This window comes from Kitasatospora phosalacinea (genome assembly GCF_000716545.1).
In the GTDB taxonomy this organism is placed as follows: Bacteria; Actinomycetota; Actinomycetes; order Streptomycetales; family Streptomycetaceae; genus Kitasatospora; species Kitasatospora phosalacinea.
Map to the genome: position 1 here is coordinate 1 of NZ_JNWZ01000037.1, position 56926 is coordinate 56926.

Here is a 56926-nt window from a genome sequence, read left to right on the forward strand (position 1 = left end):
GATCATGATGCGCTGGCGCATGCCGCCGGAGAACTGGTGCGGGAAGTCGCCCACCCGCTGGGCGGCGGCGGGGATCCGGACCCGGTCCATCAGCTCGATGGCCTTGGCCTTGGCCTCCTTCTTGGAGGCACCCTCGTGCACCCGGAACATCTCGCCGAGCTGGTAGCCGACGGTGAGCACCGGGTTGAGCGAGGAGAGCGCGTCCTGGAAGATCATCGCGATCTTGCGGCCGCGGATCTTCCGGCGCTCCTCGCCCGACATCTTCAGCATGTCCTGGCCGCGGAACAGGATCTCCCCGGAGGTGATCCGGCCGGGCGGCATGTCCAGGATGCCCATGATGGTCTGCGCGGTGACGGACTTGCCGGAGCCCGACTCGCCGAGCACGGCCAGCGTCTCGCCGGCGGCGACCGAGTAGTTGACGCCGTTGACGGCCTTGGCGACGCCGTCCCGGGTCTTGAACTCGACGTGCAGGTCGCGGACTTCGAGCAGCGGGGTGCCCGGGGCCGGGCGGTCCTTCGCGGCAGTGGTCTTCTCAAGTGCGGTGGTCATGATGCGGGCCGCCTCTCTCAACGCAGCTTCGGGTCGAGGGCGTCGCGCACCGCGTCGCCGAGCATGATGAACGCCAGGACGGTGACGGAGAGCATGCCGGCCGGGAAGAACAGCACGAACGGCGCCTGGCGGATCACCTTCTGGGCCGAGTTGATGTCGATGCCCCAGGAGATGGTCGGGTCCTGCAGGCCGATGCCGAGGAAGCTCAGCGTGGCCTCGGCCGCGATGTAGCCGCCCAGCGCGATGGTGGCGACCACGATCACCGGGGCGATCGCGTTCGGCAGGATGTGCTTGAACATGATCCGGCCGGTGCCGGCGCCGAGCGCCTTGGCCGCGGTCACGTAGTCGGACTGCTTGACGGTGATCACCGAGCCGCGCATCACGCGGGTCATCTGCGTCCAGCCGAGGACGACCAGCGCGAAGACCACCGACCAGATGGTGCGGACCGAGAAGGCGTTCAGGATGACCAGCGCGCCGAGCAGCAGCGGGATGCCGAACACCATGTCGGTGAAGCGGGAGACGATCGTGTCGACCCAGCCGCCGTAGTAACCGGCCACCATGCCCAGCAGGCCGCCGACGATCGTGACACCGGCGGTGACGCAGATGCCGACGACCACCGAGGCGCGGGCGCCGTAGATCATCCGGGCGTAGATGGAGCGGCCCTGGCCGTCGTAGCCGAACCAGTCGCCCTGGAAGAAGTGCAGGTAGTTCGGCTTGGACAGGTAGTGCTTGCTCAGGTCGCCGGCCCGCGGGTCCACCGAGGTGAACAGGCCGGGGGCGATCGCGAACAGCACCAGCAGGACGATCAGCACGGCCGAGATGATGAAGACCGGGCGCTTGCGCAGGTCGTGCCAGGCGTCCAGGCCGAGGCTGCGGGGCTTCTCCGCCTGGGGCTCGGGAACGACGACCCGCTCGGCGGGGGTCTCGCCGTCCCCGGCGGGGGCGTTCTTCGTGATCAGGTCAGGCATACCGGATCCTCGGGTCCAGGACCGCGTAGAGCAGGTCGACGAGCAGGCTGGCGAAGAGGTAGACCAGCACCAGCACCACGACGAAGCCGGAGACGGTCGCACCCTCGCTGCGGCCGATGGCGTGGTACAGCGCGTTGCCGACGCCCTGGACGTTGAAGATGCCCTCGGTGACGATCGCGCCGCCCATCAGGGCGCCCAGGTCGGTTCCCAGGAAGGTGACCACCGGGATCATCGAGTTGCGCAGCAGGTGGGTGCCGATCACCTTGCGCTTGGGGAGGCCCTTGGCGACGGCGGTGCGCATGTAGTCGGCCTTCAGGTTCTCCGCGATGGAGGTCCGGGTCAGGCGGGCGACGTACGCGAGCGAGATCGAGCCGAGCACGATGGCGGGCAGGATCAGCTGGCCCAGGTTGGTGGAGCTCTGCACCGTCGGAGTGATCCAGCCGAGCTGGATCGCGAAGACGTTCTGGAAGATGAAGCCGAGCACCGGAACGGGGATGGAGATCAGCAGCAGGGTCAGGACCAGCGTCGACTTGTCGAACGCCTTGCCCCGGCGCAGACCGGCGAACAGGCCGATCGCGACGCCGACGATCAGCTCGAAGGCGAAGGCCAGCAGGGCGAGCCGGATGGTGACCGGGAAGGACTCGCCGATCAGGTCGGTGACCTTGCGGCCGGTCATGGTCGTGCCGAAGTCGCCGGTGAACAGGTCCCCCATGTAGTTGAGGTACTGCTGCCACTTGGAGACGTCGAGTCCCATCTGGTGCTTGAACGCGGCGAGCTGGGCCGGGTCGGCGGCCTTGTCGCCCCACATCGCGGCCGCGGGGTCACCGGGCAGCATGCGGGTCATGAAGAAGATGATCGTGACCGTGCCCAGGAACACCGGGATCATCTGGAGCAGTCGCCTCGCGACGTAGCGCCCCATCGTGCCTCCAATTGACTGCTCTGACGTGCCGTCAGTCTCGGTGTCAGAGTTCTGGACGTGACAACGGCCGGTGCCGGGCCGCCCGGTGGGGCGGTGCACGGCACCGGCCGTGTCTGTTCGAGCCGCGCGGTGCCGACCCGGTTACTTCTGCTTGACCTCGACCTGGGTGAAGACCGGGTCACCGAAGGAGTCGTACTTCACGTTCTGCACGTTCTTCGAGTAACCGGCGGTGGTCTTGTAGTACCAGAGCGGGATGGCCGGCATGTCCTTGGCCAGCTGCTCCTCGGCCTTCTGGTACAGGTCGGCGGTCTCCTTCACCGAGGTGGCCTTGTCCGCCTCGGCGGCCAGCTTGTCGAACTCCGGGCTGGAGTAGCCGGCGTCGTTGGCCGCGGCGCCGGTGCCGAAGACGTCGCGCAGGTAGTTGGCGTTCAGCGGGTAGTCCTGCACCCAGCCGGTGCGCATCAGGCCGTCGACCTTCTTGTTCTTGATCAGGTCGCGGGAGGACTTGAAGTCCGGCTTCGGGTCGCCGACGCACTCCACGCCGGTGGCCTGGCGGATGGAGTTGCAGACCGCGTCCACCCACTCCTTGTGGCCGCCGTCGGCGTTGTACAGCACGGTGATCTTGTTGCCGGGGACGCCGCCGCCCTCGGTGACCAGCTGCTTGGCCTTCGCCGGGTCGTACTTGCAGGCATCGCCGCAGGTGTTGTCCTTGTAGCCCATGGCGCCCGGGGCGACCCAGGAGTTGGCGGGCTGGCGGGAGCCGTTGAGCACCGTCTTGGTGATGGTGTCGCGGTCGATCGCCATGGACAGGCCCTGGCGGACCTTGGCCAGGTTCTCCGGCTTCCAGTCGTCCGCGTACAGCGAGAAGGAGATCGACTGGATGGCGCCCTGGGCCTGGTCGACGGCGCGGTCGCCCAGGTCGGTCTTGTAGGAGGCGAGGTCGCTCGGGTCGACCTGGTCCAGCACGTCCAGGTTGTCGGAGACCAGGTCCTTGTAGGCGCCCTCGGCCTGCGAGTAGTTCTTGAAGACGATGCCGCCGTTCTTCGGCTTGTCGACACCCGCGTACTTGTCGTAGGCGGCGACGGTGACGGCCTTGTTGTGCTCCCACGAGACGAACTTGTAGGGGCCGTTGCCGATCGGGGACTGGCCGTACTTCGCCGGGTCGGTGAAGAAGACCTCGGGCAGCGGCGAGAAGGCGGTGTAGCCGAGCTTGTACTCGAAGTACGAGACCGGGCCGTTCAGCGCGATGGTGAAGTGCGTGTCGTCGACGACCTTCAGGCCGGACATCGTGGCGGCGGTCGGGTCGCCCTCCTCCGGGTGGACGTCCTTGTAGCCCTGGATGTCCGAGAACCAGTCGGAGTTGATCTGGTTGTTCTTGGTGTTGGCGGACCAGTTCCAGGCGTCCACGAAGGACTTGGCGGTCACCGGGGTGCCGTCGTGGAAGGTCCAGCCCGACTTCAGGGTGACGGTGTAGTTCTGCGCGTCGGTGGTCTCGATCTTGTCGGCCACCTGGTTGCGGAGCTCGCCGTTGCTGGGGTCGTAGTCCACCAGGCCCTTGAACAGGGTCTTGATGATGCGACCGCCACCGACCTCCATGGCGTTGGCCGGCTGGAGCGGGTTCTGCGGCTCGGTGCTCTGGTAGCTGAACGTGCCCTGAGCGTTGGCGGCACCGTTGGAGCTGCCGGAAGAGCCTCCACTGCCGCAAGCGGTGGCGGCGAGGGCGACCGCGACGGCTGCGACAACCCACTTGGCCTGGCTGGCACCACGCATGGGTGTCCTCCTGAAATCGTGTTGCAGATCGCTCGCGGCCTGGCGCGCACCCCTGCGCAGGAGCCTCGACCCGAGCTCGACTGCACCCACTATCGGTCACTCACGGATACGGAAATGACCAATCCGGATTTCAATTTGGTCACATGAACGACGGGTGAATCTCGAAAAACGGACATTCCAGACATAGCCAGACAGGGGCGAAACGGACAGTTGTCTCGGATGACGATCTGTGACGTCCGATTAACGAACGATCCGCGCCCACCGAAAGATGACGTTCCGTCACCAAAAACGCGACCGGCCGGCGTCCGCGAGGACGCCGGCCGGTCGGCCGGTCAACGGGGTGCCACCCCGGGCGTCAGCCCTTCTTGGCGCGCGAGGCGGTGCGGCCGCGCTCCTTGGCGTCCAGGACGACCTTGCGGATGCGCACGGTCTCCGGGGTCACCTCGATGCACTCGTCCTCGCGGCAGAACTCCAGCGACTGCTCCAGCGAGAGCTTGCGCGGCGGCACGATGGACTCCGCCACGTCCGCGTTCGAGGAACGCATGTTGGTGAGCTTCTTCTCCTTGGTGATGTTCACGTCCATGTCGTCGGCGCGGGAGTTCTCGCCGACGATCATGCCCTCGTACACCTCGGTGCCGGGGTCGGTGAACAGCACGCCGCGCTCCTGCAGGTTGGTCATCGCGAAGGCGGTGACCACGCCGGAGCGGTCGGCGACCAGGGAGCCGTTGTTGCGGGTGGTCAGGGTGCCGAACCACGGCTCGTAGCCCTCGTGGATCGAGTGCGCGATGCCGGTGCCGCGGGTGCTGGTGAGGAACTCGGTGCGGAAGCCGATCAGGCCGCGGGAGGGCACCACGAACTCCATCCGGACCCAGCCCGAGCCGTGGTTGGACATGTTGTCCATCCGGCCCTTGCGGACGCCCATGAGCTGCGTGACGGCGCCCATGTGCTCCTCGGGGACGTCCACGGTGAGGCGCTCGACCGGCTCGTGGGTCTTGCCGTTGATCTCGCGGGTGACCACCTGCGGCTTGCCGACGGTCAGCTCGAAGCCCTCGCGGCGCATGGTCTCGATCAGGATGGCCAGCGCCAGCTCGCCGCGGCCCTGCACCTCCCAGGCGTCCGGGCGCTCGGTCTCCAGCACGCGCAGCGAGACGTTGCCGATCAGCTCGCGGTCCAGGCGGTCCTTCACCTGGCGGGCCGTCACCTTGCGGTCCACCTTGGCACCGGACTTGGCGTCCGCGCCCTTGCCGGAGCCGCCCTTGCCGACCAGCGGCGAGGTGTTGGTGCCGATGGTCATCGAGATCGCGGGCTCGTCGACCGTGATCAGCGGCAGCGCGATCGGGTTCTCCGGGTCGGCGAGGGTCTCGCCGATCATGATCTCGCCGATGCCCGCGACGGCGCAGATGTCACCCGGGCCGGCCACCTCGGCGGGCTTGCGGGTGAGCGCCTCGGTCATCAGCAGCTCGGAGATCCGGACGTTCTGGATCGAGCCGTCGCGCTTGATCCAGGCCACCGTCTGGCCCTTGCGCAGCTCGCCCTGCTCGACCCGGAGCAGCGCGATGCGGCCGAGGAAGTTGTCGGCGTCCAGGTTGGTGACGTGCGCCTGCAGCGGGGCGTCCTCGTCGTAGACCGGGGCCGGGACGTGCTCCAGGATGGTGGAGAAGAACGGCTCCAGGTTGCTGGAGTCGGCCGGCACGGTGCCGTTCTCCGGCTTGGTCAGCGAGGCCACGCCGTCACGGGCGCAGGCGTAGACGATCGGGAACTCGATCTGGTCCTCGTCCGCGTCCAGGTCCAGGAACAGGTCGTAGGTCTCGTTGATGACCTCGTCGATCCGGGCGTCCGGGCGGTCGGTCTTGTTGATGCACAGGATGACGGGCAGCCGGGCCGTGAGCGCCTTGCGCAGCACGAAGCGGGTCTGCGGCAGCGGACCCTCGGAGGCGTCGACCAGCAGGACGACCGCGTCCACCATCGACAGGCCGCGCTCGACCTCGCCACCGAAGTCGGCGTGGCCGGGGGTGTCGATGATGTTGATGGTGATCGGCGCGCCACCGTCCTTGGGGTGGTACTTGACCGCGGTGTTCTTCGCGAGAATGGTGATGCCCTTCTCGCGCTCCAGGTCGTTCGAGTCCATCATCCGGTCGTCGAGGTGCTGGTGGGCGGCGAAGGCGCCGGCCTGCTTGAGCATGGCGTCGACCAGGGTGGTCTTGCCGTGGTCGACGTGGGCGACGATGGCGACGTTACGAATGTCGTTGCGCGTGGGCATGCGGCGCTGATTCTCCCGGAATCGTGGGTCACGGTGCCCGGCCCGCGTCAGCATTCACCGGTCCACCCACCGGGCACGGCACATGCCTCGGCTTCTTCCCATCGTACGGGGAAGGGCCCAATGGAGCCGAAACGGGCGGCTGCGGGGCGGTGGAGATCACGCGTGCGCCTCGGTCCTTCCCGTACGCACCACGGGATCGGGGAGCTGCGGCGGTGAAGAAGCGGGCCCGGTTCCTGATCGCCTTCGCGACCTTCGTCGTGCTCGCGGCCGGCCTGCTGCCGTCCCGGCCCGCCCCCACCCTACTCGCCTACTCGCCCGCCCCGCCGGGCCGGCCCCGGCCGGGTGCGTGCTGGTCCCGGGCCGGGTGGCCCGGATCGCCCTGGCCGAGCGCCGGGCCGCGACCGTCGTGCCGGAGGGCTAGAGCGACAGCTCGAACCAGACGATCTTGCCCTTGGGGGTGCGGCGGCTGCCCCAGCGCTCGGCCAGCAGGGAGACCAGTTGCAGGCCGCGGCCGCCCTCGTCGGTCTCCTGGGCGCGGCGCTGGCGCGGCTGGGCGTAGGCGTCGTCCCAGACCTCGCAGACCATGGTCTTGTCGCGCAGCAGCCGCAGCCGGATCTCGCCGCGGCCGTGCCGGAGCGCGTTGGTGACCAGCTCGCTGACCAGCAGCTCGGAGGTGTCGACCAGTTCGTCCAGGCCGCGTTCCAGCAGCCAGCCGCAGGCGGCCTCGCGGGCCTTGGCGACCGAGGTCGGCTCGGGGGGCAGCCGCCAGTCGCCGACCGAGCCCTTGGGCAGGGCCTTGACCTTGGCCATCAGCAGGGCGATGTCGTCCTCGCCGTGGTGCGGGTTGAGCTCCTCCAGGACCTGGTCGCAGAGTTCCTCGATCCGCTCGGAGCCGGCCGTCAGGGCGGCCCGGAAGGCGTCGATGCCCTCGTCGAGCTGGTGCTTGCGGGACTCCACCAGGCCGTCGGTGTAGAGGGCGAGCACGGCGCCCTCCGGCAGGTCGACGGTGACCTCCTCGAACGGCTCGCCGCCGACGCCGAGCGGCAGGCCGGGCGGCACCGTGATGGTGCGGGCGCCCTGGCCGGGGGTGAGCAGGACCGGCGGGAGGTGGCCGGCGTTGGCGAAGGTGCAGCGCTGCTTGACGGCGTCGTACACGGCGTAGACGCAGGTGGCGAGGTAGACCTCGGCGCTGGAGCGGTCCGGGTCCTCGTCGTTGCCCAGGCCGCGGGCGATCTCGTCGAGGGCGGAGAGCACCTCTTCGGGGTCGAGGTCGAGCATGGCCAGGGTGCGCACGGCGGTGCGCAGCTGGCCCATCGCGACGGCGGCGCGCAGGCCGCGGCCCATCACGTCGCCGATCACCAGGGCGGTGCGGCTGCCGGGCAGCGGGATGACGTCGAACCAGTCGCCGCCGACCTCGGTGTTGTTGTTGCTGGGCAGGTAGCGGCGGGCGATCTCCAGGCCGGAGGCGGCCGGGTTGCCGGGGGGCAGCAGGCTGCGCTGGAGGATCAGCGCCCGCTCGTGCTCGCGGCGGTACAGGCGGGCGTTGTCGACGCAGACGGCGGCCCGGGCGACGAGCTCCTCGGCGATCGCGACCTCGCGGGCGTCGAACGGCTCGCTGCCGATCGCCCGGGACAGCTGGACCAGGCCGAGCACCTGGTCGCGGGCGACCAGCGGCACCACCAGGGTGGAGCGCAGCAGCGGGTCGGGCCCGGGCTGCGGGACGACGCTGCGGCCGGTGCGCAGGGCGCGGGCGTGCGGGGAGCGCGGCGGGTAGCAGAGCGTGCCGCCGGCCTCGGCGACCCGGACGCCGCCGCGCTCGCTGCCGAGCACCGAGGGGGCGTTGCCGACCACGCTGGAGACGGCGACCCGGCGCAGTTCGCCGCTCTCCGGGTTGGCGCTGAGCGGGGCGGCGTCGCCGGTGAGCAGCGCGGTGTACAGGTCGACGGTGGCGACGTCGCAGAACTGCGGGACGATCACGTCGAGCAGTTCCTTGGCGGTGGTCTCCAGGTCGAGGGTGGAGCCGATGTGGGTGGAGGCCTCGTTCAGCAGGGCGAGGCTGCGGCGCACGCCGGCCGCCTCGCGCTCGGCGATGTGCCGGCTGGTGACGTCCTGCACCTGGCCCGCCACGCCGATCGGGCGGCCGCCCGCGGCGGTGAGCCGGTAGAGCGAGACGGCCCAGGTGCGCTGGTCCTCGTCGCGGCCGGCGGTGGGCCGGGCGGCCCGGACCGGGCCGGACAGCCGCAGGTCGAGGACGGGCTCCTGGCCGGTGAGGACCTTGCGCAGGGCGAGCAGCAGCCGGTCCGCGTCGGAGGGGCGGAACACGTCGCCGGGGGCGAGGCCCTGCAGGGCGGCGGGGCTGCGGCCGACGCCGGCCGCGAAGGCCGCGTTGACCCGCTGCAGCTTGAGCTCGGTGTCGAACAGGAAGAAGCCGGTGGGGGTCTGGCCGATGACCGCCTCGGAGGCGGCCAGGTCGGTCTCGATGGCGCGCAGCCGCCCGAGGTCGACGGCCAGGCAGGTGGCGGAGCCGTCGGCGCTGGCGGGCATCGCGTAGACCTCGGCGAGGCTCTCGGCGCCGGACAGGTCCCGGTAGGGGGCGGTGCCGACCCACTCCTCGCCGGACAGGATGCGCTCCAGCCGGGCCCGGCCGCGCTGCCACAGCTCGCGCGGGATGAACGCGGTGATCGGGTCGGCGCCGACGGCGTCCGAGGCGGGGACGCCGAAGAACTCGGCGGCCCGGTCGCTCCACTGCGCGATCCGCCCGTCGGGGCCGATCGCGAAGGTCGCGACCCGGATGTAGTCGTAGATGGTGCCCGAGGCACCCCGTCCCCAGCCGAGCGGCAGCGTGGCGGGGGTCGTCGGGGCACCCGGCTGCTCCGGCACCGCGGCATAGCCGCCGCTGCCGTGCGTCACGTTCCGTGCCGGGAAGCTGTTCAACGGACCGACCCCTCCAACCCGCGCCCATCCGGTGTCGAGAAGACCGAGTATTCGATGTCCGAGTATTCATCATCCGGGCGCGGGCGCACACGCCCTTCAACGTCACAACATCGAATCGGGTGGCTGAACCTCCGGATCCGCCAGTTCGAACCAGACCACTTTGCCCAGCCCTTCGGCCCTGGTGCCCCAGCGCAGGGCGAGCCTGCGGACCAGTTCGAGGCCGCGACCGCCCTCGTCGCCGGCCCCGGCGTGGCGCTCGCGGGGCGGGTCGGGCAGCGGGTCGGAGATCTCCACCAGGAGGAGGTCGCCGAGGGTCAGCCGGACGCCGATCGGAGCGCTGGCGTACCGGACGGCGTTGGTGACCAGTTCGCTGACGAGCAGTTCGGCGGTGTCGGTGAGCTCCTCGGCGCCCCAGTCGGCCAGCGTGCCGCGGACCAGCCGGCGGGCCCGGGAGACCGCGGTGGGCTCGGCGGGCAGCGTCCAGCCGGCGGTGGGCTCCTCGGCCCGGCCCTGGCCGAGCCGGGCCAGCAGCAGGGCCACGTCGTCGGGCTCGCGGCCCTGCTCCATGGTGCCGAGGACGGCCTCGCACGCCTGCTGGATCGAGGCGTACGGCTGTTCCAGCACGCTGATCAACCTCCCCAGTCCCACGTCCAGATCCTTGTCCCGGGACTCCACCAACCCGTCGGTGCACAGGGCGAGCAGGCTGCCCTCCGGGATCTCCATCTCGATGGACTCGAACGGCACCCCGCCGACGCCGAGCGGCGCGCCGGAGGGCAGGTCGAGCACCTGGCCGGCGCCGCCGGGCAGCGGGCCGCCGGAGCGGGCCGGCTCGGCGTCGGCGCCGGGCACCACCAGGACCGGCGGGATGTGGCCGGCCTTGGTGACGGTCAGGCTGCGCCGGGCGGGGTCGAAGACCGCGTAGACGCAGGTGGCGAGCAGGGCCTCGTCGGGGCCCTGGGCGAGGTCGTCGGTGAGCTCGTGGACGTGCCGCAGGACGGCCTCGGGGGCCAGGTCGAGGGCGGCCAGCACGCGGACGGCGGTGCGCAGCCGGCCCATCGTGGCGGCGGCCCGCAGGCCGTGGCCCATCACGTCGCCGACCACCAGGGCGGTGCGGTCGCCGGGCAGCGGGATGACGTCGAACCAGTCGCCGCCGACCTCGGTGCCGCTGGAGCCGGGCACGTACCGGTAGGCGACCTCGACGCCGGTGGGCTGCGGGACCTGCTGGGGCAGCAGGGTGCGCTGCAGGGTGAGCGCGGCGGTGCGCTCGCGGGCGTACAGGCGGGCGTTGTCGAGGGAGCTGCCGGCCCGGTCGGCGAGCTCGACGGTGAAGGCGAGGTCGTCGCGGTCGAAGCCCTCGCGGTAGCCGGCCCGGCTGACCACCAGCAGTCCGATCACGATGCCGCGGGCCCGCAGCGGGACCACCAGCCGGGAGTGGACGCCGAGTTCGCGGGCGGCCTCGACCTTGGGGTCGCCGGCGAAGGACAGCTCCTCGCCGTTGCCCCCGGAGAGCATCTCGGGGACGCCGCTGCGCAGCACCCGGCCGAAGACGGAGTCCTCGTCGAAGGTGATCCGGGCGCCGTGCCGCAGCATGGTCTCCACGGCGGGGCCCGGCTGGATCGCGGCGACGCCCAGTTGCAGCAGCGAGGTGCGCCGGTCGTGGCCGTGCCGGGGCAGGTCGTCGCCGTGCGCGACGGCCTGCAGCAGGATCACCCCGGCGTAGTCGGCGAGCCGGGGGACGACCGCGCCGGCCAGCTCCTGGGCGATCATCGAGGCGTCCAGCAGGTCTCCGACCCGGGAGCCGAACTCGTTGAGCAGCGACAGCCGGCGCCGGGCGCTCTCGACCTTGGCGACCGCGCGGTAGCGCTCGGTGACGTCCATCACGGTGCCGGAGATGCCCAGCACCCGGCCGGAGCGGTCGGTCATCCGGCTGTAGGAGATCGACCGGTAGCCGGAGCGGGCGGTGGACGGGGAGGCCAGCGTGACGTCGATGACCGGCTCGCCGGTGGCCAGCACCTGGCGCTGGACGGCGGTGATCTCGTCGGCGGAGCGCTCGGGCAGCGTCTCGCCGGTGGTGCGGCCGATGTGCTCCTCGGCGGGCAGGCCGTTCATGTCGGCCAGGGTGCGGTTGACCGCGGTGTAGCGCAGGTCGGTGTCGAGGACGGCGATGCCGAGCGGGGACTGCTCGAACAGGGCGTCGCGGACCGCGAGGTCCCGTTCGACGGCGCGCAGCGCGGCGGCCTCGGTGAGCGCAGCCTGCACGTACGGGGCGCCGTCGCCGTCGACCAGCAGCGAGAGCCTGGCCTCCACCTCGACCGGCAGGCCGTCCCGGTCGGCGATCTCGGTGAAGCCGTGCCAGGAGCCGCGGCGCAGCGTCTCCTGGATGGCGGCGCGGGTGCGCCGCACCTGGTCCGGGTCGGGGATCAACTCGTCGACGGCGCGGCCGACCAGCACCTCGCTGGGCCAGCCGAGCATCTCCTCGGCGGCGGGGCTCCACAGCACCACCCGGCCCGAGGTGTCCAGGATGACGATGGCCACCCGGACCACGTCCAGCAGGCTGCCGCCCTCGGTGCGGCGGCTGGGGTGCAGGGAGGTGGGGCCGGTGTCGGCCCGGGCGCCGGGGCGGACCTCGGGCGCGCCGGGGAAGGCCCGGGCGGCGCGGCCCCGGACCGGGAACGGCGCGGGGCCGGGGGTGGTGGGCGGCTGGGGGGCGGGGCCGGCGCTCGGGGCGCTGCCGGGCAGCGGGGCGGGCCGCTCGCCCTGTCCGGGGCGGCCGCGCCGCAGCCGGGCCCGGGCCGACGCCCGGCCGGCGCCGCCCGCGGGGGTGCCGGGACGCCGCGCCCCTCGCGCGGGCAGGCCGGACGCCTCGCGCTCTCCCCCGCCGTCACCCGGCTTCGCCACCTACGGGGCCTCCCGCCGACACTGGGACGCCCCCCGGCGGGTCGCCGGGGCGCGGGCCGCCGCCGCCACGCCGTGCCGCCGCGGGCTCACGGATCGTGACGAATGCTGCCGAACTCTGCCATACCCAGGGAATCGCGCCGCTACCCCGGCATACGGGTCGTCTGTCCGATTGGCGTACAGACCGGGCGTTCCGGCGTGCCGGGGGGCGGCAGCGGGCCCACGGGCGCCCGTGGGCGGGCCTACCGGAGGAGGCCGTCGCGGTGCAGGTCGTCGAAGAGGTCCTGGTCGACCGGGGGGACGCGGTCGCGGTCGGCGTAGGAGAACCAGGCGACCTCCTCGATCTCGCTGCTGGCGGTGAGGGTGCCGGTGTAGTCGGCGGTGTAGCAGGCCATCGAGACGAGGGTGCCGGGGGCTTGGGCGTGGGCCTCGGCCCGGTAGGTGTCGACGTGGGTGACCGTGTCGGGGAGGAGCGTGACGGAGAGTTCCTCGGCGACCTCGCGGATCAGGGTCTGCAGGTCGGTCTCGGTGCCCTCGCGCTTGCCGCCGGGGATGTAGAAGGCGTCCTTGCCGCGCGGGCGGGCGCACAGGATCCGGCCGCCCTCCAGCCGGACCCACGCCACCGTGTCGATCAGGCCCGGCGTCGCCGGCTCCGCGCCCGTGGCGCCGCGACCGACCGCGTACCGGGGGCGGGGCGGCTCGGTGGCGGTGGCCAGGCTCCGGTTGCCGAAGGCGGGGCGGTCGGTGACCTCGGGGCCGAACCAGGGCGGCGGGGTGAACGCGGCGGCGGACCGGCGGTCGGCGAACTCGACCTCGACGGTGCGCAGTCCGGCGAGCCGGCCGTGGAAGGTGTCGACCGCGGCCTCGTGCGGGCCGAGCGGGACGATCCGGCGGGTCTTGTGGATCCGGGTGCCGTCGGTGGCGGGCCACAGGACGGCGAACTGCTCGGCGCTCAGCGGGGTCTCCCACTCGCCGCGGACCTGCCCGGCGCCGCGCTTGGCGGTCAGCGAGTGGGCCCCGTCCTGTCGGCGCAGCCGCGCCTCGGTGCCCTCGGGACCGATCGCCAGGTACCCCTGCCGGACGTCGAACTCCCGTCCGTCGGGGACGGTCTCGTCGTCCGGTACGAGGAACTTGCGCTCGATCTCGACACCCACCGGGCCTCCTCGGCACGCGTGCTGGGGCGGCGGCCGCCGCCGGGCGCCATGCTATGCGGGGCGGGGCCCGGCAGCCGGGATCAGGCGGGGTCCGCGGAGCCGGCCGGGTCCGCCGGTGCGGCCGGGTCCTCGGGTTCGACCCAGTAGAGCTGCTTGTGGCCGCGGGCTTCGAACTCGGCGGCCAGCGCCTCGGCCCCGGCCCGGTCGAGGCCGCGGGCGAGCAGGAAGCGGTTGCCGTTGTCGTCCTGGCGCATCACCCGGTGGGTGGTGCCGGGCGGCTGTTCGCGGTCCATGCCCACACGGTAGCGGTCCGACCCGGTGGGGGGCGGGTCGGACCGCCCGTCCGACCACCAGGTTGGACGGCGCTCGCTACCGGGCGGTACGCGTCCGGTCAACATCACGTTAACCGGACGGCGCGCCCAACTAGCTTACGCGCACCAGGAGTTCGCCGTGCAGTACCGCGAACCAGGCATCCGGGTCGGCGCCCCAGCGGGCCCAGCCGGCGGCGATCCGCTCCAGGTCGGCGGGGGCGGCCAGGCCCTCGGCCAGGGCGGTGTCGGCCAGCTTGGTGCGCGTCGTGCGCTCGGCCCAGCTCTCCGACCACCAGGAGCGTTCGGCGTCGGTGGCGAAGGTCCAACTGCTGGACGAAGGGCGCAGGTTGGCGCCCGAGGCGTCGGCCAGGCCGGCCGCGCGGGCCCAGGCCAGCAGGCGGCGGCCGGCGTCGGGCTCGCCTCCGTTGGCCCGGGCGACCCGCTGGTACAGGGCCATCCACGCGTCCAGTTCCGGCAGTTCGGGGTACCAGGTCATCGCGGCGTAGTCGGAGTCGCGGACCGCGATCACCCCGCCGGGGGCGGTGACCCGGCGCATCTCGCGCAGCGCGGCGACCGGGTCGGGCAGGTGCTGCAGCACCTGGTGGGCGTGCACCACGTCGAACGAGGCGTCCGCGTACGGCAGCCGGTAGACGTCGGCGACCTCGTAGGACAGGTTCGCCAGCCCTCGGTCGGCGGCCAGTGCGGCGGCCTCGGCCAGCACCTCGGGGACCGGCTCGACGCCGACCACCCGGCCGGTGGGGCCGACCAGTTCCGCCAGGTCCGCGGTGATCGTGCCGGGGCCGCAGCCGACGTCCAGCACCCGCCGGCCGGGGCGCAGTTCGGGCAGCAGGTAGGCGGCGGAGTTGGCGGCGGTGCGGCTGCGGTGCGAGCGCAGGACGGCGGCCTGGTGGCCGTGGGTGTAGGCGGGCACGGCGGGACTCCCTCTCCCTCGAAGGCGGTTCCTCGGTAGCCCGTCCAGCATAGGAACCCGTTCCACTGTTCGGACAAACTCGTCTCGCATAGCAAGACTGATGGTCAATCACCTCGCCATCGGAACCCGCCGGGAGCAGAATCGTCCGCATGGGAAAGACCTATGAACGCATTGACGCCAGGCTGCGCGCGTTCATCGAGAAGCAGCCCGTCTACTTCGTCGGCACCGCCCCGCTGGCCGCCGACGGATTCCTCAACCTGTCGCCCAAGGGCCGGGCCGGCACCCTGGCGGTGATCGACGGACTGACCCTCGCCTACCTGGACTTCGGCGGCTCGCACGCCGAGACCATCGCGCACCTGCGGGAGAACGGCCGGATCGTCCTGATGTGGTGCGCCTTCGAGGGGCCGCCCACCGTGCTGCGGGTGCACGGGCGCGGCGAGCCGGTGTTCCGCGACGACCCGCGCTTCGCCGGACTGCTCGCCCGCTTCGACCCCTCGGCGGACGGCACCGCGCTGCGCGCGATCATCCTGGTGCGGGCCGAGCGGGTCAGCGACTCCTGCGGGTTCGCCGTCCCGTTCATGGACTACCGGGAGGACCGGACGCTGCTGGCCGAGTTCTTCGACCGCAAGGGCGAGGACCGGTTCAGCGAGTACTGCGAGGGCAAGGAGAACGTCGCCGTCAGCATCAACGGGCTGCCCGCCCTGCCGCTGCCGGTGCCGCCCCGCCCGTCCTGAACGGCCGCGCCCGCCGGGCGGCGTACGGTGGGAGCCTCCCCCCGTACGCCGAACCTGGAGCCCCGCCGTGCCCCGCCCCCACGTCCTGCTGAGCGCCGCGGTGTCGCTCGACGGCCACCTCGACGACGCCTCGCCCGAGCGGCTGCTGCTCTCCAACGCCGAGGACTTCGACCGGGTCGACGCGCTGCGCGCCGACAGCGACGCGATCCTGGTCGGCGGCGGGACGCTGCGCGCCGACGACCCCCGGCTGCTGGTCAACTCGGCCGGGCGGCGCGCCGGGCGGGTGGCCGCCGGGCGCCCCGCGCATCCGCTGAAGGTCACCCTGAGCGCGAGCGGGCGGCTCGACCCGGCGCTGAAGTTCTGGCACACCGGCGGCGCCAAGCTCGCCTACACCACCGACGCCACCGCGCCCGCGCTGCGCGCCGCGCTGGCCGGGGCGCCCGGCACCGAGGTGGTCGCGCTGGGCCCGGCGGTGCCGCTGGGCGCGGTGCTGGACGACCTAGGCGCGCGGGGGGTGCGCCGGCTGATGGTCGAGGGCGGCGGCGGCGTGCACACCCGCTTCCTCGCCGAGGGCCTGGCCGACGAGCTGCACCTGGCCGTCGCCCCGCTGCTGGTCGGCCAGGCCGACGCGCCCCGCTTCCTCGCCCCCGCCACGTACCCGGGCGGCCCGACCCGCCGGATGCGGCTGCTGGGGGCACGTACGGTGGGGGACGTCGTCCTGCTGCGGTACGCCCCGAAGGAGTCCTCCGATGACCAGTGACCGCGAGCGCGATCTGCTCCGGCTGCGCCGCGCGATCGAGCTGTCCCGGCGCTGCCCGCCGTCCGAGGCCGCCTTCTCGGTCGGCGCGGTGATCGTCGGCGCGGACGGCGAGGTGCTGGCCGAGGGCTACAGCCGCGAGGTGGACGCCGTGAACCACGCCGAGGAGGCCGCGCTCGGCAAGCTGCCGGCCGGCGACCCCCGGCTGCGCACCGCCACCGTCTACTCCACCCTGGAGCCGTGCGGGCAGCGCGCCTCCCGGCCGCACCCGTGCGCGGAACTGATCGTCGCGGCCGGGGTGCCGCGGGTGGTGGTGGCCTGGCGGGAGCCCGCGCTCTTCGTCGAGGACTGCCGGGGCACCGCGCTGCTGGAGGCGGCGGGCGTCGAGGTGGTGGAGCTGCCGGAGCTCGCCGAGGAGGCCAGGGCGGTCAACGCGCACCTGGTGGGCTGAGCGGCCCGGCCGTCGCAGGTTTTGTACGCTTGAGGAACAAACACCCGTACGAGGCCTCCGAGGAGACCCGATGCCCGTCCTCACCCCGCCGGTCCGGGCCGTCCTGCTCGACATGGACGGCACCCTGGTCAACTCCGACGCCGTGGTCGAGCGCTGCTGGCGCCGCTGGGCCGAGCGCAACGGCCTGGACGGCGACGAGGTGATGCGGGTCGCGCACGGGCGGCAGGGCCACCTGACCATGGCCCTGCTGCTGCCCGACCGCCCGATGGAGCAGAACCTCGCCGAGAACGCGGTGATGCTCGACGAGGAGTCCTCCGACATCGACGGCGTGGTCGAAATCCCGGGCGCCGCACGGCTGGTGGCCTCGCTGGCCGACCTCCCGCACGCGCTGGTGACCTCCGCCGACGACCGGCTGGCCCGCGTCCGGATGGCCGCCGCCGGCGTCCCGCTGCCGCCACTGGTGATCACCGCCGAGCACGTCGGCGCCAGCAAGCCCGACCCGGAGGGCTTCCTCAAGGCCGCCGCCCAACTGGGCGTCGCCCCCGCCGAGTGCCTGGTCCTGGAGGACTCCGAGGCGGGCATCGCCGCCGCCCGGGCCGCCGGCATGCCGGTGCTCGGCATCGGCCCGCGCGCCGCCGCCCACCGGCCCGACCACCACGTGGACGACCTCTCCGGCGTCTTCGTCAGCCGCGCCGAGGACGGCGCCCTGGTCGTCGAACTGCCCTGAGGTGCGGGCAGGGCGCGGACAGGTCCTAGTCCGCGCCCAGCAGCGCCGCCGCCACCCGCTCGCACTCCTCCGGGCGGTCGCCCAGCCAGCGGCCGAGCAGGTGGTCGGCGCCCGGCAGGACCAGCCTGGTGTACGGGGCCGCCGCCGGGCGGGCGCGCAGGGCGGCGTCCAGGGCCTCGGTCACCTCGGCCGGGATCACGCCGTCCGTCTCCGGGAGCACCAGTACCGCCCGGCCGGTGAAGGCCGCGAGGGTGCCGAAGGCCGGGCTGCTGCGCCAACTGCCCGCCGTACGCAGGGTGTTGGTGAACTCAGGCGCGGCGAAGGGGAGTTCGCGCACCTCGCGGGCGTAGGCGGCGGGCGCGCAGAGGGCGATCGCCTCGGTGCGGACCGCGAGTTCGGGCCTCCTCAGCAGGTCGGTGACGGTCTGGCCGCTCATCGAGAAGCCGACCAGCAGCAGCGGGCCGACCGGGGCGTGCCGTTCCAGCACGGCGCGGGCCTGGCGGGCCCGGCGGGCCAGTGAGAGCTCGCCGAGGGTGCCGCTGCTCGCGCCGTGCCCGGCGAAGTCGAACGTCACCGCACGGCACCCGGCGGCCGCCAACTCCCTTGCCAGCGGCAGGCACCGGTGCCGGTCGCCGCTGCCCGCGCCGTGCATCAGCAGCGCCGTGAGCGGGCCGGCCGGGGCGGACGGTTCGACCACGGTGCAGGCCAGGCGTTCGCCGTCCGCCTCGACGGTCGACTCGAAGAAGTCCATGCGTGCTCCCTGGCGGGTGGGGACGGGCGGGTGTCCGGCCGGCGCCGTCCGGCGGCCGCCTTGGCCGACGGGCCGCCGCCCTTCCGTCATCGGGTCAGGGTGTCACGCCTCGCCGACAGCGGGCCCGTGGCGCGGGGCGCGCCGCCCTGCGCGGCGGCTTCCTGCGCGGCGGCGCCCTGCGCGGCGGCGGGCAGCGGAACACCGGGCAGCGCGGCGGCGGGCAGCAGGCCGAGTGCGGCGAGCACGGTCAGGACGGGCAGGGCGCCGTGCGTCCCAGTGCCGGCGGCGGCCGCGATGCCCAGGGTCGGGCCGATGTTCATCGCGGTCTGCTTCAGGCCGCCGACCGCGCCCGCGTACCCCGCCGGGGCGTCGCCGACCACGGTGCCGGTCGCCGTCACCATCACCACCGCGAACCCCGCGCCCAGCAGCGCCGAAGCCGCTCCGGTGAGCACCGCCGAGGCGCCCCCGTCGCCCGGCCCGGCCAGCCCCGCGATGCCCGCCACCAGCAGCGCCACGCCCGCCAGCGCCGTCCGCCGGGGCCCCTGGACGCGCAGCGCCCGTTCGGCCGCCGGGGCGCCCAGCACCATCAGCGCGGTCAGCGGCAGCATCCGCAGCGCCGCGCCCAACGGGCCCACGTGCAGGGTGTCCTGGAGCCGGAAGGTGGTGCTGAACAGGGTGCCGAACAGCCCGGCCGAGGCGGTCAGCAGCAAGGCCAGCGACGCCGTCACCGGACGCGACCGGGCGACCGGGCGCGGCACCACCGGGCTCGCGGCGCGCCGCTCGTGCACCACCAGCACCGCGAACAGGCCCGCCGCGCCCGCCAGTTCGGCGCTCGTCCCGCTCCAGCCGCGCTCCGGCACCCGGGAGAGCGCGTGCACCAGGGCGGCCAGCGCCGCCGCGAGCAGGACCGCGCCCGCCGGGTCGAGGCGCTGCCGCCCGTCCGGCCGCCCCCGGTCGGGGCGCAGCGCGAGCGCCATCGCGGCGATCAGGGCGGCCGCCGGGACGTTGATCCAGAACACCGCGCGCCAGCCGAACGCGTCCACCAGCAGCCCGCCGAGCAGCGGGCCCGCGCCCGCCGCGACCGCGATGGCCCCCGTCCGGACGGCGATCGCCCGGCCGAGCCGTTCCGGCGGGCAGCACAGCCGCAGCAGCGCGAGCGTGCCCGGTTGCAGCAGCGCGCCGAACACGCCCTGGGCGGTCCGCAGTCCGATCACCCAGCCGACGGACGGCGCGAGCGCGATGCCCGCCGAGGACGCGCCGAAGCCCAGCACGCCCGCCAGCAGCGTCCGGCGGTGGCCGTACCTGTCGCCGAGCCGGCCGGCGAGCACCAGCAGGGCCGCGACGGCGACCAGGTAGCCGGTACTGGTCCACTGCAACTGCGCGGTGGTGCAGCCGAGTTCACGTCGCATGGCGGGCTGCGCCATCAGCAGCACGGTGCCGTCCAGGGCCACCAGCATGGCGGCGCCGGCGCTCACCGGCAGTGCGAGGCGGCTCACGCCTGACCCCCGAGGTGCGCGTCCAGCACGGCCCGCAGCAACTCCTCCTCGCGGCCCTCCCCCAGCATCAGGCCCGTACTCCCCCAGCCCTGCAACTGGGCCAGGCCGTGCAGGTTCGCCCACAGCGCGGCCGTCGCCACCGGGGCCCGCCCGGCGTCCCCCGTGCACTCCCCCACCAGCCGCGCCATCTCCCCGAACAGCGGCGCCGTCTCCTCCCGCAGCCGGGGCCCGCCCGGTGCCGACCCGTCGCCGGTCAGCAGGTCGTGGCGGAACATCAGCTCGAACATGCCGCGCCGCTCGGCCGCGTACGCCAGGTACACCCGGGCCATCCCCGCCACCCGCTCCCGCGCGTCCGCCCCCCGCACCGCCGCGAACCGCCCCGCCAACTCCGCGAACCCGCGCCGCGCCACCGCCGACAGCAGCTCCCGGTGCGTCGCGAAGTACCGCCGCGGCGCCCCGTGCGACACCCCGGCCCGCCGCGCGATCTCCCGCAGCCCGACCGCCCCGGATCCCTCCGCCAGCACCAACTCGACCCCGGCGTCCACCAGGCGCTCCCGCAGGGGGGACTGCTCCTCACTACTCATAGACAATGTCTACCACCATCCGGTAGACAGCGTCTACCGGATGGGTCGGGGGCACGGCCCCACCGCGCCGACCTCAGCCGACCCGCTCGCCGTACGGGCGCAGCACCATGAGCCCGTCCTCCGGGGTGGCGGACATCGCGAAGGGGAAGCGGTCGAGTTCCAGGCAGAGGCGGACGTCGTCCTCGTGGACGCCCTCCCGGATGCCCCGGGTCAGTTCGTCGGCGGCGGTCGACGCGGCGGCGCGGCGCAGGTAGGGGGCCGGGTCGGGGGTGGCGCCGGTGGCGCGGTGGGCGATGTACTCGGCGCAGGCGCGGTCCTCCTCGGCGCGGCCGTCCTCCCCGGTGACGACGAAGGTCACCTCCGGGCGGCCCCGCAGGGCGCGGGCGGTGGCCCCGGCGACCACGAAGCTCGCGCACAGCACGAGGTCGGCGCCCCGCACCGCGAGCGCGCCGACCGTGCCGGCGGTGGTCTTCTGGATCACGGTGCGGCCGGTGAGGTCGGTGTCACGGAGCCGGCCGGGCGAGTTGACGGCGTCGAACCCGGGCGCGGGCGGGCCGTCCTTGAGCGCCAGCCAGTGCGGGTGACGGGACTTCGCCTCCAGCGCCTCGTCCAGCGATCCGGCCAGCACGATCCGCTCCGCCCCCTGCGCGAACGCCCAGGCGGCCGTGGTGAAGGCCCGCATCACGTCGATGACGACGGCGACGGGCGGGGTGGCGGCGAGTTCGCCGATGGCGAGGAAGCGGGTCTCCATGACCGCCATGATCACCCGGACCTCCCCGCGCGGTCCCGGAATTTCCCGTGCCCGAACGCGGCGAAGGGGACGCCCCGGCGGGCGCGGCCCCGGCCGAGGTCGTGGAGCGGGCCGATCGGGACGACGTGCCCACGGTGACCACACGCCGGGGCAAGGAGGTCGCCGCCGCCGTCTCCGTCGAGGCACTGCGCAAGTACCGGGAACGGGAAGAGCGCGAGATCAACCGGACCATCGACGAACGAATGGCGAACCCGGCCCCCGGTACCCCGGTCGAGGACATCATGAGGGAGACCCGGGCCCGCAGCGAATGAGTACCGAACCGCGTTCCGACCCGAGGCTCAGGCGGCCCGGACGCCGACGCCTGCGAGTCGGCGACCGCCGGGTCGTCTGCACGATCGGCAGCGGGGAACCAGTGGTGCGGGTCGTGCACGTCGGGCATCGCCCCACCGTTCACGGCGGCGGACACCGGCCGATCCGGCGCCAGGACGTCCAGCGCCCGTCCGGCACCGTGATGACGAAGGGGCCGGCTCCCGTCGGAGCCGGCCCCTTCCGACCAGCGTGCTTGGCGGATCACCCAGCGCGCGGCAAGGCGCCGATCAGACGTTGAAGCGGAACTCCACGACGTCGCCGTCCTGCATGACGTAGTCCTTGCCCTCGATGCGGGCCTTGCCCTTGGCGCGGGCCTCGGTGAGGGAGCCGGCGGCGACGAGGTCGTCGAAGGAGGTGACCTCGGCCTTGATGAAGCCCTTCTGGAAGTCGGTGTGGATGACACCGGCGGCCTCGGGGGCGGTGGCGCCCTTCCTGATGGTCCAGGCGCGGGTCTCCTTGGGGCCTGCGGTGAGGTAGGTCTGCAGGCCGAGGGTGGCGAAGCCGACGCGGGCGAGGGTGGCGAGGCCGGGCTCGTCCTGGCCCATCGACTGGAGGAGTTCGAGGGCCTCGTCGTCGTCGAGCTCGATCAGCTCGGACTCGATCTTGGCGTTGAGGAAGATGGCCTCGGCGGGGGCGACCAGGGCGCGCTGGGCGTTCTTGAAGTCCTCGTCGGAGAGGGCGTCCTCGTCGACGTTGAAGACGTAGAGGAACGGCTTCGAGGTCATCAGGTGCAGGTCGCGGATGGCGGCGGTGTCGAAGCCGGCCTCGAAGAGGGTCTTGCCGGTCTCCAGGACGGCCTGGGCGGCCTCGGCGGCGGCGAGCACGGCCGCGGTGTCCTTCTTGAGCCGGGCCTCCTTCTGGAGCCGGGGCAGCGCCTTCTCGATGGTCTGCAGGTCGGCGAGGATCAGCTCGGTGTGGATGGTCTCGATGTCGTCCTTGGGCGAGACCTTGCCGTCGACGTGGACCACGTCGGGGTCGGTGAAGGCCCGGACGACCTGGCAGATCGCGTTGGCCTCGCGGATGTTGGCGAGGAACTTGTTGCCCAGGCCCTCGCCCTCGCTGGCGCCGCGGACGATGCCGGCGATGTCGACGAAGTCGACGGTGGCCGGGAGGACGCGCTGCGAGCCGAAGATCTCGGCGAGCTTCTCCAGCCGCGGGTCGGGGACGCCGACGACGCCGACGTTCGGCTCGATGGTGGCGAACGGGTAGTTGGCCGCCAGCACGTCGTTCTTGGTCAGGGCGTTGAAAAGGGTCGACTTGCCGACGTTCGGCAGGCCGACGATTCCGATCGTGAGCGACATGAAGAGTGGTGTCCCGGGGCTTGGAGGGCGTCGAGGTGGCCCGCTGCGGGCCGGTCCCCCAGTCTACGGGGCGCGCGGGGAGGCCCCGGCGGCGCGGGTGGGGCGCGCACCGGGCGGACACGGACAATTGCCGGAGGGCCATTACACACGGTGTCGATGATCGGACCGTACGTTGGTCGGGTGGAGCAGAGCATCCGTACCCAGCCGCCAGGGCCGAGCAGACGACCGCCCGGGCGCGGCGCCGGCGAGGCCGCCGTTCCGGGGCAGAGCGTCCCCCTCGAGTCCCGGCTGCGGTCGGCGTCCGGCGGCCGGACCGGCCCGCTGGCGTTGAAGCGCGCGGCGCAGCGGCTGCTGGCGGCGCGGCAGCGGCGCGGCGGGAGCGGGCGCCCGGCCCGGCTGACGGCGGTGGGCACCGGGGTCGCGGCGGTGGCGGGGACGCTGGTGTCCGCCGCGGTGGACCGGCTGCTGTTCGGCGGGCTCGGGGTGCTGTTCGGGCTCGGCTACCTGGTGGTGTGCTTCCAGCTGGCCGTGCGGGTGCGGTACTCGGACCTGGCGTCGGCGCCGATCTGCGGGCCGATCGCCTTCGCGGCGGCGCTGGTGCTGCTCCAGCCGGGCCCCTCGCAGGGCCTCACCGGCGCGGTGGTGTCGCTGGCCGGCGGGCTGGCGCTGCGGGCGGGCTGGCTGTTCGCCGGCACCGCCCTGGCCGCCGCGATCGTCACCGCGCGCCACCTGGCCCAGCGCCGCCGGCGCCGGGCCAGGTAGGTCCGCGCACCGCGCGCGTCAGCCGCCGACCGGGGGCTGGGCGGCGGGCACGGTGGGCCGCCGGGCCGCGGCCATCGCGGCGCCGACGATGCCCGCGTCGTTGCGCAGCTCGGCGGGGACGACCTCGGCGCGGCGGTCCTTGAGCAGCGGCAGGAACTTCTCGTGCTTGCGGCTGACGCCGCCGCCGATGATGACCAGCTGCGGGGAGAACAGCATCTCGACCAGGTCGAGGTACTCGTCGACCCGCCCGGCCCACTCGGCCCAGCTGAGGTCGTGGCGCTCCTTGGCGGCGGAGGAGGCCCGCCGTTCGGCGTCCTTGCCGCGCAGTTCGAGGTGGCCGAGTTCGGTGTTGGGGACGAGCACGCCGTCGGAGAACAGGGCGCTGCCGATGCCGGTGCCGAAGGTGAGCAGCAGCACGACGCCGGGCCGGCCGCGGCCGGCGCCGTGGGTGACCTCGGCGATGCCGGCCGCGTCGGCGTCGTTGACGACGGTGGCGGGCAGGCCGAGCGCGTCGCTGAACCGGGCCTCGGCGTCCAGGCCGATCCAGCCCTTGTCGACGTTGGCGGCGGTCCTGGTGTGCCCGTCGACGACCACGCCGGGGAAGGTCAGGCCGACCGGCCCGCGGTGGTCGAAGTGCCGGACGACCTCGCAGACCGCGCCGATCACCTCGTCCGGGCCCGAGGGGTGCGGGGTGAGCACCTTGTGGCGCTCCTGGGCGAGCACGCCCTTGTCCAGGTCGACCGGTGCGCCCTTGATGCCCGAGCCGCCGATGTCCACGCCGAAGACCGTCGTCACTGCCGTCGCCTCCCGTACTGCCGCGGGCGTCCGCTGCCCGCCGGCCCTCGCACCAACGTACGGGGGGACGGGGGCCCGCGCAGCCGTTCCGGCGCGGGTCGCCCGGCTCCGCGGGGGCGGGGCCGGGCGCCGGGGCGGGTCAGAGCTTGCCGGCGGCCTCGGCGCGCAGGTCGCGGCGGAGCTCCTTGGGGAGCGAGAAGGTGAGGTGCTCCTCGGCGGTCTTGACGATCCGGACGTCCTCGAAGCCGTGCGCGGCGAGCAGTTCGAGCACGCCGTCGACCAGGATCTCGGGCACCGAGGCGCCGCTGGTCAGGCCGACCGTGGTGACGCCCTCCAGCCAGGCCGGGTCGATCTCGTCGGCGAAGTCGACGAGGTGGGCGGCCTTGGCGCCGTACTCGAGGCCGACCTCGACCAGCCGGACCGAGTTGGAGGAGTTCTTGGAGCCGACCACGATCAGCAGGTCGGCCTCGGGGGCGAGCTGCTTGACGGCGACCTGGCGGTTCTGGGTGGCGTAGCAGATGTCGTCGCTGGGCGGGGAGACCAGCAGCGGGAAGCGCTGCTTGAGGGCGTCGACGGTCTCCATGGTCTCGTCCACCGAGAGGGTGGTCTGGGAGAGCCAGACCAGCTTGGACTCGTCGCGGACCGCGACGTTGGCGACGTCCTCGGCGCCGTCCACCAGGTGGATCCGCTCGGGGGCCTCGCCCATGGTGCCGACGACCTCCTCGTGGCCCTCGTGGCCGATCAGCAGGATGTCGTAGTCCTCGTCGGCGAACCGGCGGGCCTCCTTGTGCACCTTGGTGACCAGCGGGCAGGTGGCGTCGATGGTGGCGAGCCGGCCGGCCTCGGCCTCGTCGTGCACGGACGGGGCGACGCCGTGCGCGGAGAAGACCACGATCGAGCCCTCGGGCACCTCCTCCGTCTCGTCGACGAAGATCGCGCCCTGCTTCTCCAGGGTCTGCACGACGTACTTGTTGTGGACGATCTGCTTGCGGACGTAGATCGGCGCCCCGTACTGCTCCAGGGCCTTCTCCACGGCGATCACGGCGCGGTCGACGCCCGCGCAGTAGCCCCGGGGGGCGGCGAGCAGGACACGGCGCTGAGCGGTGGTCGACATGGCTCCATCGTACGGGCGAGTCCCGCGGGCCCGGACGCGCGTCGCCGCGCCGGGACCGGGCGCGGCGGGTGGAATGGCGAGGGTGAGCACACAGGCGCGGACCGCTGAGCTGCGGCGCACCCTCGGGGTGCGGGATCTGATGGTGTACGGGCTGCTGTTCATCGCCCCGATGGCGCCGGTGGGCGTGTTCGGCGTGCTGGACGCGAAGAGCCACGGCGCGGTGGCGGCGGTGTACCTGGTGGCGACGGTGGCGATGGGGTTCACCGCGCTGTCGTACGCCGAGATGGTGCGGGCGGTGCCGCGGACCGGGTCGGTGTTCGCGTACGCGCGGGCCGGGCTGGGCGAGGGGCCGGGGTTCGTCGCCGGGTGGATGGCGATGCTCGACTACCTGCTGATCCCGGCGGTGGCGTACCTGTTCTCCGGGATCGCGCTGAACTCGCTGGTGCCGGACGTGTCGCGCTGGGTGTGGACGGTGCTGGCGGTGCTGGCCACCACGGCGCTGAACCTGGCCGGGGTGCGGACGGCGGCGGTGGTGGGGTTCGCGGTGCTGACGATGGAGATCGTGGTGCTGGCGGTGTTCGTGGTCGCGGCGGTGGTGGTGCTGGCCCGGGACGGGGCGGCGCGCGCCTGGGGCTCCCCGTTCGGGGGAGTCGGCGCGTTCTCGTTGACGGCGGTGCTGTCGGCGGTGTCGGTGGCGGTGCTCTCCTACCTCGGCTTCGACGCGATCGCCTCGTTCGTCGAGGAGGCGGTCGGCGCGTCGGCGGCGGTGGCCCGGGCGGTGCTGTGGTGCCTGGCGCTGGCCGGGCTGCTGTTCGTGGTGCAGACGTACCTGGCGGCGGTGCTGGAGCCGGTGACGCCGCAGCAGCTGGCGGCCGACCCGGAGGCGCAGGGCTCGGCGTTCTACGACACCGTGGAGTCCGCCGTGGGGCACTGGCTGCACGTGCTGATCGCGGCGTCCAAGGCGATCGGGGCGGCGTTCGCGGCGCTGGCCGGGCAGGCGGCGGCCGGGCGGCTGGTGTTCGCGATGGGCCGGGAGGGACGGCTGCCGCGCGCCCTGGGCGTGGTCGACGGGCGGACGGCGGTGCCCCGGCGGGCGCTGCTGACCGCGGCGGTGATCACGCTGGTGGCGGCGGTCTGGGCGGCCCGTCGGGACGACGGCCTCGACCAGCTGACCTCGGTGGTCAACGTCGGCGCGCTCACCGCGTTCGTGCTGCTGCACGCCTCGGTGGTGGGCTGGTACGTGGTGCGCGGCGGCTCCCGGGACTGGCTGCGGCACGGGGTGGTGCCGCTGCTGGGGGTCGCGGTGCTGGTGGCGGTGCTGGTGGAGGCCTCGCACACGGCGCAGATCGTCGGCGCGGCCTGGCTGGCGGTGGGGCTGGTGGTGCTCGTCGCCCAGCGCGGGCGGGGCCGCGCGGTGTGAGACCGTCCGCGGGGTCGCGGCGGGGTGCGGGGCGTCGTCCTGCGTCGCGGTCCTGCCGGGGGTGACCGGTCGGCCGCGCGGCTCCGCGCACCCCTGGTCCGTCCCACTCTGCGGCTAGCCTCGGGGCATGGCCAACACGAGCAGTCCGGAAGCGCCCCTGCCGGTGGGGAAGGTCTCGGCGTTGATCGGCGGGTGGGTCGATCGGCTGGGCGAGGTGTGGGTGGAGGGGCAGATCGCGCAGCTGAACCGGCGGCCGGGGGCGGGGATGGTGTTCCTGACCCTGCGCGACCCGGACCGGGACGTCTCGCTGACGGTGACCTGCTTCCGGCAGGTGTTCGAGCAGGTCGCGGACGCCGTGCAGGAGGGCGCCCGGGTGATCGTCCGGGCGAAGCCGGAGTGGTACACGGCGCGCGGCACGCTCTCGCTGCGGGCCTCCGAGCTGCGGCTGGTCGGCCTGGGCGAACTGCTGGCCCGGCTGGAGCAGTTGAAGCGCCGGCTGTTCGCCGAGGGCCTGTTCGAGGACGCCCGGAAGAAGCCGCTGCCGTTCCTGCCGGGCTGCGTGGGCCTGGTGACCGGCCGGGGTTCGGCGGCCGAGCGGGACGTGCTGGAGAACGCCCGGCGGCGCTGGCCGGCGGTGCGCTTCGAGGTGCGCAACGTGCTGGTGCAGGGCCCGCAGGCGGTGGGCCAGGTGTGCGCGGCGGTGCGGGAGTTGGACGCGCTGGCGGAGGTCGAGGTGATCGTGGTGGCCCGCGGCGGCGGCAGCGTGGAGGACCTGCTGCCGTTCTCCGACGAGGAGTTGGTGCGGACGGTGGCGGCGGCCCGCACGCCGGTGGTGAGCGCGATCGGGCACGAGCCGGACCAGCCGCTGCTGGACTTCGTCGCGGACTTCCGGGCGTCCACGCCGACCGACGCGGCCAAGCGGGTGGTGCCGGACGTGGGCGAGGAGCTGGCCCGGGTGCGGCAGTTGCGGGACCAGGCGCGGCGGGCCGCGCTGCACCGGGTGGAGCGGGAGTCGGCGGGGCTGGCCTCGGTGCGCAGCCGTCCGGCGCTGGCGGCGCCGACCGAGGCGGTGGCGGCCCGCGGCGCGGAGGTGGAGGCGCTGGTGGAGCGGGCCCGGCGGGTGCTGGGGCACCGGCTCGACCTCGCGCAGAGCGACCTGGGGCACGCGCTGGCCCGGGTGGTGGCGCTGTCGCCGCTGGCCACCCTGGAGCGCGGGTACGCGGTGCTGCAGAAGGCGGACGGCACGGTGCTGACCGACCCGGCGCAGGCCGCGGACGGGGAGGCGCTGCGGGCCCGGGTGGCGGGCGGCTCGTTCGGGGTGCGGGCGCACCTCGGCGACGACTGACGGCCCCGGGCGGTCCGTCACCGGCTCGCGGAATTGGCCGCGAGCCCCCTCCGCGCGGAAATCGCCGGGAATTCCCGCCGCTTTTCCGGAACTGCTTGCACCGGGTCGGACCGGGTCATAGTGTGACGGGCCTTCCCATTTCCGGCACTTTCCGGAGGTTCGGCATGGACGTCACCCCGTCGGACAGACCGTCGGTGGCGCCCGCGCTGATCGAGGCCGCCAAGTCCGGGGACCGCGATGCCTGGGCGGACATCTACCGGTGCTACCACGGCGCGGTGCTGGCGTTCCTGCTGCGCCGCACCGGGAGCCGGCCGCTGGCCGAGGACCTGGCCCAGGACACTTTCGTCCGCGCCATGGCGGGAATTCGCGGTTTCCACTGGACGGGCACGGATCTCGGCGCGTGGATGTTCACCATCGCCCGCAATGTGCTGCTGGACCACGAGAAACGGCGCTCCACCCGACGGGAGTCGGCGGTGGCGGCGGTCGCCGACCGCGATTCCGGGGTGCGGGTGGAGGAGTCGGTGATCGCGGCGGCCGAGGCGGAGCGGGTGGACGCGGCGCTGTCGGCGCTGAACGAGCGGCAGCGCTCGGTGCTGCGGCTGCGCTACTGGGACGGGCTGAGCTCGGTGGAGATCGCCGACCGGATCGGACTGCGGGTGGGCGCGGTGAAGACGCTGACCTACCGGGCCCGGCTGAACCTGCGGCGCACGCTGGCGCAGGGCGCGCCGGCGCCGCCCCGGCGGGCGGTGGGGCCGCGCCGGGCGGCCGGGGCCGGGGCGGCGGGTCAGCCGGCGGTCGGGCGCCGGCGGGAGAGCGGCGTGGAGTGCCCCCGGAAGCCGAGGCTGCGGTAGAGCGCCTGGCCGTCCTCGGTGGCGTGCAGGTCGACCCGGGTGGCGCCGGCGGCGTCGAACCAGCCGAGCAGGGCCTCCAGGCAGGCCCGGGCGTGGCCGCGGCCGCGCTCCTCGGGGCGGGTGCAGACGTTGAAGACGAAGCCGAACAGGCCGTCGGGGTGGCCGGGGGCGGGCAGCCGCTGCTCCAGGGTGCCGATGGCGCAGCCGAGCAGTCGGCCGGGGCGCTCCGGGTCGTCGACCACGTACGCCTGCAACTTCCGCTCCGGCTCGGCGAGCCGGTGCTCCAGCAGGTCGGCGGCGGTGCGCTGCCAGGGGCCGGGGCGGGCCTCTCCGTGCATGGCCTCGAACATCAGCGAGCGGAGTTCGACCAGTTCCTCCGCGTCCGCGGGGACGGCCGGGCGTGGGGTGCTCATGGTCGGCAGGGTAGGGCGGGGAACGGGGCGGGGCGCAACGGGTTTGTCGGGGTCAGCGCCTACCCTGGGCGGCATGGCAGATCAGCAGGGGCAGCGGGGCGAGAGTTCTCGGGAGTCGCTCGGCTACGAGCAGGCGCGGGACGAACTGCTGCAGGTGGTGCGGCAGTTGGAGACCGGCGGGACGACGCTGGAGGAGTCGCTGGCGCTGTGGGAGCGCGGCGAGGAGCTGGCGAAGGTCTGCCAGCGCTGGCTGGACGGCGCCCGGGCCCGGTTGGACGCGGCGATGGCCGCCGAGGAGCCTGACGGGGAGTGAGCCCGGCCCGATCTGTGGTGCACATCACAGGCCGATCGGGAATGGTTTAACTTTCACCGAAGTTGGACCTGATCGTGCGGCACCCAGGCCGCCGATCGAACCCCGGTCCCCAGCTTTGAGGTAGGACACAGACCATGACCCTGGCACTCGACGCCGCCGCCCAGGACCTGCTCTTCCGTGAGGCCCGCACCGCCAACACCTTCTCGGACGAGCCGGTCAGCGACGAGCAGGTCCAGGCGATCTACGACCTGGTGAAGTACGGCCCGACCGCGTTCAACCAGCAGCCGCTGCGCATCGTCCTGGTCCGCTCCGAGGAGGGCCGCGCCCGCCTGGTGCAGCACATGGCCGACGGCAACAAGGCCAAGACCTCCGCCGCGCCGCTGGTCGCCATCCTGGCCGCCGACAACGAGTTCCACGAGGAGCTCCCCTCGCAGCTGCCGCACTTCCCGCAGGCGAAGGACATGTTCTTCTCCGAGCGCTCGGTCCGCGAGGCCTCCGCCACCCTGAACGGCGCCCTGCAGGCCGCCTACTTCATCGTCGGCGTCCGCGCCGCCGGCCTGGCCGCCGGCCCGATGACCGGCTACGACGCCGACGGCATCAACAAGGAGTTCTTCGCCGACGGCGAGCACTCGGTGCTGGCCGTGGTCAACATCGGCAAGCCGGGCGAGGACGCCTGGTTCCCGCGCAGCCCGCGCCTGTCCTACGAGCAGGTCGTCACCACCGTCTGATCACCGCCGACGGCCCCGCGTGACAGCGAAGGCCCCCGCCGTTCCCGGCGGGGGCCTCCGTCGTTCCCGGCGGGCCTACTCCAGGGTCTCGGCGAGCTGCGCGAGCTCCTCGTACGAGGCGGTGCCGGCGAGCACCGTGGTGCCGGTGCCGCCCGCCGGGCGGACCAGCGCCCGGTAGCGGTCGCCCTGCACCCGCTGCCACTCCTGGCCGGCCACCGTGGCGGTGCCGTCCGGCTCGGCGCCCGGGACGTTGCGCTCCACCACGTCCTCGGAGCTGCCGTCGGCCTGCTCGACCGCCGCGTACTGGCCGGAGGCGGTGTTCAGGCCCAGGTGCCAGGCGGCGCGGCTCTTCTCGCTCGGGCCGTAGGACACCGAGGTGGCCTTCCAGCCGTCCGGCAGCTGCTGCGGACCGAGCAGCGGGTACGGCGCGGCCCGCTTCGCCGACGCGAGTTCGACCTGGTACGGCACCGAGTGCACGCCGTTGCCCTTGCCGTCCGCGCCGGGGATCGAGAAGTACGCGACCACCACCACGACGCCGACCGCCGCCATCGACAGGACCATGTCCCGTACCGTCTGACGGCCCCTCTTGCTGCTGTTGCCTGCCACCCGCCCATGGTAGGCGGCGCTTACGCGGGCGCCGCGCACCGGTGCGCCGGTCGGCGGCGGTCGGGGGCGGCGAGGGCGGTAAGGGGCGCGGGAGGCGGGCGCCACAGACACCCGCGCCACCTGCCGATACGATCGCAGCAACCCTCAATGCAGCACTGGTGACCCTCCGTGTCCCGGTGCTGACTGGCCGTCGCGTACAGAGAGGTAACGACGATGACCACGCAGTACCCGCACCACCTCCCCTCCGCGCTGGAGGTCGCTCCGGAAGCGCCCGACCGCAACCTCGCCCTCGAACTGGTCCGGGTCACCGAGGCCGCCGCGATGGCCGCCGGCCGCTGGGTCGGCCGGGGTGACAAGAACGGCGCCGACGGGGCCGCCGTGAAGGCGATGCGCACCCTCGTCTCCACCGTCTCGATGAACGGCGTCGTCGTCATCGGCGAGGGCGAGAAGGACGAGGCCCCGATGCTCTACAACGGCGAGCGGGTCGGCGACGGCACCGGCGCCGAGTGCGACGTCGCCGTCGACCCGGTGGACGGCACCACCCTCACCGCCAAGGGCATGAACAACGCCGTCGCGGTCCTCGCGGTCGCCGACCGCGGCACCATGTTCGACCCCAGCGCGGTCTTCTACATGGACAAGCTGGTCTGCGGTCCCGAGGCCGCCGACTACGTCGACATCACCGCCCCGCCCGCGGTCAACATCCGCCGGGTCGCCAAGGCGAAGGGCTCCGCCGTCGAGGACGTCACCGTCGTCGTCCTGGACCGGCCCCGGCACGAGAACCTGGTCCGGGAGATCCGCGAGGCCGGCGCCCGGATCAAGTTCATCTCGGACGGCGACGTGGCCGGCGCGATCATGGCCGCCCGCGAAGAGACCGGCGTCGACCTGCTGATGGGCATCGGCGGCACCCCCGAGGGCATCATCGCCGCCTGCGCGATGAAGTGCATGGGCGGCGTCATCCAGGGCCGGCTGTGGCCCAAGGACGCGGCGGAGCGCCAGAAGGCGCTGGACGCCGGGCACGACCTGGACCGCGTGCTGACCACGGACGACCTGGTCAGCGGCGAGAACGTGTTCTTCGTCGCCACCGGCATCACCGACGGCGAACTGCTGCGCGGCGTCCACTACCGCCAGGAGACCGCCACCACCTCGTCGCTGGTCATGCGCTCCAAGAGCGGGACGATCCGGCGGATCGACTCCACCCACAAGCTGGCCAAGCTGCGGGCGTACAGCGCGATCGACTTCGACCGGGCGAACTAGCGCCGCGCGGGCGAAAACGAGAAAACGAAGAGGGCACGACCGGGGGCGCGGGGAACCGGACGGTTCCCCGCGCCCCCGTCCCGCCTCGGCGTGGCGGGCCTCAGCCCGCTATGCGGGCCGGGACGCGGATCTCGGTCTCGCGACGGCGCCGACGGGTGAGGACGACGCGGCGTTCGGCGGCGGTGAGGCCGCCCCAGACGCCGTAGGGCTCGGGCTGGGCGAGGGCGTGTTCGCGGCATTCGAGCAGGACCGGGCAGCGGGCGCAGACGCGCTTGGCCTGCTCCTCGCGGGCGAGGCGGGCGGCGGTCGGCTCCTTGGAGGGGGCGAAGAACAGCCCGGCCTCGTCGCTGCGGCAGGCGGCCGAGTTGTGCCAGGGGTTGTCGTCCAGATCCGGCTGGGCCGCCGGGCGGCGGGCGGCGGCGCTGGCGCTGGACTCGATCGGATGCAGCACGGTAACTCCTGACCAGGCTCAAGGCTGGGGGACAAGGTCGCCTCCTGCCCGACTGCCCCGTGCTCCCTCGCCGTGGCGCCGTCGCCGACCCGTGGGGTCACAGCCGTTCAGGAACGATGTGCGATTGGAACTACCCCGCCGCTCCGGGATTCATGCACACCGCACGCAATCGACTACACCCTGCACTCGGGGCAACGACGAGTGCCGCACGGTGAGTTGACGCCCCGTCGAGACCTCCGCAGGTCAGCCGTCGAGCTGCCGGCGCACCCACTCCTTGATCTTCTTGCCGCGCCGCGGCTTGGCCTCGACGCCGCCGAACACCGCCGCGCCCTTGACCCGGACCACCGGCGCGTACGGGTCGGCGGAGGTCTGCTCGCGCACCTCGAAGCCGCCGAAGACGCCGGCGCCGCCGCCGTGCAGGCTGACGTTCTCGGGGACGCGGATCTCGACGCCGCCGAACACCGAGATCACCTCGATCACCACCTCGGGGGACTCGAAGACCGCGTCGGTGAGGTCGATCTCGATGCCGCCGAACACCGCGACCGCCTTGAGGTGCGAGCCGACCCGCCAGCGGCCCTTGCGGGCGGCGCCGCCGAACACCGCGAGCATGGTGGGCGCCTCGGCCCTGGCCGGGGGCAGCGGGGGCCGCTCGGCGGCCGCGGCCTCCAGCGGGGGCTTGGTGAGGTTGTGCCGGATCGGCCCGGGGTGGCTGGGCAGGTCGCGGGTGAGGGGCTCCAGCTCGCCGAAGGTGCGGGCGCCGTAGGCGGCCTCGATGCGTTCGGCGTGCTCGTCGACGGTCAGCCGGCCCTCGGCGTACGCGTCGCGCAGCAGGTCGGCGACGCGTTCGCGGTCGGCGTCGGAAGCCTTCAACTCGGCGGCCAGGTCGGTGCCGGGGGCCTGGACGGACGCCGGGACGGGCTCGTTCTTCGGCAGCTGGGCGGGCAGCGCGCCCAGCGGGTCCTGCTCGGGAGAGTTGTCCACGTCACAAAGCCTAGCGAGCCCGCCCGCGAACCGAACGGCGGTTCGACGCAACGGGCGTGACCCCGGTCACGCAGGCCGACCTGGACGCGGGGGCCGGAACGGGTGCGCCTAACCTGGAGGGTGCCTCGTCGACGAAGCCGAAAGAACCGAAGGATCACCTCATGGCCCCAGAGTTCGCCTACCGCGACCTGCTCCCGCTCGGCACGGACACCACTCCGTACCGCAAGCTCACCTCCGAGGGGGTCTCGACCTTCGAGGCCGGCGGTCGCACCTTCCTGCAGGTCGAGCCGGAGGCGCTGCGGCTGCTGACGGCCGAGGCGATGCACGACATCTCGCACTACCTGCGCCCGGCGCACCTGGCGCAGCTGCGCCGGATCCTGGACGACCCGGAGGCCAGCCCGAACGACCGGTTCGTGGCGCTGGACCTGCTGAAGAACGTCAACATCTCGGCCGGCGGCATCCTGCCGATGTGCCAGGACACCGGCACCGCGATCGTGATGGGCAAGCGCGGCCAGAACGTGCTGACCTCCGGCGAGGACGAGTCGGCGATCGCCCGCGGCGTGTTCGACGCGTACACCAAGCTGAACCTGCGGTACTCCCAGATGGCCCCGGTGACCATGTGGGACGAGAAGAACACCGGCAACAACCTGCCGGCCCAGATCGAGCTGTACGCCACCGACGGGGACGCCTACAAGTTCCTGTTCATGGCGAAGGGCGGCGGCTCCGCCAACAAGTCGTACCTGTACCAGGAGACCAAGGCGATCCTCAACGAGGCGTCGATGCTCAACTTCCTGGAGCAGAAGATCCGTTCGCTGGGCACCGCGGCCTGCCCGCCGTACCACCTGGCGATCGTGGTCGGCGGCACCAGCGCCGAGTTCGCCCTGAAGACCGCGAAGTACGCCTCCGCGCACTACCTGGACAACCTGCCCACCGGCGGCGACGCGCGGACCGGGCACGGCTTCCGCGACCTGGAGCTGGAGCAGAAGGTCTTCGAGCTGACCCAGAAGATCGGCATCGGCGCGCAGTTCGGCGGCAAGTACTTCTGCCACGACGTGCGGGTGATCCGGCTGCCGCGGCACGGCGCCTCGCTGCCGGTCGCGATGGCGGTGTCCTGCTCGGCGGACCGCCAGGCGCTCGGCAAGATCACCGCCGAGGGCGTGTTCCTGGAGCAGCTGGAGACCGACCCGGCGAAGTACCTGCCGGAGACCACCGACGAGCACCTCAACGACGACGTGGTGCGGATCGACCTGAACCGCCCGATGTCCGAGGTCCGCGCCGAGCTGTCCAAGTACCCGGTGAAGACCCGGCTCTCGCTGACCGGCACGCTGGTGGTGGCCCGCGACATCGCGCACGCCAAGATCAAGGAGCGGCTGGACGCCGGGCAGGGCATGCCGCAGTACCTGAAGGACCACCCGGTGTACTACGCGGGCCCGGCGAAGACCCCCGAGGGCTTCGCGTCCGGCTCGTTCGGCCCGACCACGGCCGGCCGGATGGACTCCTACGTCGACCAGTTCCAGGCGGCGGGCGGTTCGATGGTGATGCTGGCCAAGGGCAACCGCTCCAAGCAGGTCACCAAGGCGTGCAACGAGCACGGCGGCTTCTACCTGGGCTCCATCGGCGGCCCGGCGGCCCGGCTCGCGCAGGACTGCATCAAGAAGGTCGAGGTGCTGGAGTACCCGGAGCTCGGCATGGAGGCGGTCTGGCGGATCGAGGTGGAGGACTTCCCGGCGTTCATCGTGGTGGACGACAAGGGCAACGACTTCTTCGCCGAGGTCACCGACGGGCCGCTGATCACCAGCCTGCGGGTGCGTTCGGCGCAGTAGCGGCGGCGCGCTGGAAAGGGACGAGCCCCGGCCGGTGAGGGTCGGGGCTCGTTCTGGTCGTGCGGGGGTGGATCAGGGGCAGTTGCTGATGGTGCCGAGCGGCTCGAAGGTGTCGTCGTCCCCGGGCTCGATCTTCTCGACGGCGGGAGCGGGGGGCTGTCCCTCGGCCAGCACCTCCAGGGCGTGCTCGATCGAGTTCGGGTCGGCGGCGGCGGCGGTGTGCTCGACCGGGGCCGGGGTCTGCTCGGCCTCGGGAACGGCGGTGGTGGTCTCGTCGGCCATGGGGTGGGCCGCCTTTCAGCTGAGAGGGTTCCGATCACCCGGACGACTGTCGTTGGGCGCGCGGACAGTATCGTAGGAACCGCTAAATGTCTTATAAACGTTGCACCGCGCATCCGCTTGGTGGACGTTTGCGCGGTTCCTCATAAGCTGTCGCCCCCACCCGACCGGCGGCTGCGTGGGGAACAGACGGTTCATTCGGCCACAGGGGAGGACATGGAGCATCAGGACACGCGCTCCGCCGGGGCGTTGCGTTTCCAAGTGCTCGGCCCTGTCCAGGCGTGGCGCGGCGACGTGCCGCTGGCGCTCGGTTCACCGCAGCAACAGGCCGTCCTGGTGGCCCTGTTGCTCAGCGAGGGCCGTCCGGTGACCACCGACGACCTGGTGGACGGCATCTGGGGGGACCGCACCCCGCCGCAGGCGGTGGCCGCGCTGCGCACCTACGTCTCCCGGCTGCGCTCGGTACTGGAGCCCGACCGCCCCGCCCGCAAGCCCTCCGAGGTCCTGGTCTCGATGACCGACGGCTACGCGCTGCGGATCCCGGCCGAGGCCCTGGACCTGACCGTCTTCGAGCAGCACGTCACGGACGCCTCCACCGCCCGGGCCGACGGCGGTCTGCGCCCCGCCCACGACACCCTGGTCGCCGCGCTCGACCTGTGGCGCGGCCGTCCGCTGGCCGGCGTGCCGGGTCCGTACGCCGAGGTCCAGCGCGGCCGGCTCTCCGAGCGGCAGTTGGCCGTGGCCGAGGAGCGCTGCGCGCTGGCCCTGGAGATCGGCCTGCACGCCGACGTGGTGGCCGAGTTGAACTCGCTGTCCGCCGCGCACCCGCTGCGCGAGCGGTTGCGCGAACTGCTGATGCTGGCGCTGTACCGCAGCGGGCGGCAGGCCGAGTCGCTGGGCGTGTACGCGGACACCCGCAAGCTGCTGATCGACGAGCTGGGCGTGGAACCGGGCGGCGGGCTGTCCACGATGCACGCCCGGATCCTGGCCGGCGACCCGGAGCTGCTGGCGCACTCGACCGCCCCTGCGAAGGCCGCCGAGGAACCGGTCGCCTTCGTCCCGCCCGCCCAACTTCCGGCTGACGTCTCGGACTTCAGCGGCCGCAGCAAGCTGGTGGGTGAACTGCGGGACGTCCTGAGGGCGGGTTCCGGCCAAGCCGTCGTGGTGACCTCGCTGGCCGGCATCGGCGGCGTCGGCAAGACCACCCTCGCGGTGCACGTCGCGCACTCGCTGCGGCCGGACTTCCCGGACGGGCAGCTGTACGTGGACCTGCGCGGCGCGGGCGCCTCCCCCGCCGACCCGGCCGTGGTGCTCGGCGACTTCCTGCACGCGCTCGGCGCGCCCGACGCCCCCGACTCGCTGGAGCAGCGCGCCGCGCTGTACCGCTCGCTGCTGGCCGACAAGCGGATGCTGATCCTGCTCGACAACGCCCGCGACGCCGGGCAGTTGCGGCCGCTGATCCCCGGCGTCTCCGGCAACGCCGTGATGGTGACCAGCCGCTCCCGGCTGGCCGAACTGCCCGGTGCGCACCTGGTGGACATCGAGGAGCTGACCCCGGACGAGGCGCTGGCGCTGTTCTCGGCGATCGTCGGCGCCGAACGGGTCGGCGCCGAACCCGAGGCCGCGCTCCAGGTGGTGACCTCCTGCGGGTTCCTGCCGCTGGCGGTCCGGATCGCCGCCGCCCGGCTGGCCAGCCGCCCGCGCTGGAGCGTCTCCGACCTGGCCCGCCGGTTAGCGGACCAGCGCAACCGGCTCCAGGAGCTCCAGCTCGGCAACCTCGCCGTGGAGACCACCCTGGGGCTCGGTTACGCCCAGCTCCGGCCGGAGGAGGCCCGCGCCTTCCGGCTGCTCGCCCTGGTCGACTCCCCCGACCTGCCGCTGGCCGCCGTCACCGCACTGCTCGGCACCTCCGAGCCGGAGGCCGAGGACCTGGCGGAGGCGCTGGTCGAGGCCAACATGCTGGAGTGCTTCACCCCCGGCCGGTACCGCTACCACGACTTGCTGCGCCTGTACGCGCAGCGGCAGAACGCCAAGCTGGGGGACGTCGGGCAACAGCAGGAGGCGCTGCTACGGCTGCTGGACCTGCTGCACGCCACCGTGCGCAACGCCGAAAGGGTCATCGAGCCGGACGATGCCTACGTGGAGTCGCTGCACACGGCCCGTTCGCCCGGGCGGGCGTTCCCCGATGCGGGTTCCGCCCGGGACTGGCTCCGCTCCGAGGTCGCCTTGCTGCTCAGCGGCGCGGAGGCCGCCGCCGACGCTCCACCGGAACTGCTGCATCCAGCCGTGGACATCCTGCAGGTCATGACCAATGTGGTCGAGGACCCGTCGCTGGCCACCCGCATCCGCAGTGTGCTGCACTCCGCCGCAGCCAGCCCGGGGGCCAAGGACGACGCGGAGACCCTGGCGCACGTGCATCACGCGCTCGGCCACATCCACCAGGTGGCGTCCGAACTCGCCGAGGCCGAGGCCGCTTTCACCCGGAGCCTGGCGCTCCAGCCGGCCGACCGGCCCACCGCGGTGCGGTCGGCCACGGCCAACGGCCTGGGCATCACCCTGTTCCGGGCCGGCCGCCCCGCCGAGGCGCTGCTCGCCTACCAGCAGGCGCAGGAGGCGGTCCGTCGGCTGGCCTCCCCGATCAGCGAAGCCCGCGTGCTCGGCAACATGGCCCGCGCCTACGTCGGCCTGGACCGCCACGCCGAGGCCGTGGACGCCGCCCGCGCCGCGGTGGCGGCGGCCCGGGCCTCCGGCAACGTGCCGTGCCTGGCGGACACGCTCTACCAGTTGGGCGTGGTGCTGCGCTCGACCGGTTCGCCCGGCGAGGCGGCGGTGCACCTGCGGGAGGCGCACCAGCTCTACCGGCAGCAGCAGCACCCGATCTGGGAGGGCTACTCGCTGGCCCGGCTGGCGGCCTGCCTGCTCGCGGACGGTCAGTTCGCGGCGGCGGCCGAGGCGGCCGAGGAGTCGTTGTCGATCGCCCAGGAGATCGAGGCCGCGTACTGCCAGGGCATGGCGAACGCGGCGCTGGGCGAGGCGCTCCTGGAGTTGGGGCAGCCCTCGCGCGGGCTGGCGTGTCTCCAGGAGGCGCTCACGGTGTTCACGCGGCTCGGTGTGCCCGAGGCCCAGCCCGTGCAGGACCTCATCGCCACTCGGCACACCGAGCCTCCCCTTCCCCCCGTCGCGCCGTAGGCTCCCGTTCCCCCTGCGGTACCCCCCTGGTCCCCCCTGGCGGAAGCCTTCCCCCCGGGAGCGTCGGCGTCCCCGCAGCCCCCCGGCTGCGGGAACGCCTTGACGCTTCCCCGGCGCTGAGAAGACTCTGACACCCGGCGATTGACGTTCGATAAACGCCTGCGGCAAGGCCGTTGACCGGGTACGCGGCGCGGGTCGGCGCAGCTCACGCCCCTGGCGCGGTCGCGCCATGCGGCGTGCGGGCCGTTGGCGCGCTACCTGGCGGACGCCGGTGTGCTTCCCCTGGCGGGCGATAAGCGCCCAACGGCGCACGAGTTGTCCGGAAACGGACTCCACGGTGCGGTGATCGCGTTTATTCTCGAAGGCCAGGGTCGGGAGTGGAGCGCGGACCACGACGGGCAGGGCAGGACGCACGCGGGAGAGGTGCCCAGATCATCGTGACGGACGAACAGAGCGCTGCCGCCGCCGACGCCGACCGGGCGTCCGCGGCGGGCGCGCGCCGGGCCGAGCGGGCCCGCCAGGCCGCCGTGTTCGACGCGATCGGGGGCCGCTACCAGGAGGTGTTTCCGGCCAGGTCGGGGCAGCTCGCCTGCGGTGACTGGCTGCTGGCCGAACTCCCGTCCGGTGCCCGGGTGCTGGACGTGGGCTGCGGGGCCGGCGAGCCGACCGCCCGCCAACTGGCCGACGGCGGGCTGCGGGTGACGGGCGTCGACCTGTCGGAGGGCATGCTGGCGCAGGCCCGGGCGGCCGTCCCGGCGGCCTCCTTCCACCGGCTGGACGTCCTCGACCTGGGCCTGGAGAGCGCCGGGTCCCGTTGGGGCGTACCGGAGTTGGGCCCGAAGGGGAGCGGATCACTGGACGCCGCGGCGGCGTTCTTCTCGCTGCTGATGCTGCCCCGCGCGGAGATCGCCGAGACGCTCGGCCGGATCCGCGGGCTGCTGCGCCCGGACGGCCTGTTCGCGCTGGGCATGGTCGAGGCGGACCTGGACGACGCGCCGCTGCCGTTCCTGGAGCAGGAGATCCGGGTCAGCGGGTACCTGCGCGAGGAGCTGGCGGCCCTGCTGGAGGACGCGGGCTTCGCGGTGGAGGCGGTGGACAGCCGGTCGTACGCGCCCGCCGGGTCCACCCAGCCGCCGGAGACCCAGCTGTACCTGCGCTGTCGGCGCACCGGCTGACGCGGCGTCAGTCTCCGTTCCCGAGACCACATCCGCACAGATCGGGCAGCCCGTGCGCGACCACCTGGAGCCCCTGGCGGGGCAGCCGCCCGCCGTACCCGTCCAACGGCACCCGCCGCCCGGCGGGGGCCCCGGCGGCGGACCGGCCGCCGGCGCGCCCGGGCGGCTGGCGGAGCGGCTGGCCGCGCTGGACCGGGCGGCCCGCCGGATCAACAGCTCGCTGGACCTGACCGCCACCCTGCGCAACCTGGGCCGGGTGCTCGTCCCGGCGGTGGCGGACGCCCTGGTGGTGCTGGTCCGCGACCCGCTGCCGGACGTCGAGCGCGACCAGGGCCCGCCCCGGGAGCTGCGGGTGCGGCACACCTGCGGCACCAGGCTGGGCCGCCGCTCGGGGGTGCGCCCGGTGCTGCCCGGCAGCGGCCTGGAACGCGCGCTGGCCCGCCGCGACCCGAGCGGACCGACGGTGCTGGACGCCGGGCGCGGCGGCCTGGCCGCCGAACTGCTGGGCGCCCGGGCGCTGGGCCGGCTGCCGGCCGGGACGGCGCTGCTGGCGCTGCCGCTGCACGGGCGGCGGGCCGCGCTCGGCATGCTGCTGCTGGTGCGCCGACCGGCCGCGGACGGCACCCCGGCGGACTTCGACCCGGCCGACACGGCGACCGCCGCGCACCTGGCCACCCACGGCGGCCTGGCGGTGGACACCGCGCTGCGCTACACCCGCGAGTGGGAGATCGCCGACGAGCTCCAGCGTTCGATGCTGCCCGCGCACCTGCCGCAGCCGCACGGCGTCCGGCTGGCGCACCGCTACCTGCCGGGCGAGCGCGGCGCGCAGGTCGGCGGCGACTGGTACGACTCGATCCCGCTGCCCGGCAACCGGGTCGCGCTGATCACCGGCGACGTGATGGGCCACTCGCTGACCTCGGCCGCCGTGATGGGCCAGCTGCGCACCTCCGCGCAGACCCTGGCGGGCCTCGACCTGCCGCCGCACGAGGTGCTGTACCACCTCGACGAGCAGGCCCAACGCCTGGGCCGCGAGCACCACTTGGCGACCTGCGTGTACGCGGTGTACGACCCGATCGCGGGCCGGGTGCGGATCGCCAACGCCGGGCACGTGCCGCCGGTGCTGATCGGCCCGGACGGCGGCAGCGAGCTGCTGGAGCTGCCCCCGGGCGCGCCGATCGGCGTCGGCGGGGTGGACTTCTCCTCGGTGGAGCTGCCCGCGCCGCCCGGCTCGGCGCTGCTGCTGTTCACCGACGGCCTGGTGGAGACCCGCCGCCGCCCGCTGGGCACCGGTCTGGAGCTGCTGCGGGCCCGGTTGGCGGGCGGCAACCGGCTCACCCCGGACCAGCTGTGCCAGGAGGCGCTGCGGATCCTGCCGCCGGGCGACCGGGCCGACGACATCGCGCTGCTGGCGGCCGCGTTCGACGGCATCCCGGCCGAGGACGTCGCACACTGGCACCTGCAGCCGCGGCACGAGACACCGGGCCGGGCGCGCCGGCTGGCGGGGCACGCGCTGCGCCGCTGGGGTCTGGAACACCTGGCGGAGAGCTGCGAGTTGATGGTCAGCGAGCTGGTCACCAACGCGATCCAGCACGCCACCCGGCCGGTGACGCTGCGCCTGGTGCGCACCTCGCTGCTGCGCTGCGAGGTCGGCGACGACTCCCCGGCGCTGCCCCGCACCCGCCGGGCCGGCCCGGAGGAGGAGCGCGGGCGCGGCCTGCAGATAGTCGCCAGGTGCGCGGACCGCTGGGGGGCGACCCGGCTGGGTGCGGGCAAGGTGGTCTGGTTCGAGCAGCGGATCGAGCACTGATCCGGCAGGACCGACCGGACGGGACCTAGCGCCAGGGGTCGAGGGCGTGCTTGCCGCTGGTCAGGCCGGCTTCGAGGCTCTCCAGTACGGCCGGGCCGTCGGCCAGCGGGTGGACCAGCGGGCTGCCGGGCGGGTAGACGCCGGCGGCGACGAGTGCCTCGATCTCGGCGATCAGCGACCGGTAGAGGGACGGGACTTCGGCCGCCAGCGCGCCGATGTGCAGGCCCTTGACCTGGACCCGGTGGGTGAAGACCAGGTCGTGCGTGGTCAGGGCGGCGTCGCCGGAGGCGGCGCCGAACACCACGACGCGTCCGGTGAAGGGCTTGGTGACCGCCAGGCTCGCCCCGAAGGTGGCCCGTCCCACCGACTCCAGGACCAGGTCGACCCCGCCGGTCAGCCGGGTGATCTCCTCGGCCAGGTCGGGGCGCCGGCCGTCCAGGACCTCGTCGGCGCCGAGCGCCTTGACGGTGTCGTGCTTCGCCGGCGAAGCGGTGGCGACCACGCGCGCGCCGTAGTGGCGGGCGAGGCGGACGGCGGCCTGCCCCACGCCGCCGGCCGCGGCGTGGACGAGCACGGTCTCGCCGGCCTCGACCCCTCCCAGCGGTTTCAGCGCCGCCAGGGCGGTCGCCCAGTTCAGCACCATGCCGAGCGCCTCGGCGTCGCTCCAGCCGGCCGGCACCGGGAGCACCCCGGCCGCCGGCATGGTCGTGTACTGCGCGAACGCGCCCGGGCCGGTGCCGATGACGCGGGTGCCGAGCGGGAGCGGATCGGCGACGTCCGGTCCGACGCCCACGATCTCACCGGCGGCTTCGAAGCCCGCCACGTAGGGGGCCCGGGGGCCGTCCGCGTACGTCCCGCGGGTCTGCATGACGTCCGCGAAGTTGACTCCGGCGGCGCCGACCCGGATCAGGTACTCGCCGGGCCCCGGCTCGGGGCGGGGGTGCCCGGTGGTGAGGACCATGTCCCGGGGGCCCTGGTGCGACCGCTGGACCAGGGCCCGCGCCGTCCGCTCATCGGTGTTCCGCTGCTCGTTGGTCTCCATGTGCCGAACGTAGGACCCTGACACTTGCGTCAAGGGCAAGCGGCGGACGGGGGCCGGTGCGGGACGCCGCCCCGAGGTAGGCGTCGAGCGCCGCCCGCTGCTCGCCGAGGACGGCGATGCGGGCGGCGAGCCGGTCCCGGTGGTCGCGCACCTCGCGCAGGAACTCCTCGTCCGCCGGGCCGGTTCCGGCGCCGGTCGCGTCGGCGGGCCCCGGCAGGGCCTCCCTGATCAGCCGCACGGGCAGCCCCGACTCCAGCAGCGAGCGGATGACGAGCACCCGGTCGATCGTGGACTGGCAGTAGTCGCGGAAGCCGTTGTCGAACCGGCCCGGGACGATCAGCCCCTCGTCCTCGTAGTGCCGCAGTGACCTCGCGCTGACGCCGCTGGCGCGCGCGGCTTCGCCGATCCTCATGCCTCCGGCCAACACCGGGGGGCGCCGGAATCTTCCGGCGCCCGACCCGGCCCGCGCCCCTGACGGGTGGTCAGGAGGCTTCTCCGAGCAGCCGGTCGCCGTGCTCGGCGGCGGCGAGCAGGTCGAGCGCGTCGAGCACGTCGGGGCCGAGCACGGCCAGTGCCAGCGGGCGGCTGCGGCGCAGGGCGAGGACGGTGCGCAGCACGTCGGCGTGGTGGATCTCGCGCAGGGCGGCGGCGTACTCGGCGGCCTCGGCCGGGGTGGTGGCGGCCCGCCAGGTCAGCAGCAGCGCCTTGACCACGGCGAACATCATCCGCCGGCCGCGCACCAGTTCGGGCCGCTCGTTGAGGCCGAACACCTCGATGGTGGCCTCGCCGCGGACGGTCAGCGGGTCGTAGGCACCGGAGTCCAGGTAGAGCCGCAGGTGGTCGGCCGGGTCCTCGCGGCAGGGGTCGACCAGCAGGCCGTCGCCGGTGGCGGGGTCGCGCGGGAAGCGGTCGCGCTTGCGGTTGCTGTTGCAGTGCGCGCAGGCCAGCAGGTGGTTCTGCCAGTCGAAGGTGCGCAGCGGGGCCTGGGCGATCGGTTCGAAGTGGTCGATGTCGGTGCCCAGGTTGTCGCCGCAGTACATGCAGCGCTCCAGGCCGGGTGCCATCTGCCGCAGCATCAGCCGCAGTTGGGCCTTGGGCCGCAGCGCGCGGCGCCAGGCGGCGCGCCCGGTGGCGGTGCTGGGGCCTTCGACGCGTATCCGGTCGGTGGCGCGGGCGAGTTCGGCGGCCAGCCGGGGCTGCAGCGGCGGCCGTCGGAGCGGGATCATCCGTCCCTGCCGAGCAGCCGGGCGGTGACCTCGTCGACCCGGGCGGTCAGCGAGCTGTTCAGCTTGGCGCCCAGCACGCGGTACTCGGCGAGTTCGGCCTCGCTGGCCTGCCCGGCGTACATCTTGCGCTCCAGGCGCACCAGCAGCCGGCGTTCGGCCTCGGCGGCGGGCGAGTAGGCGCTGGGCAGCGCGAACAGTTCGGACAGCGCGGTGTCCTCGCCGCTGCCGTACAGCACCCGCTGCCGCAGTTCCTCGTCCAGCCGGTACGGGGCGCGCTCCTCGTCGGGGCCGGGCAGCCGGATCAGCGCGCCGGGGTCGGCGGCCTGGCAGACGTACGGGCTGTGGGTGGTGACCAGGAACTGGGCGTGCGGGAAGCGCTCGGTCAGCCACGGGCCGATCCGCTGCTGCCAGCGGGGGTGCAGGTGCCGGTCGACGTCGTCCAGCAGCACCGGGCCCGGGGTGGCCTGGTCGGCCGCGAGCCGGCTGACCAGGCGGGCCAACCCGGCGGTGCCGTCGCCGAGTTCGTCCAGCGGGAGTTCCAGGTCGCCGCGGGCGACGTACTGCCGTTCCGGGTCGCTGACCCGCCAGCCGGCCGGCAGCACCTCGGCCGTCAGTTCGGCGTCCAGCGGGACGCGGCGGCCCTCGGCGCGCGGCAGGTAGCGGGCGCGCGGGGCGCCCTGCGGGTCGCCGACCCGCCAGCGCGGGGCCGGGTCGGCCTGGACCCAGCCGTCGACGCCCCAGCGGGCGGCGGGGCCGGAGGGCAGGGCGCCGAGCGCCGTCGCGAGCACCCGCAGCAGGGTGCTCTTCCCGCTGCCGTTCGGCCCGGCGAACACCGTCCACCCCGGGCCGGGCGGGATCGTCAGGTCGACCTCCCGCGCGCCGGTGAAGCACTTCACTCCGGACACCCTGATCCGCGACACGTACACCGGACCACCCCCTCGGAGCGGTTATGCCCACGCCCCGGTCCGCCCACCCGCCCGGCCGGGAGGCGGACATGACGCGGCGTCAACCCGCCAGCACGCCGCGGCCGTCGCCCGTCCGGGTGAGCCGGGCCCTCAGGCGGCTCAGACGGCTCAGGCGGCGAGGCGGACCGGCAGGCCCCGCAGGGCCTCGCGGAGGGCCGCCGCGAAGCGGGCGTACTCGCCGGTGCGGGCGGAGCCGGGCCGGTGGGCGAGGCCGATGCGGCGGCCGGGGGCGGGGCGGGCGAAGCGGACGGCGGCGAGGCGGTCGGTGCGTCCGGTCTCGACGTCGAGCGCGGTGGCGGGCAGCAGGGTGGCGCCGAGGCCGCCGGCCACCAGTTGGACCAGGGTGGAGAGCCCGGCGGCCCGGGTGCTGCCGCCGGCCGGTTCGGCGCCGATCTCGCGGCAGATGTCGAGCGCCTGGTCGCGCAGGCAGTGCCCCTCCTCCAGCAGCAGGACGTCCAGGTCGAGCAGGGCGTCGCGGGGCACGTCGACCCGTCCGGCGAGTTCGTGCTCGGGCGGCACGATGAGGACGAAGTCCTCGTCGAACAGCGGGATCTCGGCCACCGGCAGCGCCCCGCCGGCGGGCAGCGCGAGCAGCAGCAGGTCGAGCCGCCCGTCGCCGAGGCCGCTCAGCAACGAGGGGGTGCGCTCCTCGTGGACGTGCAGTTCGAGGTCGGGGTAGGCGTCGCGGACCAGTCGCAGCACGGCGGGCAGCAGGTACGGTGCGACGGTGGGGATCACTCCGAGGTGCAGCGGCCCGGTGAACGGGCGGCGGGCGGCCTCGGCCTCCTCGGTGAGCGCGTGCAGCGCGGACAGCACCCGGCGGGAGTGCTCGGCGATCCGCTCCCCGAGCGGGGTGATCACGACCCGCCGGGTGGTCCGCTCGACCAGCTGCGCGCCGAGCGACTCCTCCAGCGCGGCGACCGCCCCGGACAGCGCGGACTGGCTGGTGCCGATCGCCGCGGCGGCGTCCCGGAAGTGCCGGTGCTCGGCGACCGCCGCGAAGGCCCGCAGCTGGGAGACGGTGGGGGTGCGGGGCGCGCTGGGTTTCACGGTGCTGCCTCCTGCCGACGGTGGTGCTCCCTCCCAGTCTGCCGCACTGATCGGACTTGCCTATCGCGACCGGCGGCAGAACCGATTTCACTGATCAGTAGCCATGTGCGACGCTGGGAAATGTCCGCAATCCGGACAACCCTCGTCCCAAACCCTGGAGAAGCGAACGTGCTGACGATCGGTGACAAGTTCCCCGAGTACGAACTCAACGCCTGCGTGGACCTCGACGCCGCGAACGCCTTCGCCGAGATCAACCACAAGTCCTACGAGGGCAAGTGGCGCGTGGTGTTCTTCTGGCCGATGGACTTCACTTTCGTCTGCCCGACCGAGATCGCCGCGTTCGGCAAGCTGAACGACGAGTTCGCCGACCGCGACGCCCAGGTCCTCGGCGTCTCGGGCGACTCCGAGTACGTCCACCACGCCTGGCGCAAGGACCACAAGGACCTGCGCGACCTGCCCTTCCCGATGCTCGCCGACGTCAAGCACGACCTGATGCGGGCCTGCGGCGTCGAGGGCGCGGACGGCACCGCCCAGCGCGCGGTGTTCATCGTCGACCCGAACAACGAGATCCAGTTCGTCATGGTGACCGCCGGCTCCGTCGGCCGGAACCCCAAGGAGGTGCTGCGGGTCCTCGACGCCCTGCAGACCGACGAGCTGTGCCCGTGCAACTGGAACAAGGGCGAGGACACCCTCGACGCCCAGTCCCTGCTGGCCGGCTGACCGATGGCGCTCGACGAACTCAAGGCCGCCCTGCCGGACTACGCCAAGGACCTCAAGCTCAACCTGGGCTCCGTGATCGGCAACTCCGACCTGCCCGGGCAGCAGCTCTGGGGCACCGTCCTCGCCTGCGCGATGGCCACCCGCTCCCCGGTCGTGCTGCGCGAGCTGGAGCCCGAGGCCAAGGCCAACCTGAAGCCCGAGGCCTACGAGGCCGCCAAGGGCGCGGCCGCGATCATGGCGATGAACAACGTCTACTACCGGACGCTGCACCTGCTCTCCGACAAGGAGTACGGGTCGATGCGGGCCGGCCTGCGGATGAACATCATCGGCAACCCGGGCGTCGACAAGGTCGACTTCGAGCTGTGGTCCTTCGCCGTCTCGGCGATCAACGGCTGCGGCCAGTGCCTCGACTCCCACGAGGGCGTGCTGCGCAAGGCCGGCGTCGACCGCGAGGTCATCCAGACCGCGGTCAAGATCGCCGCGACCGTCCAGGCCGTCGCGGCGGTGCTGGACGCGGAGGCCCAGCTCCCCCGCTGAGCACGGCGGGCGCGCTGGACGCGCTGAGCACGTCGAACGAAAGGTCCGCCCGAGGAGAGGCTCTCTCCTCGGGCGGACCTTTCGTGTCGCGGCGGGGCGCTAACCCTTCCTGGCGGCCTCGATCGCCTGGAAGACCTCCTGCCCCGCCGCGTTGCGTTGGCGCAGATGGCCGGTGACGGTGTTGGTGACGGCGATCAGCGGGACGGCGACGATCGCACCGGGGATGCCGCCGATGATGGATCCGGCGGCGACGCCGAGGACGACGCCCAGCGGGTGGACCCGGACGGCGCGGCCGAGGATGAGCGGCTGCAGGATGTGGCCCTCCAGCTGCTGGACGCCGATCAGGATGACCAGCACCACCAGCGCCTTGCCGACGCTGGTGGTGACCAGCGCGATCAGCACCGCGATGGTGCCGGTGACCAGCGCGCCGACCAGCGGCACGAACGCGCCCAGGAAGATGATCACCGCGAGCGGGATCGCCATCGGCACGCCGACCATGCTGATCCCGATGCCGATGCAGAGCGCGTCGATGAAGGCGACCGTGACGGTGCCGCGCACGTACGCGGTGAGGGTGGCCCAGGCCTTGGGGCCGGCGCCGGCCATCGCGTAGCGGGAGTGCCGGGGCAGCCCGCGCAGCACCCAGCTCCAGATCCGGGCGCCGTCGTAGAGCAGGAAGAAGGTGGTGAACGCGGTGAGCACCACGCCGGTGAGCAGTTCGACGGCGATGGTGACGCCGGTGAAGCCGGCCGAGGTGAGCGCCTCGGAGTTCTTGCCGATGGCGGTGGTGATCTGGTTGGTGAAGTTGTTGAGCTGGTCCGGGGTGAGGTGGAAGGGCCCGTTGAGCAGCCAGTCGCGCAGCTGCCGGACGCCGTTCTGGACCTGGGTGGTGACCGAGTCGAGGTTGCTGGAGACCTGCCAGAACACGAACCAGCCGACCAGTCCGATGCTGGCCAGGCCGGCCAGGAAGGTGACGAGGGCGGCCAGGGACCGGGGGACGCCGCGCCGGCGCAGCCAGGAGACGGTGGGTTCGAGCAGGGCGGAGATCAGCAGGGCGGCGACGACGGCGAAGGCGACCAGCTTGAGGGTGTCGATGACCCGGAAGACCACGTAGAGGGCGACGCCGATCAGCAGCAGCCGCCAGGTGGACTCGGCGGCGACCCGCAGGGTCCAGGGCACGGCCTCGACCGGGTTGGCGGGGCGGCCGAGCGGGGCACTGCCGAACTGGTGCTCGGCGGGTTGCGGGTCGCGCGGGGCGGGGACGGTGTCGTCGGTGCGCACGGCCCCTCCTTCCGGTGGTGCGGTCGGTGCGCCCGCCGGTCCGCCCTGGCGGTCGGCCAGTTGACGGGCCGTCCGTTCGGCGGTGCGCAGGGCGGCCCGTTCGGCGGCGAGTTCGACGGCCTGCTCGTTGGCGAGGACGTGCGCCTCGGCGGAGATGGCCGCGCGGCGGCGGCGTTCGGCCGCGGCGAACAGCCCGGCCGCGACCGCTCCCATCTTGGCGATGCCGCGCCAGCGGCCACCGCCCGTCTCTTCCGTCACTGCCCGGTCTCCCCCGTCTTCGTCTGCCGTGGCCGCGGGTCGCACGGCCGTCGGTGAGGAACGCTACCCGCCGCCGGGGAGCCGGGCCCCGGGGGCGTCTCGGCCGACTGCCGGAGGAAACCGGCAAACCGCCCGATATACGAACGTTTCATCGGAGGGTTGTGGGGAAGGGGTGAGAGCAGAACGGACCTTCTGCAGGCGGACCGGCCGGGAGCGGAGGAACCAGGACCCGCTCCGCTCCCCCGCGTCCGCACCGAGCCGTCACCGCCCGCGGCGCACTGGTCAGCGTCGCCGGGGCGGGGCGGCCCGTCGTCGTGGCCGCCGCCTCGCGGCGGCAGCGCGAAGGGCCCCGGTCCCGTGGGCGGGATCCGGGGCCCTTCGAACGCGCGCGGGCGGGCTCGGCCGGGGGCGGCCTAGTACCAGTTGTGGGCCTGCCAGAACGACCAGGCGCCGCAGGGGCTGCCGTAGCGGCTGTTCATGTAGCTGAGGCCCCACTTGATCTGGGTCTCGGGGTTGGTCCGCCAGTCCGCTCCGGCCGAGGCCATCTTGGAGCCGGGCAGCGCCTGGACCAGGCCGTAGGCGCCGGAGGAGGCGTTGGTGGCGGTGTAGTCCCAGCCGCTCTCGCGCTTCACGATCTGGCTGAAGCACTGGAACTGGTTCGGGTCGCCGACGATCTGCAGCGCCATGTCCTGGACGGACCCGGGGCTGACGGTGGCCAGCAGGCTGCGCGCCGCGGCGCGGTTGGCCTCCTCCTTGAGCCGCTTCTCCTCGGCGGCCTTGGCGGCCTTGTCCGCGTCGGCCTTGGCCTGGGCGTCGGCCGCGGCCTTCTGCCGGGCGGCCTCCTCGGCCGCCTTCTTGGCGGCGGCGTCGGCGGAGACCTGCTGGGCGTCCGCCTGGCGGCCGATGCCGTCGCTGACGTTCTGGGCCTGCGCACCGGTGGGAGCGTCGGCGAGCAGCGTGGCGCTCGCGACGTCGACCGTCTGGACGTCGGCCTTGCCCTCACTGCCAGAGGCCGCGCCCACGACGGCACCGACGGCGGTCACCGCGGTGGCGGAGACGACAGCGACTCCCCGGACCGAGATCCGAGTCACATGGTTTCCTTCCAGCGTCGCCCGTCCTGTGACCGTACGGGCGCGTATCTGCCCCCGGCACTGGCCTCCGTCGAACACTGGTCACGGGAGGCTCGGGCTCGGCCGCCGTCCCGGGAACACCCGGGAACTGCGGCTGCGACGAGCGGCGTACGGCTCTGCGGTGTTCAGTTGTCCGCCCGTCGAACCGGAGTCACCGGGCGTGCATTGCCGTACGCGGGGCCTGACAGAACCCACACCATGCCGCACGCGGGTATGTCTACGCAATTCCCTGTGCCGTGGCGGATCTCACAAACTTTTCGACCTGCGGCTTTGGTCGCGGGCCCGCCGAGGCGACGTCAGTTCGACTGACACCGAAGGGGCCTGACGCTATGCGCCAGGCCCCTTTGCACCGTTGTGCCCCGTTATGCCTAGGGCTGGATGTCCTCCAGCATCTCGGTCACGAGTGCGGCGATCGGCGAGCGCTCCGAACGCGTGAGCGTGATGTGGGCGAACAGCGGGTGGCCCTTCAACTTCTCGACCACGGCGACCACGCCGTCGTACCGGCCGACCCGGAGGTTGTCCCGCTGGGCGACGTCGTGGGTGAGCACCACGCGGGAGTTCTGGCCGATCCGGGAGAGCACCGTGAGCAGCACGTTGCGCTCCAGCGACTGGGCCTCGTCGACGATCACGAAGGCGTCGTGCAGCGAGCGGCCGCGGATGTGGGTGAGCGGCAGGACCTCCAGCATGCCGCGGGAGATGACCTCCTCGATCACGTCCGGCGTGGTGACGGCGGAGAGGGTGTCGAAGACCGCCTGCGCCCAGGGGCCCATCTTCTCGGCCTCGCTGCCGGGCAGGTAGCCGAGTTCCTGGCCGCCGACCGCGTACAGCGGGCGGAACACCATCACCTTGCGGTGCTGGCGGCGTTCCAGGACGGCCTCCAGGCCGGCGCACAGGGCGAGGGCGGACTTGCCGGTGCCGGCCCGGCCGCCCATCGAGATGATCCCGATCTCCGGGTCGAGCAGCAGGTCGAGGGCGATCCGCTGCTCGGCGCTGCGGCCGCGCAGGCCGAACGCCTCGCGGTCGCCGCGGACCAGCTGCACCCGGCCGTCGGGGGCCACCCGGCCCAGCGCCCGGCCGCGCTCGGAGTGCAGCACCAGACCGGTGTGGACGGGGAGCTGCTCGGCGCCCTCGACCTGCAGCGCGTGCTCCTGGCCGGCGAAGAGCTGGTCCACCCGGTCGGCGGGGACGTGCAGTTCGGTCATGCCCGTCCAGCCGGAGGTGATCGCCAGCTCGGCCCGGTACTCCTCGGCCAGCAGGCCGACCGAGCTGGCCTTGATCCGCAGCGGCAGGTCCTTGGAGACCACGGTGACGTCGTAGCCCTCGGCCTGGAGGTTGCGGGCGACCGCGAGGATCCTGGTGTCCGCCTCGCCGCCGCCGACCCGGTAGCCGGCCGGGAGGATCGAGGTGTCGGAGTGGTTCAGTTCGACCCGGATGGTGCCGCCCAGCTCGCCGACCGGGATCGGTTCGTCCAACCGGCCGTGCCGGACCCGGTAGTCGTCCAGCATCCGCAGCGCCTGACGGGCGAAGTAGCCCAGCTCCGGGTGGTGCCGCTTGGCCTCCAGCTCCGTCACCACGACGACCGGGAGGACCACTTCGTGCTCCTCGAAGCGCGTCATCGCGAGGGGGTCGGCCAGGAGCACGCTGGTGTCGAGGACGTACGTGCGCCGGTCAGGTGTCCGGCGGCTCTTGGAACTGACCACTAGCCCTCCAGAGCGGGTGACCCGACGTCACCCGCGGCCCACCGGTCCCCGCGGCCCCGCTGGCCGGGGGGACGGTCTGAGGGGTGTATTCCCAGGCGAGGGGCCCCGCATTCGCGCCGGAGCGAACGGCGGGATCACAACGGGTGAACGTTTTCCCATCCGGCCCACGGGTAGTGGACCCTGACCCGGGGTCAGCGGCCCATCCGCCGGTTGCGCAGCTGGTAGTCGCGCAGCGCCCGCAGGAAGTCGACCTTCCGGAAGGCCGGCCAGTAGGCCTCGCAGAAGTAGAACTCGCTGTGCGCGGACTGCCAGAGCAGGAAACCGGACAACCGCTGCTCGCCGGAGGTGCGGATGACCAGGTCCGGGTCGGGCTGCCCCTTGGTGTAGAGGTGCTCGGCGATGTGCTCGACGTCGAGCACCTCGGCCAGCTCCTCGATCGAGGTGCCGCGGCCGGCGTGCTCCTGCAGCAGCGAGCGGACGGCGTCGGCGATCTCCTGGCGGCCGCCGTAGCCGATCGCCACGTTGACGGTCAGGCCGTCGACGTGCGCGGTGTCCTGGGAGGCGTGCTTGAGCACCTCGGCGGTGCGGGCGGGCAGCAGGTCGAGCGCGCCCACCGGGTGGACCTTCCAGCGGCCGCTGTCGGCCAGGCCGCGCACGGTGTCCTCGATGATGCCCAGCAGCGGGACGAGCTCCTCGGCGGGACGGGCCAGGTTGTCGGTGGAGAGCATCCACAGGGTGACCACCCGGACGTCGGTCTCCGCGCACCAGCCCAGGAACTCGCTGATCTTGTCGGCGCCGCGCTGGTGCCCGTACGCGGTGGTGCCGCCGGTGGCCTTGGCCCAGCGCCGGTTGCCGTCCAGGATCACGCCGATGTGGTGCGGGGTGTTGGCCAGGTGCACCTCGACCCGGCGGCCGTAGAGCCGGTAGGCCTTGTCGAGCAGGGTGCGCAGCCCCGGCGTACGTTCCACCACATCGCGCAGACCCATCGTGAACGGCCTCTCCGTGCTGAGTTGCTCCGGGTGCGAAATCCCTGCGGCAGCCTACTCCGCCCGGGTTTACCGGCGGCAAAACCGCAGGTACCGGTCTTGTCACAGTGCGCGCACGGGCCAAGCTACGGAACGGTATCCGAATCCTTAAACGGCCCCTAAACCGGATTCCGGGTCTTGACGCTTGCCATTGGTCTAGTCCAGCGTGTGGTCAGCACCACACGGACCCTCCCCCACAGCGGAGCCGCCGCGACCCCCACCGCGGCGGCTCTCCCCGCCCTTCCCAGCGTGCCTCCCCACACCCACACCCCCACTCTCCTGCACTGGAGCCCGTCATGGCCCGTACCCTCCAGCAGCCGTCCCACCGGCGCCGCAACAAGATCCCGGCGGCCCTCGCCACCGCGACCGCGCTGGCCCTGGCCGGCACCGGCCTGGCCCTGTCGGCCGGCGGCGCGAACGCCGCGGTCGGCAACCTGGTCAACAACGGCGGCTTCGACTCCGGCCTGTCCGGCTGGAACTGCGTCGGCAGCACCTCCGCCGTCTCCACCCCGGTCCACTCGGGCACCGGCGCGCTGGCCGCCACCCCCGGCGCCGGCGACACCGCGGAGTGCACCCAGACCGTCTCGGTCCTCCCCAACACGTCCTACACGCTCAACGGCTGGGTCCAGGGCCAGTACGTCTACCTGGGCGCCCGCGGCACCGGCGGCACCGACCCGTCCACCTGGTCCGCGCAGAGCGCCTGGAACCAGCTGAACACCACCTTCACCACCGGCGCGAGCACCACCAGCGTCACGCTGTACGTGCACGGCTGGTACGGCCAGCCCACGTACTACGCGGACGACATCCAGCTGATCGGCCCGGGCGGCACCGCCTCCCCGACCCCGTCGGCCTCCGCGACCAAGAGCGCCTCCCCCTCGGCCTCCGCCTCGCCGACCAAGAGCGCCTCGCCGTCCGCGTCGGCCTCACCCTCGCAGAGCGCCTCCCCCTCGGCCTCCGCCTCGCCGTCGCCGTCCGCCTCGTCGAGCACCAGCAACCCGCCGTCGAACAGCACCCTGCCGAAGCACGTCCTGACCGGCTACTGGCAGAACTTCGACAACGGCTCGACCGTCCAGAAGCTGCGCGACGTGCAGTCCGCGTACGACATCATCGCGGTCTCCTTCGCCGACGCGACCACCACCCAGGGCGGCATCTCCTTCACCCTGGACCCGGCGCTGGCCACCAAGCTCGGCGGCTACACCGACGCCGACTTCAAGGCCGACATCGCCGCCAAGCACGCGGCCGGCAAGAAGGTCGTCCTCTCCATCGGCGGCCAGAACGGCGCCATCTCGGTCGGCAGCTCCGTCGCCGCCACCGCGTTCTCCGACTCGGCCTACAAGCTGATCCAGCAGTACGGCTTCGACGGCATCGACGTCGACCTGGAGAACGGCGTCAACTCGACCTACATGGCGCAGGCGCTGCACACCCTGGCGGCCAAGGTCGGCCCGAACTTCATCCTCACCATGGCGCCCGAGACCATCGGGATGTACTCCACCTCCGGTGCGTACTTCCAGCTGGCCCTCGCCACCAAGGACATCCTGACCGTCGTCAACACCCAGTTCTACAACTCGGGCGGCATGAACGGCTGCGACGGCAAGGTCTACAACCAGGGCACCATCGACTTCATCACCGCGCAGGTCTGCACCCACATCCAGGGCGGCCTGCGTCCGGACCAGGTCGGCATCGGCGTCCCGGCCTCCACCAAGGCGGCGGGCGGCGGCTACGTCAACTCCACCGTGGTGAACAACGCGCTGGACTGCCTGGCCACCGGCAACCACTGCGGCAGCTTCGTCCCGCCGGCCAAGTGGCCGACCATCCGCGGCGCGATGACCTGGTCGACCAACTGGGACGCCAACAACGGCAACGACTTCTCCAACAACGTCGGCGCCTTCGCGCACGGCATGCAGTAACCGACGAGCCAGTGCGCCGCTCCTCGAGGGTGGGGCAGGTGCACGACACAGGGGCCCGCCGTACCGCTGGGGTACGGCGGGCCCCGCCCATTCCCGGGCCGGTCAGCCGGCGGCGCGCCGTGCCCGCCGGACTCCCCGGCGGCCGGCGCGGCCGATTCGACGCTGCGGGCCGATGGTTCGGCCACCGTCCTCCACCGGCAGGGGGGTCGACGTCCCGCCAGGTCAGTTCCCGGCCGCCGCCAGCACCGCCGCCAGGGTGCCCAGCAGCATCGCCGGGCCGAACGCCAGCTCGCTGCGGCGGCCCGCCCGGCGCAGCACCAGCAGGGCCACCGCCCACAGCGCCGCGATCACCCACATATAGAGGACACCCGCGTACACCGCCCGCCAGCCCGCCAGGCCCAGCACCGCGCCCAGGCTCGGCGCCAGCTTGGCGTCGCCCAGGCCCACCGGGGCGAGCAGCGCCAGCAGCAGGAACACCAGCCCGAGGCCGGCCGCCGCCAGCGCGCAGCGCAGCCACACCGCCGGGCGGTGATCGGTGAGCGGCACCAGGACGGCGGTGCCCAGGAACAGCGGCAGCGTCAGCGCGTCCGGCAGTCGCTTCACCGCGGCGTCCACGAAACCCAGCACGGTGCCGAACAGGGCCAGCCACACCAGCACCGGCAGCCACCGCCCCGGCGCCCAGGCCCCCAGGGCCGCGCCGAGCACCGCGGCGGCCGCCTCGACCGACAGCGGCGGCGGGCCGACCGTCCCGCCGTGCCGGACGCACCGGCCGAGCGGGGTGGGCAGGCAGTCGCGCCACGGCTCGCCGGGCGCCACCGCGAAGCGCGTCACCGCCGCCCGCGACGGCACCCCCGCGAGCAGCCCCAGCACGGCTCCGACCACTGCCCCGACCACTGCCCCGACCATCCGGCCCTCCCCTGGGGCTCGTCCGACGATTCCCACCGCGCGCGCGACGCCGGGCGAACCCCGGCGCCCGGTCGCGACCCTACCGTCCGGCGGCGTTCGCCCGTCCGTGTCCAGGTGGCGAACACCACGCGGTGATCGGTGTGACGCGCCCGTAAAGTAGGCGGGTATGCAGGTCATCCAGTCCAGCAAGCTCGCCAATGTCTGCTACGACATCCGCGGTCCGGTGCTCGACGAGGCGATGCGGCTGGAGGACCAGGGCCACCGCATCCTGAAGCTCAACACCGGCAATCCCGCCGCGTTCGGCTTCGAGGCCCCGCCGGAGATCCTCCAGGACATCCTCCGCAACCTCAACTCCGCGCACGGCTACGGCGATTCGAAGGGCCTGCTCTCGGCGCGCCGCGCCGTGGTCATGCACTACGAGGAGCGCGGCCTGCACGGCCTGTCGGTCGAGGACGTGTACCTCGGCAACGGCGTGTCCGAGCTGATCCAGCTGGCCATGACCGCGCTGCTCGACGACGGCGACGAGGTGCTCGTCCCGGCGCCCGACTACCCGCTGTGGACGGCCTCGGTCTCGCTGGCCGGCGGCACCGCGGTGCACTACCGCTGCGACGAGCAGGCCGAGTGGTACCCGGACCTCGCCGACATCGCCGCGAAGATCACCGACCGCACCCGGGCGATCGTGGTGATCAACCCCAACAACCCCACCGGCGCGGTGTACCCGCGCGAGCTGCTGGAGGGGATCGCCGAACTCGCCCGCCGGCACCGGCTGGTGATCTACGCGGACGAGATCTACGACAAGATCCTCTACGACGGCGTGGAGCACGTCCCGCTGGCCACCCTGGCGCCCGACCTGTTCTGCGTCACCTTCAACGGCATGTCCAAGTCCTACCGGGTGGCGGGCTTCCGCTCCGGCTGGATGGTGCTCTCCGGCGACCGGCACCGCGCCCGCTCCTACATCGAGGGCCTCAACGTGCTCGCCTCGATGCGGCTGTGCGCCAACATGCCCGCCCAGCACGCGGTCGCCGCGGCGCTCGGCGGGCGGCAGTCCATCCGGGACCTCATCCTGCCCGGCGGCCGGCTGCTCGCCTCCCGGGACGCCGCGTACGAGCTGCTGAACGAGATCCCCGGCGTCTCCTGCGTCAAGCCGAAGGGCGCGCTGTACGCCTTCCCCCGGCTCGACCCCCAGGTCTACAAGATCAAGGACGACGCGCAGATGGTCCTGGACCTGCTGCGCTCCCAGCGGATCCTGATCGTCCAGGGCACC

The 56926-nt window shown here is 73.3% G+C and carries 52 protein-coding genes (1 of these 52 cut by a window edge); 20 read left to right on the forward strand and 32 right to left on the reverse strand.

Annotation, left to right across the window (positions count from 1 at the left end; genetic code table 11):
- The 10 genes from OO48_RS19440 to OO48_RS19490 form a co-directional block, all read right to left on the reverse strand.
- A partial coding sequence (locus tag OO48_RS19440; RefSeq protein ID WP_033217976.1) for an ATP-binding cassette domain-containing protein occupies positions 1–549 on the reverse strand: 549 nt, incomplete at its 3' end.
- Between the two features lie 17 nt (positions 550–566).
- Positions 567–1517: an ABC transporter permease gene (locus OO48_RS19445; protein WP_033217978.1), complete on the reverse strand. Its 951-nt coding sequence runs from the start codon at positions 1515–1517 to the stop codon at positions 567–569.
- Positions 1510–2436, reverse strand: a complete 927-nt coding sequence (locus OO48_RS19450; RefSeq protein WP_033217980.1) for an ABC transporter permease — start codon at positions 2434–2436, stop codon at positions 1510–1512. The genes OO48_RS19445 and OO48_RS19450 overlap by 8 nt, the downstream gene beginning before the upstream one ends.
- A 141-nt stretch (positions 2437–2577) precedes the next feature.
- On the reverse strand, positions 2578–4206 hold the full coding sequence (locus OO48_RS19455) for a peptide ABC transporter substrate-binding protein (RefSeq protein ID WP_033217981.1): 1629 nt from the start codon (positions 4204–4206) through the stop codon (positions 2578–2580).
- Between the two features lie 355 nt (positions 4207–4561).
- Positions 4562–6466, reverse strand: a complete 1905-nt coding sequence (gene typA / locus OO48_RS19460) for a translational GTPase TypA (RefSeq protein ID WP_033217982.1) — start codon at positions 6464–6466, stop codon at positions 4562–4564.
- 417 nt (positions 6467–6883) lie between these two features.
- Complete coding sequence (locus OO48_RS19465) at positions 6884–9346, reverse strand: SpoIIE family protein phosphatase (RefSeq protein ID WP_425338562.1); 2463 nt, start codon at positions 9344–9346, stop codon at positions 6884–6886.
- 156 nt (positions 9347–9502) lie between these two features.
- Positions 9503–12298 (reverse strand): SpoIIE family protein phosphatase, encoded by a 2796-nt coding sequence (locus tag OO48_RS19470; protein WP_033217983.1) that lies wholly within the window; start codon positions 12296–12298, stop codon positions 9503–9505.
- Positions 12299–12537: 239 nt separating this feature from the next.
- Positions 12538–12930 carry an NUDIX hydrolase gene (locus OO48_RS19475; protein ID WP_033218101.1) on the reverse strand — a complete coding sequence of 131 codons (393 nt, stop codon included), beginning with the start codon at positions 12928–12930 and terminating at the stop codon, positions 12538–12540.
- Positions 12931–13529: 599 nt separating this feature from the next.
- On the reverse strand, positions 13530–13742 hold the full coding sequence (locus OO48_RS19485) for a hypothetical protein (protein ID WP_051732335.1): 213 nt from the start codon (positions 13740–13742) through the stop codon (positions 13530–13532).
- 130 nt (positions 13743–13872) lie between these two features.
- The gene (locus OO48_RS19490; RefSeq protein WP_051732319.1) at positions 13873–14742 is read right to left on the reverse strand and encodes a methyltransferase domain-containing protein; all 870 of its coding nucleotides are present in this window, start codon (positions 14740–14742) and stop codon (positions 13873–13875) included.
- Positions 14743–14840: 98 nt separating this feature from the next.
- Here OO48_RS19490 and OO48_RS19495 point away from each other — a divergent pair, with 98 nt between their 5' ends.
- From OO48_RS19495 to OO48_RS19510, 4 genes are all read left to right on the forward strand, one after another.
- Positions 14841–15425: a pyridoxamine 5'-phosphate oxidase family protein gene (locus OO48_RS19495; RefSeq protein ID WP_033217988.1), complete on the forward strand. Its 585-nt coding sequence runs from the start codon at positions 14841–14843 to the stop codon at positions 15423–15425.
- A gap of 67 nt (positions 15426–15492) precedes the next feature.
- Positions 15493–16185 carry a dihydrofolate reductase family protein gene (locus tag OO48_RS41045; protein WP_033217989.1) on the forward strand — a complete coding sequence of 231 codons (693 nt, stop codon included), beginning with the start codon at positions 15493–15495 and terminating at the stop codon, positions 16183–16185.
- Positions 16175–16633 (forward strand): deaminase, encoded by a 459-nt coding sequence (locus tag OO48_RS41050; protein WP_033217990.1) that lies wholly within the window; start codon positions 16175–16177, stop codon positions 16631–16633. Before OO48_RS41045 ends, OO48_RS41050 begins: the two co-directional genes overlap by 11 nt.
- 70 nt (positions 16634–16703) lie before the next feature.
- Positions 16704–17360, forward strand: a complete 657-nt coding sequence (locus tag OO48_RS19510; RefSeq protein WP_033217992.1) for an HAD-IA family hydrolase — start codon at positions 16704–16706, stop codon at positions 17358–17360.
- A 25-nt stretch (positions 17361–17385) separates the two neighbouring features.
- Here OO48_RS19510 and OO48_RS19515 read toward each other — a convergent pair whose 3' ends face one another.
- The 4 genes from OO48_RS19515 to OO48_RS19530 all read right to left on the reverse strand — a co-directional run bounded on the left by OO48_RS19515 (position 17386) and on the right by OO48_RS19530 (position 20942).
- The gene (locus tag OO48_RS19515; RefSeq protein ID WP_033217997.1) at positions 17386–18111 is read right to left on the reverse strand and encodes an alpha/beta hydrolase; all 726 of its coding nucleotides are present in this window, start codon (positions 18109–18111) and stop codon (positions 17386–17388) included.
- Between the two features lie 86 nt (positions 18112–18197).
- A complete protein-coding gene (locus OO48_RS19520; protein WP_081952233.1) occupies positions 18198–19607 on the reverse strand; it encodes an MFS transporter in 1410 nt (469 codons plus the stop codon).
- Positions 19604–20191: a TetR/AcrR family transcriptional regulator gene (locus tag OO48_RS19525; protein WP_033218001.1), complete on the reverse strand. Its 588-nt coding sequence runs from the start codon at positions 20189–20191 to the stop codon at positions 19604–19606. Before OO48_RS19525 ends, OO48_RS19520 begins: the two co-directional genes overlap by 4 nt.
- Before the next feature lie 73 nt (positions 20192–20264).
- Positions 20265–20942 carry a 2-phosphosulfolactate phosphatase gene (locus OO48_RS19530; protein ID WP_033218104.1) on the reverse strand — a complete coding sequence of 226 codons (678 nt, stop codon included), beginning with the start codon at positions 20940–20942 and terminating at the stop codon, positions 20265–20267.
- 47 nt (positions 20943–20989) lie between these two features.
- Here OO48_RS19530 and OO48_RS19535 point away from each other — a divergent pair, with 47 nt between their 5' ends.
- The gene (locus OO48_RS19535) at positions 20990–21253 is read left to right on the forward strand and encodes a type II toxin-antitoxin system prevent-host-death family antitoxin (RefSeq protein WP_033218003.1); all 264 of its coding nucleotides are present in this window, start codon (positions 20990–20992) and stop codon (positions 21251–21253) included.
- A gap of 285 nt (positions 21254–21538) precedes the next feature.
- Here the strand turns inward: OO48_RS19535 and ychF are convergent, their stop codons facing one another.
- On the reverse strand, positions 21539–22612 hold the full coding sequence (gene ychF, locus OO48_RS19540) for a redox-regulated ATPase YchF (protein WP_033218005.1): 1074 nt from the start codon (positions 22610–22612) through the stop codon (positions 21539–21541).
- Between the two features lie 180 nt (positions 22613–22792).
- On the opposite strand from ychF, the gene OO48_RS19545 reads away from it, so the two are divergent.
- Complete coding sequence (locus tag OO48_RS19545) at positions 22793–23374, forward strand: DUF6542 domain-containing protein (protein WP_157845493.1); 582 nt, start codon at positions 22793–22795, stop codon at positions 23372–23374.
- 18 nt (positions 23375–23392) lie between these two features.
- Here OO48_RS19545 and ppgK read toward each other — a convergent pair whose 3' ends face one another.
- Together ppgK and OO48_RS19555 are read right to left on the reverse strand one after the other, a co-directional pair.
- Entirely contained in the window at positions 23393–24169 is a 777-nt protein-coding gene (gene ppgK / locus OO48_RS19550; protein WP_051732320.1) for a polyphosphate--glucose phosphotransferase, read from the reverse strand.
- Positions 24170–24308: 139 nt separating this feature from the next.
- Positions 24309–25283 carry a 4-hydroxy-3-methylbut-2-enyl diphosphate reductase gene (locus OO48_RS19555; RefSeq protein ID WP_033218010.1) on the reverse strand — a complete coding sequence of 325 codons (975 nt, stop codon included), beginning with the start codon at positions 25281–25283 and terminating at the stop codon, positions 24309–24311.
- A gap of 73 nt (positions 25284–25356) precedes the next feature.
- Between OO48_RS19555 and OO48_RS19560 the strand changes: the two genes are divergently transcribed.
- The 3 genes from OO48_RS19560 to OO48_RS19570 all read left to right on the forward strand — a co-directional run bounded on the left by OO48_RS19560 (position 25357) and on the right by OO48_RS19570 (position 28899).
- Entirely contained in the window at positions 25357–26703 is a 1347-nt protein-coding gene (locus OO48_RS19560; RefSeq protein WP_033218012.1) for an APC family permease, read from the forward strand.
- A 127-nt stretch (positions 26704–26830) separates the two neighbouring features.
- The gene (xseA, locus tag OO48_RS19565) at positions 26831–28048 is read left to right on the forward strand and encodes an exodeoxyribonuclease VII large subunit (RefSeq protein WP_051732321.1); all 1218 of its coding nucleotides are present in this window, start codon (positions 26831–26833) and stop codon (positions 28046–28048) included.
- Positions 28049–28212: 164 nt separating this feature from the next.
- Positions 28213–28899, forward strand: a complete 687-nt coding sequence (locus OO48_RS19570; protein WP_051732322.1) for an RNA polymerase sigma factor — start codon at positions 28213–28215, stop codon at positions 28897–28899.
- Here OO48_RS19570 and OO48_RS19575 read toward each other — a convergent pair.
- Positions 28833–29312, reverse strand: a complete 480-nt coding sequence (locus OO48_RS19575) for a GNAT family N-acetyltransferase (protein ID WP_033218015.1) — start codon at positions 29310–29312, stop codon at positions 28833–28835. The genes OO48_RS19570 and OO48_RS19575 overlap by 67 nt on opposite strands.
- A gap of 73 nt (positions 29313–29385) precedes the next feature.
- On the opposite strand from OO48_RS19575, the gene OO48_RS19580 reads away from it, so the two are divergent.
- Positions 29386–29625, forward strand: a complete 240-nt coding sequence (locus tag OO48_RS19580) for an exodeoxyribonuclease VII small subunit (protein ID WP_033218017.1) — start codon at positions 29386–29388, stop codon at positions 29623–29625.
- Between the two features lie 134 nt (positions 29626–29759).
- Positions 29760–30353: a malonic semialdehyde reductase gene (locus tag OO48_RS19585; protein WP_033218019.1), complete on the forward strand. Its 594-nt coding sequence runs from the start codon at positions 29760–29762 to the stop codon at positions 30351–30353.
- Between the two features lie 75 nt (positions 30354–30428).
- Here OO48_RS19585 and OO48_RS19590 read toward each other — a convergent pair whose 3' ends face one another.
- Positions 30429–30959, reverse strand: a complete 531-nt coding sequence (locus OO48_RS19590; protein ID WP_245194717.1) for a DUF4245 domain-containing protein — start codon at positions 30957–30959, stop codon at positions 30429–30431.
- 213 nt (positions 30960–31172) lie between these two features.
- Between OO48_RS19590 and glpX the strand changes: the two genes are divergently transcribed.
- The gene (gene glpX, locus OO48_RS19595) at positions 31173–32213 is read left to right on the forward strand and encodes a class II fructose-bisphosphatase (protein ID WP_033218023.1); all 1041 of its coding nucleotides are present in this window, start codon (positions 31173–31175) and stop codon (positions 32211–32213) included.
- Positions 32214–32313: 100 nt separating this feature from the next.
- Here glpX and OO48_RS19600 read toward each other — a convergent pair whose 3' ends face one another.
- Together OO48_RS19600 and OO48_RS19605 are read right to left on the reverse strand one after the other, a co-directional pair.
- Positions 32314–32664, reverse strand: a complete 351-nt coding sequence (locus tag OO48_RS19600; RefSeq protein ID WP_033218025.1) for a WhiB family transcriptional regulator — start codon at positions 32662–32664, stop codon at positions 32314–32316.
- Between the two features lie 243 nt (positions 32665–32907).
- Positions 32908–33645, reverse strand: coding sequence for a DUF1707 SHOCT-like domain-containing protein (locus OO48_RS19605; protein WP_081952234.1), 738 nt, complete (start codon positions 33643–33645; stop codon positions 32908–32910).
- A gap of 161 nt (positions 33646–33806) precedes the next feature.
- Here OO48_RS19605 and OO48_RS19610 point away from each other — a divergent pair, with 161 nt between their 5' ends.
- Positions 33807–35468 (forward strand): fumarate hydratase, encoded by a 1662-nt coding sequence (locus tag OO48_RS19610; protein WP_033218027.1) that lies wholly within the window; start codon positions 33807–33809, stop codon positions 35466–35468.
- A 72-nt stretch (positions 35469–35540) separates the two neighbouring features.
- Here OO48_RS19610 and OO48_RS19615 read toward each other — a convergent pair whose 3' ends face one another.
- Complete coding sequence (locus tag OO48_RS19615; protein ID WP_033218029.1) at positions 35541–35750, reverse strand: hypothetical protein; 210 nt, start codon at positions 35748–35750, stop codon at positions 35541–35543.
- A 213-nt stretch (positions 35751–35963) separates the two neighbouring features.
- Between OO48_RS19615 and OO48_RS19620 the strand changes: the two genes are divergently transcribed.
- The 3 genes from OO48_RS19620 to OO48_RS19630 all read left to right on the forward strand — a co-directional run bounded on the left by OO48_RS19620 (position 35964) and on the right by OO48_RS19630 (position 41918).
- Positions 35964–38936 carry an AfsR/SARP family transcriptional regulator gene (locus tag OO48_RS19620; protein WP_063830705.1) on the forward strand — a complete coding sequence of 991 codons (2973 nt, stop codon included), beginning with the start codon at positions 35964–35966 and terminating at the stop codon, positions 38934–38936.
- Positions 38937–39373: 437 nt separating this feature from the next.
- Positions 39374–40111: a class I SAM-dependent DNA methyltransferase gene (locus OO48_RS19625; protein ID WP_033218034.1), complete on the forward strand. Its 738-nt coding sequence runs from the start codon at positions 39374–39376 to the stop codon at positions 40109–40111.
- 52 nt (positions 40112–40163) lie between these two features.
- Positions 40164–41918: an ATP-binding SpoIIE family protein phosphatase gene (locus OO48_RS19630; protein ID WP_051732324.1), complete on the forward strand. Its 1755-nt coding sequence runs from the start codon at positions 40164–40166 to the stop codon at positions 41916–41918.
- Positions 41919–41943: 25 nt separating this feature from the next.
- Here OO48_RS19630 and OO48_RS19635 read toward each other — a convergent pair whose 3' ends face one another.
- The 5 genes from OO48_RS19635 to OO48_RS19655 all read right to left on the reverse strand — a co-directional run bounded on the left by OO48_RS19635 (position 41944) and on the right by OO48_RS19655 (position 46201).
- Positions 41944–42960 (reverse strand): NADPH:quinone oxidoreductase family protein, encoded by a 1017-nt coding sequence (locus OO48_RS19635; RefSeq protein ID WP_033218036.1) that lies wholly within the window; start codon positions 42958–42960, stop codon positions 41944–41946.
- Positions 42929–43372, reverse strand: a complete 444-nt coding sequence (locus OO48_RS19640) for a MerR family transcriptional regulator (RefSeq protein WP_081952235.1) — start codon at positions 43370–43372, stop codon at positions 42929–42931. Before OO48_RS19640 ends, OO48_RS19635 begins: the two co-directional genes overlap by 32 nt.
- 70 nt (positions 43373–43442) lie before the next feature.
- On the reverse strand, positions 43443–44186 hold the full coding sequence (locus tag OO48_RS19645; protein WP_033218038.1) for an HNH endonuclease: 744 nt from the start codon (positions 44184–44186) through the stop codon (positions 43443–43445).
- On the reverse strand, positions 44183–45112 hold the full coding sequence (locus OO48_RS19650; RefSeq protein ID WP_033218040.1) for an AAA family ATPase: 930 nt from the start codon (positions 45110–45112) through the stop codon (positions 44183–44185). Before OO48_RS19650 ends, OO48_RS19645 begins: the two co-directional genes overlap by 4 nt.
- 147 nt (positions 45113–45259) lie before the next feature.
- Positions 45260–46201 (reverse strand): LysR substrate-binding domain-containing protein, encoded by a 942-nt coding sequence (locus OO48_RS19655; RefSeq protein WP_033218042.1) that lies wholly within the window; start codon positions 46199–46201, stop codon positions 45260–45262.
- Positions 46202–46369: 168 nt separating this feature from the next.
- Here OO48_RS19655 and OO48_RS19660 point away from each other — a divergent pair, with 168 nt between their 5' ends.
- Positions 46370–46921, forward strand: coding sequence for a peroxiredoxin (locus OO48_RS19660; RefSeq protein ID WP_033218044.1), 552 nt, complete (start codon positions 46370–46372; stop codon positions 46919–46921).
- A gap of 3 nt (positions 46922–46924) precedes the next feature.
- The gene (locus OO48_RS19665; RefSeq protein ID WP_033218046.1) at positions 46925–47458 is read left to right on the forward strand and encodes an alkyl hydroperoxide reductase; all 534 of its coding nucleotides are present in this window, start codon (positions 46925–46927) and stop codon (positions 47456–47458) included.
- A gap of 99 nt (positions 47459–47557) precedes the next feature.
- Here the strand turns inward: OO48_RS19665 and OO48_RS19670 are convergent, their stop codons facing one another.
- The 4 genes from OO48_RS19670 to OO48_RS19685 all read right to left on the reverse strand — a co-directional run bounded on the left by OO48_RS19670 (position 47558) and on the right by OO48_RS19685 (position 52810).
- Complete coding sequence (locus OO48_RS19670; RefSeq protein WP_033218048.1) at positions 47558–48994, reverse strand: AI-2E family transporter; 1437 nt, start codon at positions 48992–48994, stop codon at positions 47558–47560.
- 413 nt (positions 48995–49407) lie between these two features.
- Positions 49408–50085, reverse strand: a complete 678-nt coding sequence (locus OO48_RS19675; protein ID WP_033218050.1) for an aggregation-promoting factor C-terminal-like domain-containing protein — start codon at positions 50083–50085, stop codon at positions 49408–49410.
- Positions 50086–50492: 407 nt separating this feature from the next.
- Positions 50493–51824, reverse strand: a complete 1332-nt coding sequence (gene phoH2, locus OO48_RS19680) for an RNA 5'-3' helicase PhoH2 (RefSeq protein ID WP_033218052.1) — start codon at positions 51822–51824, stop codon at positions 50493–50495.
- Positions 51825–52015: 191 nt separating this feature from the next.
- Positions 52016–52810 carry an isoprenyl transferase gene (locus OO48_RS19685; RefSeq protein WP_051732326.1) on the reverse strand — a complete coding sequence of 265 codons (795 nt, stop codon included), beginning with the start codon at positions 52808–52810 and terminating at the stop codon, positions 52016–52018.
- A gap of 335 nt (positions 52811–53145) precedes the next feature.
- On the opposite strand from OO48_RS19685, the gene OO48_RS19690 reads away from it, so the two are divergent.
- Positions 53146–54756: a chitinase gene (locus OO48_RS19690; RefSeq protein ID WP_033218054.1), complete on the forward strand. Its 1611-nt coding sequence runs from the start codon at positions 53146–53148 to the stop codon at positions 54754–54756.
- Between the two features lie 222 nt (positions 54757–54978).
- On the opposite strand, the gene OO48_RS19695 is transcribed toward OO48_RS19690, so the two are convergent.
- The gene (locus OO48_RS19695) at positions 54979–55662 is read right to left on the reverse strand and encodes a prepilin peptidase (protein ID WP_063830706.1); all 684 of its coding nucleotides are present in this window, start codon (positions 55660–55662) and stop codon (positions 54979–54981) included.
- 166 nt (positions 55663–55828) lie between these two features.
- Here OO48_RS19695 and OO48_RS19700 point away from each other — a divergent pair, with 166 nt between their 5' ends.
- Positions 55829–56926, forward strand: partial view of a pyridoxal phosphate-dependent aminotransferase gene (locus OO48_RS19700; RefSeq protein WP_033218056.1) — the 5' portion only. Its footprint extends 117 nt past the window's final position; 1098 of the gene's 1215 nt are visible here — the first part of the coding sequence; it begins with the start codon at positions 55829–55831; the stop codon falls past the right edge of the window.

Coding starts and splice junctions, on each gene's coding strand:
- OO48_RS19570 (WP_051732322.1), top strand. CDS start 28,213: ATGGACGTCACCCCGTCGGACAGACCGTCGGTGGCGCCCGCGCTGATC.
- OO48_RS19485 (WP_051732335.1), bottom strand. CDS start 13,742: ATGGACCGCGAACAGCCGCCCGGCACCACCCACCGGGTGATGCGCCAG.
- OO48_RS19530 (WP_033218104.1), bottom strand. CDS start 20,942: ATGGAGACCCGCTTCCTCGCCATCGGCGAACTCGCCGCCACCCCGCCC.
- OO48_RS19555 (WP_033218010.1), bottom strand. CDS start 25,283: ATGTCGACCACCGCTCAGCGCCGTGTCCTGCTCGCCGCCCCCCGGGGC.
- OO48_RS19695 (WP_063830706.1), bottom strand. CDS start 55,662: ATGGTCGGGGCAGTGGTCGGGGCAGTGGTCGGAGCCGTGCTGGGGCTG.
- OO48_RS19450 (WP_033217980.1), bottom strand. CDS start 2,436: ATGGGGCGCTACGTCGCGAGGCGACTGCTCCAGATGATCCCGGTGTTC.
- OO48_RS19495 (WP_033217988.1), top strand. CDS start 14,841: ATGGGAAAGACCTATGAACGCATTGACGCCAGGCTGCGCGCGTTCATC.
- OO48_RS19665 (WP_033218046.1), top strand. CDS start 46,925: ATGGCGCTCGACGAACTCAAGGCCGCCCTGCCGGACTACGCCAAGGAC.
- glpX (WP_033218023.1), top strand. CDS start 31,173: ATGACCACGCAGTACCCGCACCACCTCCCCTCCGCGCTGGAGGTCGCT.
- OO48_RS19685 (WP_051732326.1), bottom strand. CDS start 52,810: ATGGGTCTGCGCGATGTGGTGGAACGTACGCCGGGGCTGCGCACCCTG.
- OO48_RS19635 (WP_033218036.1), bottom strand. CDS start 42,960: ATGGAGACCAACGAGCAGCGGAACACCGATGAGCGGACGGCGCGGGCC.
- xseA (WP_051732321.1), top strand. CDS start 26,831: ATGGCCAACACGAGCAGTCCGGAAGCGCCCCTGCCGGTGGGGAAGGTC.
- typA (WP_033217982.1), bottom strand. CDS start 6,466: ATGCCCACGCGCAACGACATTCGTAACGTCGCCATCGTCGCCCACGTC.
- OO48_RS19515 (WP_033217997.1), bottom strand. CDS start 18,111: ATGGACTTCTTCGAGTCGACCGTCGAGGCGGACGGCGAACGCCTGGCC.
- OO48_RS19690 (WP_033218054.1), top strand. CDS start 53,146: ATGGCCCGTACCCTCCAGCAGCCGTCCCACCGGCGCCGCAACAAGATC.
- OO48_RS19645 (WP_033218038.1), bottom strand. CDS start 44,186: ATGATCCCGCTCCGACGGCCGCCGCTGCAGCCCCGGCTGGCCGCCGAA.
- OO48_RS19585 (WP_033218019.1), top strand. CDS start 29,760: ATGACCCTGGCACTCGACGCCGCCGCCCAGGACCTGCTCTTCCGTGAG.
- ychF (WP_033218005.1), bottom strand. CDS start 22,612: ATGTCGCTCACGATCGGAATCGTCGGCCTGCCGAACGTCGGCAAGTCG.
- OO48_RS19615 (WP_033218029.1), bottom strand. CDS start 35,750: ATGGCCGACGAGACCACCACCGCCGTTCCCGAGGCCGAGCAGACCCCG.
- OO48_RS19575 (WP_033218015.1), bottom strand. CDS start 29,312: ATGAGCACCCCACGCCCGGCCGTCCCCGCGGACGCGGAGGAACTGGTC.
- OO48_RS19525 (WP_033218001.1), bottom strand. CDS start 20,191: ATGAGTAGTGAGGAGCAGTCCCCCCTGCGGGAGCGCCTGGTGGACGCC.
- OO48_RS19455 (WP_033217981.1), bottom strand. CDS start 4,206: ATGCGTGGTGCCAGCCAGGCCAAGTGGGTTGTCGCAGCCGTCGCGGTC.
- OO48_RS19490 (WP_051732319.1), bottom strand. CDS start 14,742: ATGCTGGACGGGCTACCGAGGAACCGCCTTCGAGGGAGAGGGAGTCCC.
- OO48_RS19610 (WP_033218027.1), top strand. CDS start 33,807: ATGGCCCCAGAGTTCGCCTACCGCGACCTGCTCCCGCTCGGCACGGAC.
- OO48_RS19620 (WP_063830705.1), top strand. CDS start 35,964: ATGGAGCATCAGGACACGCGCTCCGCCGGGGCGTTGCGTTTCCAAGTG.
- OO48_RS19640 (WP_081952235.1), bottom strand. CDS start 43,372: ATGAGGATCGGCGAAGCCGCGCGCGCCAGCGGCGTCAGCGCGAGGTCA.
- OO48_RS41050 (WP_033217990.1), top strand. CDS start 16,175: ATGACCAGTGACCGCGAGCGCGATCTGCTCCGGCTGCGCCGCGCGATC.
- OO48_RS19445 (WP_033217978.1), bottom strand. CDS start 1,517: ATGCCTGACCTGATCACGAAGAACGCCCCCGCCGGGGACGGCGAGACC.
- OO48_RS19510 (WP_033217992.1), top strand. CDS start 16,704: ATGCCCGTCCTCACCCCGCCGGTCCGGGCCGTCCTGCTCGACATGGAC.
- OO48_RS19580 (WP_033218017.1), top strand. CDS start 29,386: ATGGCAGATCAGCAGGGGCAGCGGGGCGAGAGTTCTCGGGAGTCGCTC.
- OO48_RS19560 (WP_033218012.1), top strand. CDS start 25,357: ATGGCGAGGGTGAGCACACAGGCGCGGACCGCTGAGCTGCGGCGCACC.